Origin of the sequence: Streptomyces sp. cf386 (genome assembly GCF_900103585.1) — a bacterium.
In the GTDB taxonomy this organism is placed as follows: Bacteria; Actinomycetota; Actinomycetes; order Streptomycetales; family Streptomycetaceae; genus Streptomyces.
This window is the reverse complement of record NZ_FNHV01000008.1, coordinates 113882-169018: the sequence shown is the minus strand read 5'-3', so window position 1 is coordinate 169018 and position 55137 is coordinate 113882. Positions and strand designations below refer to the sequence as shown.

Here is a 55137-nt window from a genome sequence, read left to right as displayed (position 1 = left end):
ATCGCCGAGCGGCTCGGGGTCGCCTTCGAGGAACTCGCCACCGGGCGCCCCGCACATCTCGTCACCGACCTGCGCCTGAGGCTGACCGAGGCGCAGCGCGCCCTCGCCACCGGTGACGCCGAGACGGCGGCCGAGCGGTACGCCGCGCTGCTCGCGGAGGCCGAGGCGCACGGGTTCGTCGAGGAGCAGGCGGTCGCGCTGCTCGGGCTCGGCGAGTGCGGAATCGACATCGGTGAACTCACCTCCGCCCGGCGCCACTTCGAGCGCGCCGAGCGGGTTCTTGCCGAGGCAGACGCCCCGCTCCCCGCCCGCGTCCCGGCCCTGCGCGGGCGCGCCGTCTCCCACTACCTCGCCGGAGAACTCCGCTACGCCGTCTACCTCCTCGAATCCACCCTCGACGAGCTGAACCGCGGCGGACTGCACGACCCCGACGCCCTTCTGCTGCTCTACGCCAGCGTCATCGGCCCCTACATGGACATGGGCGCCCACGCCCGCGCCGCCCAGGCCGCCGAGTACGCCCTCGCGCTCGCCCCGAAGGCGGCCGACCCCGCCCTGGTCGCCCGTATGCACCGCTCCGTCGCCCGCACCCTCCTCGCCGAGGGCCGGGTCGCCGAGGCCGACGCCTCCCTCGCCAAGGCCGCCGAGCTGTACCGCCAGCTCCAGATCCGTACCGAACTCGCCAACTGCCACTGGATGCGCGGCTACGTCCACGCCCAGAACGGCGAACTGGAGCGCGCCGAGGCCGAACTGCGCGAGGCCCGGACCATGCTCACCGCCCAGCGCGCCGCCCTCTACACCAGCCAGGTCGCCGTCGAACTCGCCGACGTACTGCACCGGCGCGGCAAGTCCGAGGAGGCCGCCGCCCTCCTCCACGAGGTGCTCAGCGACCTCAGCCCCGAGCGCGGCGCCCTGCACTCCGCCGCCGCCCACCGCCTCCTCGGCATCATCGCCGAGGACGCCCACGACACGGAGACCGCCGAGGAGCACTACGTCCGCGCCCTGAGCCTGTTGGAACGCGCGGGCGCGGCGGGTGACCTCGCCGACCTGTGCCGCCTGCTCGGCGACCTGCTCCGCCGCACCGGCCGGGTGGAGGCGGCCCTGGACGCGTACCGCACGGGCCTGGGCCACCGCACGGCGCCGGGCACCACCACCCTCGGCCCGGCACCCGCACAGCCCCCTCTGTGAGGAACCCAAGGCTGCGCACAGGTCCCACCGGTTAGCCTGCGCGGAGGCCTCAGGAGAGGTCCGGACAGGTGGGGACAGGCGCGTGGAGAACCAGCGGACCGTGGCCGACGGGCTGCGTGTCGTCGTACGCGCGCTCGTGTACGCCGTGCTCGGCGGCGCCGCGCTCCTCGCCATCGCCACGGTCGCCTCGGTCCTCGGCCCGATGCTCGCGCTCGACCTCTACACCCCGCCCGTCGCCGCCTGGTGGACCGTCTTCACGGCGATCGCGGTGCAGGGCGTGCCCTTCCTGCTGCTCGGCACGGTCGTCTCGGCGGCGATCGGGGCCTTCGTACCGGAGAAGGTCTTCAGCCGGCTGCTGCCCCGCAACCAGGCCCTCGCCGTACCCGTCGCGGGTGCGGCCGGTGTCATCCTGCCCGGCTGCGAGTGCGCCTCCGTGCCCGTGGCCGGAAGTCTGATGCGGCGCGGTGTCGCGCCCGCTGCCGCCCTCGCCTTCCTCCTCTCCGCCCCCGCCATCAACCCGGTCGTCCTCGTCGCCACGTCCGTCGCCTTCCCCGGCCAGCCGCAGATGGTGCTCGGCCGGCTGATCGCCTCGCTGGCCACCGCCGTGGTGATGGGCTGGCTGTGGGCCCGGTTCGGCCGCGAGGAGTGGCTGCGGATGCCGAAACGGCACACTGGTCCCGCCGCCTCCGGCCTGCGCGCCTTCACCGCCGGGCTCCAGCACGACTTCCTGCACGCCGGCGGCTTCCTCGTCCTCGGCGCGGCAGCCGCGGCGACCTTCAACATCGCCGTACCCCGCTCGGTCCTGGACCTCTTCACCGGCTCGCCCTGGCTGTCGGTGCTGCTCCTGGCGCTGCTGGCGGTCGTCCTGTGCGTGTGCAGCGAGGCGGACGCGTTCGTCGCCGCCTCACTGAGCGGGTTCTCGCCGACCGCGCGGCTGGCGTTCATGGTGGTCGGCCCGATGGTCGACCTGAAGCTGTTCGCCCTCCAGGCCGGAACCTTCGGACGGTCCTTCGCCGTCCGGTTCTCCGCCGTCACCTGGGTGGTGGCCGTGCTGAGCAGCGTGCTGGTGGGGTGGTGGCTGCTGTGAGGCGCTACGGGCCGACGGTGCTGCTGCTCCTGACGGGCGCGGCGATCCTGCGGATCTCGCTCTTCAGCGAGCTGTACCTGCGGTACGTGCAGGCGGGACTACGGCCATACCTGGTCGTGTCCGGGTTCCTGCTGGTGCTGCTGGCGGTGGCCGCGGCGGTCGTCGGGCGACCGGAACAGGAACCGCACGCCGAGCAGGGCCAGCACACAGAGCACGGCGAACACGCCGGCCGCGATCAGCAACGCGAGCACGGCGAGCACGACGAGTCCGGCGACGATTCCCACGCCCACGATCAGCACGGCGGCCACCATAGCCCCCGCGTCGCCTGGCTCCTCACCCTCCCCGCCCTCGCGCTCCTGCTCTTCCCGCCGCCCGCCCTCGGCTCCTACAGCGCCGAGCGCGACGCGGCGCAGCAGGCGGCGCAAGGCGTCGGGACCTTCCCCGCGCTGCCGTCCGGGAACCCGGTGGAGCTGACGCCGGCCGAGTTCAGCTCCCGGGCGATCTACGACAGCGGACGGTCGCTGGCGGGCCGCACGGTCCGGCTGACCGGCTTCGTCACCCGCGACGGCGACGGCACCTGGTACGTCACCCGCCTCCTCGTCGCCTGCTGCGCCGCCGACGCCACCACCAGCAAGGTCGAGATCCGGGGTGCGGACGCCCCGCCCGTCGACGCCTGGGTCACCGTCACCGGCACCTGGCACCCCAAGGGCAAGCTCGGCACGGACGGCGCCTGGCCGCCCGTCCTGGACGCCGCGTCGGTGCGGCGGATCGCGCAGCCGTCGAACCCGTACGAGAAACGCTGAGAGCCGGGGAACGGGCCACCGCCGGGGCGTGCGACGGGTTTCGCGGGGCGGGCCACGGGTAGTCGGGCGTCGTCCAGGACGGGTGGTGAAGTGGCCGCCGAGGCGCCTTGGACCAGGTTGGACCCAGCAGGCCGCGCTCGAATGAGGAGGCTGCCGTGCGGCCCAGAGACGAGCATCGAGGTGAGTGGGGCCGGGAACGCGCCGGTGCCGCGGACGCGATCGCCGAGGGCGTACGCGACGTGGGGCCCGGCGATATCCCGGCGCGGCTGTGCGATGTGGCCGTACGACTGCTGCCCGTGACCGGCGCGAGCGTGTCGCTGCACACCGACGGCATGCCGGTCCAACTGGGCGCGAGCAATGCGCAGGCGGCGTATGTGACCGAGATCCAGGCCACTTTGGGCGACGGTCCCTGCCAGTCCGCGGCGGCGAGCGGTGCCGCGGTGCTGGCCTGCGATCTGACGGCCGGGCGGGACGTGCTGCGCTGGCCGGTCTTCGCCCAGCAGGCCACGGCCGCCGGGGTGCGGGCGGTGTACTCGATGCCGCTCGGCAACGACTCGGTGTGCGTGGGCACGCTCGACCTCTACAGCGACACCCCCGGTGACCTCACCGACCACGAACTGCGGACGGCGCGGCTGATGGCCGGGATGATGACCGTGGCGCTGATGGCGCTGTCGCGCGCGGAGGACACGGGCGGCCCGGACGACGAGCTCTGGCTGAGCGGCCTGGCCACCGAACAGGACCAGGTCTACCAGGCCACCGGCATGATCATGGCCCAGCTGGGCGTCGGCACGGACGAGGCCCTGGCCCGCCTGCGCGCCCACGCCTTCGCCCACGGCCGTACGGCACTGGACGTGGCCGGGGACGTGGTGGGCCACCGGCTGCGGTTCGACCGGGACTAGGCCGTCGGCGCCGGGCCCGCCTAGGATCGTCGACCATGGTGGAAAAAGTGGGCCACTCCCCGAATGCCGACGACCCTCGCATGGCCGAGGTCGTGGAGCTGGTGCGGAAGGGCAAGAAGATCCGGGCGATCAAGCTGTACCGGCAGATCACCGGCGCGGGCTTCGAGGAGGCCTCGGAGGCGGTCGAGCGCATCGGCTAGCGCTGGGCGTCGGTGGGCCGTGCGGCTCGCTCAGATGTCCGCCCGGCCCCGCTTCCTGGCCTCCGTCAGCCGGCGGGTGCCCAGTTCGATGGCCGCCCAGGTGGCGTCGGACGACACCTCGGCGAGGCCGCCGTTGGTGAGGGTGATGGCGTCGTCGCCCACCCGGACGGCGGCGACGTGCAGCGTGAGCGTGGGCGCGTCGTCGGACTCGGAGACCGCGCTGAGGACGATCCGCAGACCCACCCGGGCGTCCCCGACCTCCGGCATGTCGGCCTCGCTCACCTCGACGGCCATCGTCCCGCTGCCCGCGGTCGCGACGAACTCCCCGCACTTTTCCGGCATGCTGCCCAGCCACGCCAACGTCCGGTCCAGGTCGTCGGGCCGATGGGCCACGACCTGGTAGCGCAGCTGGGCCCCGTCCCAGGTGTCGTCCAGCCCGACCGACGCGCGCGTACGGGCGTCGGGCCCGAACAACTCCTCCGCGTACAGGACGTCGAGCAGCCGCCCGCAGTCGGCGGACTCGGCGCTCGCCTTGAGCATGGAGTCCCGCCAGGTGGCGAACCCCATGGTGGGCACCCAGGGTTCGCCGAGGTCGGTCTCGCTGATGAGGGCGGCCCGGGCCTGGGCCTCGGTGAGGGTGGGGGCCGCCGCGGGGGTCGGGGACGCGGTGTCGGTCTCCGCCGGGGAGACCGCCTCGGGGAATCCCTTGATCGCCTTGTCCAGGCCACCGACGGAACACGCGGACGCGGACAGCAGCGCGGCCACCGAGAGGGCCGAGGCGATGACGGTGCGGGCCGGGGGACGGGGCATCGCGAGCCTCCTGTGCGGGCGTCGAGGGTGCGCTCAAGATCGGGTACGTGTTCTTAAGGCACCACCGCAGCCGTACGACCACCAGCGCGCCGGGCCGTCCGGGTGACGGCGCCGACGCGGCAGCGGGGTCTTCTCCTGCTCCTTCGGGTCCGGGTTCCCGCTCCTTCGGGTCCCGGTTCCTGTTACTTCGGGTCCCGGTCGAACAGCGACCTGGACCAGAAGTAGCCGAGCGCGGCCAGGGCCAGGCACCAGGTCACGGCGAGCCAGCCGTTGTGGCCGATCTCGCTGCCCAGCAGGAGTCCGCGCAGGGTCTCGATGGCCGGGGTGAACGGCTGGTACTCGGCGATCGGCCGGAACCAGCCCGGCATCGCGTCGACCGGGACGAAGGCGCTGGAGAGGAGCGGCAGGATCATCAGCGGCAGCGCGTTGTTGCCGGCCGCCTCGGCGTTCGGGCTGGACAGGCCCATTCCGACCGCGATCCAGGTGAGCGCCAGGGAGACGAGCGTCAGCAGCCCGACGGCGAGGATCCACTCCAGGGCCGTGGCGTCCGCGGACCTGAAGCCGATGGCCACGGCGACGGCCCCGACGAGGAGCACGCTCATCACGCACTGGAGCACGCTCCCTACGACGTGCCCGATGAGCACCGACCCGCGGTGGATCGCCATGGTGCGGAAGCGGGCGATGATGCCCTCGGTCATGTCCATCGCGACGGACACCGCGCTGCCGATGGTGGTGCCGCCGATGGTCAGCATCAGGATGCCCGGGAAGAGATACGCGAGGTACTCGGACCGGTCCGCCCCGCCGCCCCCGATGCCCGCGCTCATCACGTCGCCGAAGATGTAGACGAAGAGCAGCAGCAGGATGACCGGCGTGAGCAGCAGGTTGAGGGTGAGGGACGGGTAGCGGCGCACGTGCAGCAGGTTGCGGCGCAGCATCGTGGCCGAGTCGCGCACGGTGAGGGAGATCCGGGTCGGGCGGGCGGGGGCCACGGGGGTGCTCATCGGGTGTTCTCCTTGGGCTGGTTGGGGACCTTGCCGCCGCCGGTCAGGGCGAAGAACACGTCGTCGAGGTCGGGTGTGTGCACGGTCAGTTCGTCCGCCTCGACGCCGGCCGCGTCCAGCCAGTCGAGGATGGAGCGCAGTTCGCGCTGGCTGCCGTCGCTGGGCATCTGCAGCGCCAGCGCCTCGTCGTCCCGCGTGACCTCGCGCAGCGCGGCGGCGGCGGAGCGGTACGCGGACGGGTCGGAGAAGCGGATCCGTACGTGCCCGCCGGGGACCAGCCGCTTCAGCTCGTCGGCGCTTCCCTCGGCGGCGATCCTGCCGTCGTTCAACACGGCGATACGGTCGGCGAGTTCGTCGGCCTCCTCCAGGTACTGCGTGGTGAGGAAGACGGTGACGCCGTCGGAGACGAGCTCGCGGATGATGCCCCACATGTTGTGGCGGCTGCGCGGGTCGAGGCCGGTGGTCGGCTCGTCGAGGAAGATGATCCGCGGGGAGCCGACCAGGGTCATGGCGATGTCGAGGCGGCGCTTCATACCGCCGGAGTAGCTCTGGGCGGGCTTCTTCGCGGCCTCGACGAGGTCGAAGCGCTCCAGCAACTCGGCGGTGACCCGCCGCCCCTCCCGCTTGGACAGGTGGTGCAGGTCCGCCATGAGGAGCATGTTCTCCTCGCCGGTGATCAGCCCGTCGACGGCGGAGAACTGCCCGGTGACGCCGATCGCGGCCCGCACCCCGTCCGGTGACGTGGCGACGTCGTGGCCCGCGACCTGGGCCTGCCCGCCGTCGGCCGAGATGAGCGTGGACAGGATCTTCACGGCGGTGGTCTTCCCGGCACCGTTCGGCCCGAGCAGGGCGAAGACCGACCCGGCCGGGATGTGCAGATCGATGCTGTCGAGGACGGTCTTGTCGCCGTACGACTTGCGCAGACCGACGGTGGAGACGGCGGCCGGCGACGCGTGACCGTCCGCCCGACTGGACGTGGGCATGACAGATGAAGGCATGGGCCCTCCCGTTCGAAGGGTGGTGAAGTGGCAGGTGGGGTGGAGGTGAAGTGGCAGGTGGGGTGGGTGAGTCGAGGACCGTGACCGCGAGGTAGGTCAGGCCTTGGCGCGACGGATGTCGATGTTGCCCCAGTTGGTGCGCGCACGGACCTTGACGGTGTTCTCGGTCTGCTCCGGCGCCTCGGACTCGGTGAGCATGTTGCGCACCTGCCCGCGGTTGGAGCTGACGTCGAGCCAGGCGGCGGTGCCCTCGCGGATGCCGATCTCGATGACGCCGTTGGAGGTCTCCAACTGGACTTCGCCGCCGACGACTTCGGCGAGCCGCAGGTAGCCGTGGGTCGCGGTGCCGGTGACCGACGTCTCGGCGCGGGCGATGTCGATGCCGCCGTTGGCGCCGCTCAGCCGCAGCTCGCCGGTCACGGTGCCGACGGTCGTGGTGCCGTGCGAGTTCTTCAGGATGGCGGGGCCGTCGATGGTGCCGACGCGCACGTTGCCGCTGCTGCTGGTGATCTCGGCCAGGCCCTCGACCCGGTCCACGGTGATCGAGCCGTGCGCCGCGGTCAGGTTCACCGGGCCGGTCGTGTCGAGGCGGATGTCGCCGACCGAGGTCTTCACACGCACCTCGCCGAGCCGGCCCTCGCCGAGCACCTGGGCCCAGGCGCCGGTCATGTCGACGTGCGAGCCCGCGGGCAGTTCGACGGTCACGTCGACGACGCCGGTACGGCCGAGGCCGAACAGATTGGCCTTGGGGGTCCTGATGGTCAGTACGCCGCTCACGTACGTGACCTCGATCTGGTCGGCCGCCCGCGCGTCCGGGTCCCTCTTCGGGTCGCGGGGCCGCACCTCCACGACGGTGTCGAGGCGGTCGCCCGCGATGAACTGGAGGGAACCGGCCTCCACTCGCGCGGTGACCGAGATCGCTTCGGGAGTGTCGAAAGAAGGCATGGCTGTCCCGTCCTCTTGAGTCCTTGGGCCGTCCCCGCAGGTGGGACGTGGTGTGGGTGCTGTGCTTGATCTCTTTGGGGTGCGGGCGGGGGCGCGGCTAGCGCACCCAGCCGGTGAAGCTCTGTCCGACGGTCTGGGTCCGCTCCGCCGGTCGCGCTCGCGTGCCTCCGTCGACCGCCGCCGACACGGCCCGCACCAGCCACGCGTTGACCGACAGGCCCTCGCGGCCCGCGGCCTCCTCGGCCCGCGCCTTGAGATGGGCCGGCAGTCGCAGGTTGACGCGGGCGGTGCCGCCCTCGTCGCCCTCGGCCGGGGCCGGGGCCTTGAGTGGTTCGGCGGGCGCGGCCGGCTCCACGGTGGTGCCACCGTCGCGGGGCGGTGGCGTCACCACGAAGTCGGGGTCGATCCCGCGCAGCCGTACGTCGACCGAGCCGGGGGCGAGTTCGCGGGTGATCTCGTCCATCGCGGCGGAGAGCACGTTGAGCATGGTCAGCCGGGTCGCCGACTCCAGGGGAGCGGTGAGCCTCTCGGCCAGCTCGCGGGCCTCCTCGCCACCGGCTTCGGCGGCCACCGCGAGTTCGCGGCGGAGGGTGTCGACATACGGGGTGAGGTCCATGGCGCCATCATGGCATCACATTGGCGCCATGTGCAAGCCCGAGATATGGGGCCGGGTGGCGCCGGTTGGCGTCATGTGGTGCCATGCGGTGCCACGCCGTCTACGTCGGTCGTGTAACAGCCGCCGATGAACGGCTGCAACACGACGGCCGAAACACCGAGAGGTACCCCTCATAGCTTCTGAGCACCGGCCGATGAACAACACATCGGTACCAACGAAGCCCGGAGCCAGCAGCCATGAATCGCACCGCGTCCACCAAGACCCCCAAGCTCTCCCGCAAGAAGGCCGTCCTGGCGACCGGCCTCGCCGCCTCCGCCCTGCTGGGGGTGTTCGTCACCACGCATGCGGCGGACGCGGCAGGCACCGCCGAGAAGCCTGCCCACGCCACCGCCACCCCGCGCGTCTTCAACTACCCGGGGGAGGAGCACACCCCGAACCCGGCGGTGCGGCGTCCCGCGAAGCTGACCCTCTCGGAGTTCACCGGCATCGAGAACGTGCACTGGAAGAAGTGGGGGGCCGAGAAGGCCGTCGGCACCGCCAAGGTCACCGGCATGTGGTGCCTGGACACCTGCCTCGACAAGCCGCTGGACGGAGTCGTCACGCTCTCCGACCCCAAGACGGTGCACGGCAAGAAGGTGTACACCATGTTCACGCTGAAGCTGTCCGGTAAGCCCGGAAAGTACGATGCCGAGGACCTCCAGGGCAAGCACGCGCTGTTCACCGGCTGAGCGCCGCCGCTAGCCGCCCACGTACGCAAGGATCCCCTGCTGATGCGCAAGCCCACGGCAGTTGTGGCCGCCTTCACGCTGGCAGCGGTGTCGGCCGTGGGCGCCGCCGGATGCGGCGGTCCCGAGCAGCCCAAGGTCCAGGGTCCCGCGCCCACCGCCAGCCCGGCGCACGGCCCGGTCTACGCCTCCGACTCCATGGGGCGTCCGCTGAGCCGTCCCACGGCCTTCGGCGCCAGCGAGTTCGCCGGGGTCATCCACCTGAAGTGGCGGAACTGGGGGCAGCCGAAGGCGGTGGGAACGGGCGAGCTGAGCGCCTCGTGGTGTGGCGACAAGTGCGGGCCCGCCACCATCGAGCTGACCCGCCTGGTGCACCAGGAGAACGTCTCGTACTACTCCCGCGCCACCATCCGAGCCCCGCAGAGCGACCCCGAGTACGCCGCCGAGCTGCGCTCGATCCACCTGCCCGTCCCCGAACCCTAGGCAGAAAGCCGCAACCGATGACCGATGTGCTGCTCGTCGAGGACGACGCCCTGCTGCGTGAGGCGACCCAACTCTCCCTGGAGCGCTACGGCTACGAGGTCCGTACGGCCAGGGACGGGCTCGCGGGACTGGCCGAGTTCCAGCTCAGGGCACCGGACGTCGCCCTGCTCGACGTGATGCTGCCGCACCTCGACGGCGTCAGCCTGGTGCGCCGGATCCGGGAGTCCAGCCGCGTTCCCGTCCTGATGATCTCCGCGCGGACCGACCCCGTGGACGTCGTCCTCGGCCTGGAGGCCGGCGCCGACGACTACCTCACCAAGCCGTACGACATGCCCGTCCTCGTAGCCCGCATCCGCTCGGCCCTGCGCCGCGCCGCCGACTTCAGCGGCCCCGGGCAGGCGGTCGTGCAGGAACCGGCGCTCACATTCGGCGACCTCACCATGGACATCGCCTCCATGGAGGTCCGCCGCGACGGCCGGCTGCTCGAACTCACCCCCACCGAGCGCAAGTTGATGCTGGAGTTCGCCGACCGGCCCGGCATCGTGCTGTCCCGCGCCACCCTGCTGGAGCGGGTGTGGGACTACGCGTGGGGCGGCGACAGCCGAGTCGTCGACGTCCACGTCCAGCGGCTGCGCGCGAAGATCGGCCGCGACCGGATCCAGACCGTGCGCGGCTTCGGCTACAAACTGGTGACCGGGCCGACACCGCCCGGTCGGTCATGATCGCCATGGGACTCAGAACCAAGACCGCCCTGGTCATCGCCACCATCGCCGCGGTCGTCGCCGCGCTCATCGGCTTCCTGGTGCACCAGCGCACCGCCGCCGACCAGCGCAAGGACGCGGCGTCGGCGGCCGACGCGCGGCTGGTGGAGGCGCTGGACGACCGTATCGCCGGCATCGAGACGAACGCACTGGTCAACCCGCGCGCCCTGCCGACGGTCCTGCGCGAGACGGTCACCGACCGGCCGGTGCGCGCGACCTACCTCCAGGAAGGCGCCCCCAGCGGCCCGGTGATGTGGGCCGCCGCCCGCAGTGGCGCGGACATCATCGCCGTACGACGTTCCTACGCACCGCAGGCGCAGGCCCTCAAGGACCTGGACGAGGTACTGCTCAGCGCGGGGGCCGCAGCCGTCACCCTCGGCTGCGGGCTGGGCATCGCCGTGGCCGCCGCCGCGGGCCGCCGCATCGGCGCCTCCGCCCGCACCGCCCAGCGCATCGCCCACGGCGACCTCACGGCACGCGTGACGCCCAAGGGCAAGGACGAGATCGCCGAACTGGCGGACGCGGTCAACACCATGGCCGACGCGTTGAGCCTCCGGCTGGAGGCGGAACGGCGGGTGACCGCCGACATCGCCCACGAACTGCGTACGCCGGTCGCGGGTTTGGTGACGGCCGTCGGTCTCCTGCCCCCGGGGCGGGCGACCGAGCTGGTCAGCGGGGGTGTGGACCAGCTACGCCGACTCGTGGAGGACGTACTGGAAGTGGCCCGCCTCGACGTCCCCGGTGTCGAGCGGGCCCAGCGCGAGGAGGTCTCTTTGGCCGACCTCGCGCGGCGGGCGGCGGCTGCGACGGGCCGGGACGTGGAGGTGCGGGTGCGCGAGGACGAGATCGTGGAGACCGACCCGCGTCGCGTCGAGCGGATCCTGGCGAACCTGATCGCCAATGCCTATCGGCACGGGGCACCGCCGGTGGCGCTGGAGGTCGACGGGGCCGCGGTACGTGTCTCCGACCGGGGCCCCGGCTTCCCTGCCGACCTCCTGGCAGAGGGCCCGCAGCGCTTCCGCACGGGGGCGCGGGAGCGGGGTACGGGGATCGGGCTGGGCCTGACCATCGTCATGGGCCAGGCCCAGGTGCTGGGTGCGCGGGTTACGTACGAGAACCTGCCTGAGGGCGGTGCTCAGGCCACGCTCGACCTGCCGACGTAGCCGATGAAGGCGGCGTAGGCCTTCGGCGAGAGGGTGAGCGTGCCGAGCTCGGGGTTCTTGGAGTCGCGGACGGCTAGGCAAGGGGTGAGGTCGGCGACCTCGACGCATTCGCCGCCGCTGCTGCCGCTGTAGGACGACTTACGCCACGTCAGCTCCATAGCGTTCCTCCATCACCCGCGCGATCAGTGTCGCCGATGCCTTCGGGGAGAGAGTCTCGGCCTGAAGGCGAGCGTAACCAACCGAACGCTCCCTGATCACTGGTGGATTGGCCGTCATGTGCCCCTGGTCGTAGCTCTCGCTGTAGAACAGGTCGGGGTGATCATCGAAGCGCAGGAGAGTGAAGGAGCCCATCACCCCGGAGTGCTGTCCGACGGAGAACGGCAGCACCTGGATGTGCACCGACTGATTGTCCAGAAAGCTCAACAGGTGGGCGAGTTGCTCGCGCATGACCTCCCGGCCGCCGATCCCCGAGCTTGTCGGTGTGTTCCACCTCCATCACTGCCCGCGCGTACGCCTTCGTCGTCGGCACTTTGAGCGCCGTCTCGAACTGGCCGACCAGCGACCCCGTGCAGAAGAGGAGCGAGCCCATCTGCTTCAACGTCAGCCCGGCCTCCTCCCGCTTTCTCCGCAGGCCGAAGCCGAAGTAGTCCAACGGAGAAGCCGTGGGATCGAGTTGGCGGATGTGAACCAAGGCGTGCCACCCCCAGGCAGGTTGACGGTACGCGTCGTTGCGACCGTGATGTCGCTGGGCGTAACCGCGCACCTCCGTATCGGTGAGGTGAATCGTGAAAATCGATCGCGCACCCACCGCACCCGCAGTTACCGTGGCTCCATGAAGCGCGCCAATCCGTCTCTCACGACGACGCCGGACCCCGTCCCGGCGCGCTGACAGCTGAGCGAAAGAACCAAGCCCCGGGCGAGTGCCCCGGGGCTTTGTCGTGGGTGCTCGTCCGTTTACCCGGAGGAGCAGCCATGCACGACCACCGCCGCCTCGGCCGTGAACTCGACCTCTTCGACACCGACCCCCTGATGGGCGCGGGCCTGCCGTACTGGCTGCCCGACGGGGCCGTGGTCCGCCACGTACTGGAGGAGTACATCCGCGAGGCCGAACGCGAGGCCGGCTACCGCCATGTGTACTCACCCGTGCTCGGCAAACGCGACCTGTACGAGCTCTCCGGCCACTGGTCCCACTACAGCGACGACATGTTCCCGCCCATGGAGTTGGGTGCCGACCAACTCGTCCTGCGCCCCAGCCTCTGCCCCCACCACGCCCTCATCTACCGCTCCCGCTCCCACAGCTACCGCGAACTCCCCTTCCGCATGGCCGAGTTGGGCGGGATGTACCGCTCCGAACTGTCCGGCGTCCTCGGCGGCCTCACCCGCGTCCGGGCCATTCACCTCAACGACGCCCACATCTTCTGCACCCTGGACCAGGCCGTGGAGGAGGCCCGCGCCGCCCTTCAGCTCATCGCCCGCGCCTACGCCGACCTCGGCATCGAGGCCGTCCGCCACCGCCTCTCCCTCCCCAGCGGGGTCGGCGGCGGCAAGTACGTCGCCGACCCCGCGCTCTGGCAGCGGGCCACCGCCCTCCTCCGCGAGGTCCTCGACGGCTCGGGCATCCCCTACGAAGCAGCCGAAGGCGAGGCGGCCTTCTACGGCCCCAAGATCGACGTCCAGATCGCCGACCCGGCAGGCCGCGAGGCGACCCTCTCCACCGTCCAGATCGACTTCCACCAGCCCGAACGCTTCGACCTGCACTACATCGGCCCCGACGGCGCCAAGCACCGCCCGGTCATGGTGCACCGCAGCATCATCGGCAGCGTGGAGCGAGCCGTCGCCCACCTGATCGAGCAGCACGGCGGCGCCTTCCCTGCCTGGCTGGCCCCCGTGCAGCTGCTGATCCTCCCCGTGTCGGACGCGGACGCCCAGGTCGAACGGGCGGAGAAGCTGCTGCGCCGGGCCCTCGACCAGGGCCTGCGCGCCGAACTCGCCGGCCCCGAGCACGGCACCCTGGGCGCCCGCGTCCGCGCGGCCCGCCTCGTGCCGTACCAGGCGGTCATCGGGGAGCGGGAGGCGGCGGCGGACGACGACCTGGTGGCCGTACGACTGCGGGACGGGCGGCGGCCGGGGGCGGTACCCGGCGCGGAACTGGTCGCCCGGATCGCCGCCCGCGTCGCGGCACGCGGCTCCGAACTGTGGGACGGGGGTCCCCTCACCGGACGGCCTGCGTAGGGTCGCTCTAGTAGGAGCCCACCCGGAGTCCCCCTGGAACCCCTCCCCCCCCACAAGGAGCCTCGCCGTGACGAACGACGGTCAGCCCATCCCGGTGATCATCGACTGCGACACCGGCGTCGACGACGCCCTGGCGCTGCTGTTCGCCGTACGCCACCCGGGGCTGGACCTGCGCGCGGTGACCTGCGTGGCCGGGAACACGGACGTGGACGGCGTCGTACGCAACACCCTGACCGTGCTGGAGCAGGCCGGCGCCCCCGACATCCCGGTCGCCCGGGGCGCCGCACTGCCGCTGATCGAGCCCGCCCGCTCGGCGCGGCACGTGCACGGCGAGGACGGCATGGGCGACATCGGCCTGCCCGCCCCGACGCGCACCCCGGCCGACGTGGACGCGGTGACGCTGCTGCGCCGGGAGATCCTCGCCTCGCCGAGGCCGGTGACGCTGATCCCCACCGCGCCCCTCACCAACATCGCCCTGCTGCTGCGCACCCACCCGGAGGTGACCCGCAACATCGAGCGGATCGTCTTCATGGGCGGCGCGGTGGCCTGCGGAAACGCCACGCCGGTCGCGGAGTTCAACGTGTGGCACGACCCGGAGGCGGCGGCGATCCTGCTCACCGCCGGGGTGCCGATCACCATGTACGGCCTGGACGTCTTCCAGCGGGTCGTCGTCCCCGGCGCGGACGTACGGCGCCTGCGCACGAGCACGGAACCCGGTGCCCGCCTCGCCGGCGAGCTGCTCTCCCACCGCCCGGCGACGCCGGACGTCGGCGCCGACGGCGAGGCCGGCGGCATCGGCGACGCGGGCGCGGTCTGCGCGGTCGTCGATCCGGCGGGCATCAGCACCCGCCTCCTCCCCGTGGAGGTCTCCCTCGCACCGGGTCCGACGCGCGGGCAGACGATCGTCGACCGGCGTCCCCGCCCCGGCGAGTCCGAAATCCATGCCGGGGTCCACGCCGGCACCCGCGAACAGGCTTTGGTGGACGTGGCTTTGGACGTGGACGTGGAGCGTTTTGTGAAGCTGTACCTGGCGACGGTTCTCGATTAAAAGGTTGCCAATTAAATTGAATGGGCACACGGCTTTTACGTGTCCCATGCGGCGCCTACAGCATGCGAACACAGTTTCTGGCCAAGTGGCTTAAAGCTGTGTTACGTTCTCTCCGCGTCGAACACCCGCCCTGACCAGCGGTGTTGAGGCGCAAGGACCCGTAATCCAGCACCCGTGGATTTGGCCTTTCCGGCCGTCTATGGGGCTTTTTTCGGTGTGTCCGCAGAGAAGTAATCGGGGGAAGAAGTCCGGGGGGACCCTTTTCGGTTTCCACGCCTGTTCAGGTCGCCCGCACGGGCTTCCTCCCCTTGCGATTGAACGCAAGGGAGATTCTACATGACCCGCAATACATTGCGTATGGCGGCGGTTTCCGCTATGGCCGCGGTGACGCTCGGCGCCGGTGCCGGTCTGGCGCAGGCCTCGGAGGCCACCCACGCCCGTACGGCGTCGGCCACCGAGGTGAGCCTGTCCGCGGCTCAGGCCCGCACGTTTCTCGCCAGCCCGACCGTCAAGGCCGAACTGAGCGCGAAGGACACGCAGTCGGTGCGTGCCGTGGCCGACGGCAAGGCGACCAAGGCCCAGAACCGCGGTGCCGCCAGCAGCGCCGTCAAGGCCTTGTACAACCTGATGAAGCGGCACGGCGGCAAGCTCTGGGACGACGCGGTCAAGGCCGCCAAGTCGGGCTGGGGCAAGTTCCGTGGCTACATGAACGGCCTGCCCTGGTACCACCCGGTCCGGATCGCCTGGGTCGCCGCCGGCGGTGAAGTGCAGTACGCGCTGTGGAGCTACATCAACAGCCTGTTCTAGAAGTTGAGGTGGTGTCCGGGTGTCGGCCGGAAAAGGCCGGCGCCCGGGCGCCCCGCCCAAGAGCGAGGAATATCCCATGGCCTCCACCACCGAAATGTCCTCCGCCCTCAAGAATCTGTGGGCCTCGCCGTTCTGCTTCATCACGGCGGCGTTCATCGCGTTCCACGTGGTCGGGAACAAAGACGCGGGCTGGGCTCTGATGGCCGCCGGCCTCATCGGGCCGGTTGTCGCCCTCGTCTGGGGCGCTGCCCGGCGCGAACGGCCCGACTCGTTCGTGATCGTTCCGATGGGAGCGATGGTGCTGTTCACCGTGCTCTTCGCCATCAACAAGGGCTTCCCCTGGTCCTGACGTTTCGTCAGGGGCAGGTTCGTTCGTATGTCAGATCCGCGCACGGAGGAACACGCTGTGCCGAAAGGCGAAGTACTTGCCGAAGCACGAGACCTGAGACGCTCGTTCGGCAGCAGAACGGTTCTCGACGACGTGTCGCTGACCCTGCGCTCCGGCGAGGTCACCGGCTTCGTCGGCGCCAACGGCGCGGGCAAGACCACCACCATCCGCCTGATGCTGGGCCTCGCCCACGGCGAGGGCACCACCCACTTCCTCGGCCGCCCGCTGCACGCCTGGGGCTCCCCGGGAACGGTCGTGGGCGCGGTCCTCGGCGGCATCGCCGGCCACCCCAAGCACCGGGTGCGGGACCATCTGCGGATGGTGGCCGCCGGGTGCGGAGCGACGGACCGGCGCGTCGACGACATGCTGGAACTCGTGGGCCTCACGCAGGCCGCCCAGTTGCGGCTGTCCCAGCTCTCCCTGGGCATGGCCCAGCGCGTGGGCATCGCGCAGGCGCTGCTCGGCGATCCGCCGGTGCTCATCCTTGACGAGCCCGCGAACGGCCTCGACCCGCACGCGATCCGCTGGCTGCGGGAGTTCCTGCGGGACCAGGCCGCGCAGGGCAGGGCCGTCATGGTGTCCAGCCATCTGCTGGGCGAGATGGAGCAGCTCGCGGACCGCGTGGTCGTGCTGTCGCGCGGCCGGGTCGTGGCCGCCTCGCCGATCGCGGAGCTGCTGTCCCGGGCGGGCAGCCGGAGCGTGGTGACCGTGCAGACGCCGGACCTGCCGAAGCTCACGCGGCTGGTCGAGGAGCAGGGCGGGCGGCTGAGCCCGGCGGGCGGACCGAGCGCGCACGTCACCGGGCTGGACCGGATCCGGGTCGCCACCCTCGCGGCCGACGGCGGCGTACCACTGCACTGGCTGTCCGAGGACATGCCTTCGCTGGAGGACTTCTACCTGTCCATCGCGGAAGAGGAGTTCAGGATCTCGTGACCGCTGACGTGACTCACACCCCGGCGGCCGACAGTGGTCCGCCGCCGTCTCCTGCCACGCCGACTTCCACCCCGAGGACGGTTCCCGCCGGTGAGGCGTTGCGCAACGCGTGCCGGTACGAGTGGCGGCATCTCACCGCGCTGCGGTCCACCTGGGTGCTGCTCTCCGTGGTCGCCGCGCTGAGCCTGCTCACCGGCCCGGGGATGCTGTTCGACCTGGACAGGACGCGTCCGATGAGCGCGGCGGCGATGGCCGACCTGCTGGCGTGGGCGCCGATGACGACCCAGGTCCCCATGCTGTGCTTCCTCGTGCTGATCCTCGGCACGGGGCCCGTCTCCACCGACCTGGTGCGGGGCGCGGCACGCACGACGTGGCTCGCCGTCAACGGCCGGCGGACCGCGTACGCGGCGAAGAGCGTCGTCGGGTTCCTTGTCGGCGCCGGGGTGGCGGCGACGAGTGCGCTGGTGGGCGGGGTGTCGGCGGCGGTCGTCCTCGCCGTGTCGGGCGCGCCGCAGCCCGAGTGGGGTGCGGTTCTGCTGCCGATGCTGCGGTTCGTGCTGTGGATGGGCTGCTGGGCGCTGGTGTGCATGGCGCTGGTGGCGCTGATGCGGAGCAGGACCGTGCCGGTGGTGGTGCTGTGCCTGTGGCCCGTGCTGGGCGAGCGGCTGGCCGGGCTGCTGCTGGGGTACGTGCCCGGGCTGGGCGGCGTGAGCGACTGGCTGCCGTTCTCGGTCGGGCGGGCGATGCTCACCGACGTATCGGCGTTTGAGGGCGATGAGCGAGCGTTCGTGGAAGCGATGGTCGGGTCGGATCTGTCGACGCCGGTGGCCCTGGTGGTCTACCTGCTCTACACGGCGGCGCTGTCGGCGGCGGGCTACTGGGCGTACTCGCGCCGGGAGGCCCCGACGGGCTGAGGTGCGACCGTCTGAGGCGCGACCGTGCGGAACGGAAAGGGGCCCGGGGATTCAACCCGGGCCCCTTCACGTGCTGTCGATCGGGACGTGCTGTCGATCCGGACGTGCTGTCGGTCAGGAACGCGTCGCCGCGCGCCGCCGCTTCGACGCCACGACGAACGCCGCGCCGCCCGCCACCAGCACCACCGCGCCGATCGCGATCGGGCCGGTCGCGCTGCTGCCGCCGGTCTGGGCGAGGTCGCCGCCGCCGTTCGGGGACGGGGCCGGGGCGGACGTCGACTCCGAGGGCTCCGGGATCGGGGTCTCGGTGGACGGCGTCTCCGAGGCCGGCGGCGTCGTCTCCTCCGCCGGGGTCGACGGCTCGTCGGTCGCGGGCTCGGAAGGCTCCGCGGGCGGCGTGGTCGGCGGCTCCTCGGTGGCCGGGGGCTCCGTCGTGCAGTCCTTCGTGCCGCCGTTCCAGGCCGCGATCAGCTTGTCCTTGATGACCGGACGGTCCGGGCCCTTGGGCAGGTCGCCGTGCTCGAAGCCGTCGCTGGCCTCGAGCTTGCCGTCGAACTTCACCGCACCCCGGTACAGGTCGATCTGCGCGAAGCAGCCCGCGTCCGGGACGGCGATGTCGAGGGTGTCGGTCTGGCCGGGCTTGACCGTGACCGTGTCGAAGTCCACGAAGACCTGCTCGCCGGAGGTGGCGAACGTCGGCCCGTGGGCCAGGTAGGACGCGAGCGAGGCGGTGCACGTCGTGGCGTCGGCGGCGGCGCGGACGGAGACGTGGACCTTGCCGTCGTCGGTGACCTTCAGGTTCTGGTCGTCGACCTTGACGGAGTCGTAGAAGTTCGTGCCGTCGAGCGAGAACTGGCAGCGGTCGGTGGCCGTCTCCGTGCCGGCGCCGGTGCCGGGCCGGTAGGTGCCGCCGGACTTCCAGCCGTCACCGCCGTGCGTGCCGTGGGCCCAGGCGCCGGAGGCGGAGGCAACGGTGGCAGCGCAGAGGACGAGCGACGCGGCGCCCGTCCCCAGCAGGCGTCGCGCCATGACACGTCTCGCTATGGACATGCGTATCCCATCGTGGGGTGAGTGGTCGACGAAGAATCGACGAAGAAGAAGCACAGACTCACTGGGCTCATTGGTCACATGCGCCACAGCGGTGAGCACATCGTCCGGCGACGGAAGAACGCTGTCAACCTGCGGGAACGCAAGGGAAGTTCAAAGAGTAATCACAATTCCATCACACGGGGAATGATCTTCTCTGCTGCTCATGGTGTTCGCTTTTCCGGCTTAGTGGACAGAGTTCTCACTGTCGCCCGTACGCACCCTTGAGGAGACCGCGTGAGTGTCCGCACCACCCCGCCCGACCTCTCGTCCCGCGACCCCGACTGGTGGCGCCAGGCCGTCATCTATCAGGTCTACCCCCGCAGCTTCGCCGACGGCGACGGCGACGGGCTCGGTGACCTCAAAGGCGTCACCCAGCGCCTGAACCACCTCGCAGGCCTGGGCGTGGACGCCTTGTGGCTCAGCCCGTTCTACCCCTCCGAACTGGCCGACGGCGGCTACGACGTCGCCGACTACCGCGACGTCGACCCCCGCCTCGGCACCCTCGACGACTTCGACGCCATGACCGCCGAGGCGCACCGCCTCGGCCTGAAGGTCATCGTCGACCTGGTCCCCAACCACACCTCCCACCAGCACGTCTGGTTCCAGGAGGCGCTGCGGTCCGCCCCCGGCTCGCCCGCCCGCGACCGCTACGTCTTCCGCGACGGCCGCGGCCCGCACGGCGAACTCCCGCCCACCGACTGGCAGTCCGTCTTCGGCGGCAGCGCCTGGCGCCGGGTCCCCGACGGCCAGTGGTACCTCCACCTGTTCACCCCGCAACAGCCCGACCTGAACTGGGCGCACGACGAGGTCCGCGCCGACTTCCGCACCACCCTGCGGTTCTGGTCCGACCGCGGCGTCGACGGCTTCCGCGTCGATGTGGCCCACGCCCTCGCCAAGGACCTGAGCGAGCCGTTGCGCGACCTCGGCGCCCCGGAACTCAGCAGCGAGGACGAACTCGCCCAGTTCCCGCCCGGCACCCACCCCTTCTACGACCGCGACGAGGTCCACGAGATCTACCGCGACTGGCGCAAGATCTTCGACGCCTACCGCCCGCCCCGCATGGCGGTCGCCGAGGCCTGGGTGAACCAGTCCTCCCGCCGCGCCCTGTACGCCCGCCCGGACGAACTGGGCCAGGCCTTCAACTTCGAGTATCTCCAAGGGAGTTGGGGCGCCGAGGAACTGAAGGGGATCATCACCGACTCGCTCGCCACCGCCCGCTCGGCCGGCGCCTCCGCCACGTGGGTCCTCTCCAACCACGACGTCGTACGCCACACCTCCCGCCTGATGCTCCCGCCCGGCACCGACGACAACGCCTGGCTGCTCTCCGGCGGCCACGCCCCGGCCGTCGACGAGTCGGCGGGCCTGCGCCGCGCCCGCGCCGCGACCCTCCTCATGCTGGCGCTGCCCGGTTCGTCGTACGTCTACCAGGGCGAGGAACTCGGCCTGCCCGAGGTCGCCGACCTGCCCTTCGAAGTCCTCCAGGACCCCATCTGGGAACAGACGGGCCGCGTCCGCAAGGGCCGCGACGGCTGCCGGGTGCCGCTGCCGTGGACGACGACGGGGCCGTCGTACGGCTTCGGCGCGGGCGGTTCCTGGCTGCCGCAGCCGGAGCGCTTCGCGGCGTACGCCGTGGCCGCCCAGGACGGTGTGGAGGGCTCGACCCTGGAGCTCTACCGCACGGCCCTGCGCCTGCGCCGCAAACTGCTGGAGGGGGAGGACCTGGAGTGGGCGGCGGACAGCCCGCCCGGCGTCCTGCACTTCGCCCGCTCGGCGGGGTGGCGGTGCGTGGCCAACCTCTCCGGTACGGCGGTCGAGATGCCGCCGGGTGAGGTGCTGATCGGCAGCGGGCCGCTGGAAGGGGGTCTGCTGGGGCCGGACACGACGGTCTGGCTGGCATAGGGCAGGCAGTTTGCCTTTCAGGGCTTCAGGGCTTCAGGGTCACCTGCGGTTCGCCCGCCGACGGTGGTGGCGGGGTCAGGTCCTGGGACGGGAGCTTCGGCGGGGTCGTCTCCTGGAACAGGACCTGATCGAAGTCGACCAGCCCCGTCTTCTCCATGACCGTGATGTGGTCGAGCACGGTGTCGTTGGCCTGGTCGGCGAGTTGCCGCACCAGGGAGTTCTCGGTCGTGGCCCGGATCTTCGCGACCGTGGAGAAAATCTGGCCGTGCGTGGTGCGCAGGATGTTGGCCATGTCGCTGTCGAACTGCCTGCCCGCGTCCGAGTTGAGCGTCGCGACGAATCCCTGCTGCTGGGGGCTGGGTCGGTTGGGCAGTGTGATGTTCAGCCGCGCGGCGATCCTGCGGCAGGTGGCGTCCAGCGCTGCGTGCCCGGCGACCAGATGCCGACCGGCCGTGCGTACCGCCGCGCTCGTGCCCTTCTGCAGGGCCATCCTCCCCACCGGGTACTCCCACAGCCCGGCCGCCCGTACCTTGACGACGAAGTCCCGGTCGGCCTCCGTCAGCGGGCCGGTCGGAGTCTGGGCGATGACCCGGGTCTGCGAGCTGGAGACGGTGCTGAAGCCGAGCATCGAGGGATAGGCGAGGGCGGCGAGCGTGAGACTCAACGCGCCGCCCACGAAGAACGTGCCGGTTCCCTGTCGAGTGATGCGCACCGCGCTGCCTCCTGCCCCGGGGTCGTCGTACGGAAGTACGGACCCCGGGGCGTGGAGAACCTTTTGAGTTGGCATCGGCTCCGTAAAGCCATTCCCGCGGTGGGGGCGGCTCAGCGCTCGGAGCCTTTCCGGAAGGTCGAGCGGGCCCACAGGTAGCCCACCAGGCCGAGGCCGGCGCACCAGGCCAGGGCGATCCAGGCGTCGTTGCCGATCTCCGTGCCGAGCAGCAGGCCGCGCAGGGTCTCGTTGATGGGCGAGAAGGGCTGGTACTCGGCGAACCAGCGCAGGCCGGTCGGCATCGAGTCGGGGGTGACGAAGGCGCTGCTGAGGAAGGGCAGGTAGATCAGCGGCATCGGGGCGTTGCTCGCGGCCTCGATGGTCTTCGAGTTCAGGCCCATCGCGGCCGACAGCCAGCTCAGGCCGAAGGCCAGGAACAGCAGCAGACCGAGGGCGGCGGCCCACTCGACGGCGGTTGCGTCGGGGCGGAAACCGATCGCGTACGCCACCCCGGTCACCAGGGCGAGGATGCACACGATCTGGATCATGTTGCCCAGCACATGCCCGGTGAGCACCGAACTGCGCCAGATCGCCATCGTGCGGAAGCGGTTGATGATGCCCTCGGTCATGTCGGTGCACACGGTCACCGCGACCGTGATCGTGCCGGAGGTCACCGCCATCACGATGATGCCGGGGACGAGGTAGTTGATGTAGGCGTCGCGGTCGCCGACCCCGATTCCCTCGCCGATCGCGCCGCCGAAGACGTACACGAACAGCAGCAGCATCAGGACGGGCAAGGTGACGATCTGCACCGTCAGGGAGGGGTAGCGCAGCATGTGCTTGATGTTGCGGCGCAGCATCGTCATCGAGTCGCGGAAGGCGTAGGAGCGGGTGCGCGCGGGGGTGGGGGTGGTGGCGGTGGTCATCGGGGGTGTCCTTTCGGGGACGGGCGGCGGCGGGTCAGGCTGCGGTGGTGGTGGTGCTCTGCCGGCTTTCGGTCAGCGCGAGGAACACGTCGTCCAGGTCGGGTGTGTGCACGGTGAGCGACTCGGCCTCGACCGCCGCGGCCTCCAGCAGGTCGAGGACCGCGCGCACGGTGGCGGGGGTGCCGTCGCCCGGGACCTGAAGGGCGAGGTTCTCGGGGTCGCGCTGGGCGACCGCGAAGACCCGGGCGGCGGCGTCGAGTCGGCGCTCGTCGGCGAACCGGAGCCGGATGTGGCTGCCGGGGATGCGGCGCTTGAGCTCCTCGGCGGTGCCCTGGGCGACGAGCCGGCCGCCGTGCAGCACCGCGATGCGGTCGGCGAGCTGGTCGGCCTCCTCCAGGTACTGCGTGGTGAGGAAGATCGTGATGCCCAGGTCGACGACCAGGCCGCGGACCAGCTCCCACACGGTGCGGCGGCTGCGCGGGTCGAGGCCGGTGGTCGGCTCGTCGAGGAAGATGATCCGTGGGTTGCCGACCAGGGTCATGGCGAGGTCGAGCTTGCGGCGCATACCGCCGGAGAAGGTGGAGGCCGGCTTCTTCGCCTCCTGCGCCAGGTCGAAGCGCTCCAGCAGCTCGGCGGCGATCCGGCGGCCCTCGGAGCGGCTCAGGTGGTGCAGGTCCGCCATCAGCAGGAGGTTCTCCTCCGCCGTCAGCAGCCCGTCGACCGCCGCGAACTGGCCGGTCACGCCGATGGACCGGCGTACGTCGTCGGCCTGCCGCACGAGGTCGTGCCCGCCGACCAGGGCCGTTCCGCTGTCGGCGGCGATCAGGGTGGACAGGATCTGGACGGTCGTGGTCTTGCCCGCGCCGTTCGGGCCGAGCAGGGCGAAGACCGACGCCTCGGGGATGCGCAGGTCGATGCCGTCGAGCACCAACTTCTCGCCGTACGACTTGCGCAGGCCCTCTGCGTGGATGGCGGTCATGACTCTCCTCAGCGACTTCAACGGGGACTTCTACGGGACTTGCACCGGGACTTTTACGGTGTTCAACTCCGCGGACTTGCACACCGTAAAACTTGACTTGCACGGTGTGCAAGTCCTTTGGGTCAGGAACTTTTACGGTGTGCAAGAGGCGGTTACGCTGGACGCATGGCGCGAGAGACCTTGAACCGTGAACAGATCGTCCGGGCGGCGATCGAGCTGCTGGACGCAGAGGGCATCGACGGCCTGAGCATGCGCAAGCTCGGCCAGAAGCTGGGCTCGGCGGCCACGGCGATGTACTGGCACGTCGGCAACAAGGAGAACCTGCTGGCCCTCGCGGCCGACGAGGTGTGGGGCGAGGTCCGCCTCCCGGACGTCCCGAAGGTGGGGTGGCGGGCGGCGGCGCGCGAACTGATGTACGCCGCACGCGAGCTGTGCGACCGGCACCGCTGGCTGGTGCGGGTGATCACCACATACGTCGGCTACAGCGAGGGCATGGCCCGCTTCCAGGAGTGCGCGTACGAGACATTCGAGACCGCCGGGTTCCGGGACGCGGACCTCGACTGGGCCGTGAGCACACCGTTCATGTTCGTGACGGGGCTGGCGTTCATGACCACGACCGAGGCCGCCGAGATCAAGGAACGGGCGTCGCAGGACGGGGCCGAGCAGCCCGAGGACGAGGCCGCGGCCATCGCGCAGGCCCACGCCATCGCGGCGAAGTACCCACGGCTGGCCGCCAGCGGGGAGGCGCAGGCGCGGCGGGGGGAGAGTTTCGCCGAGCAGGTGGAGGAGGTCTTCGCGTTCGGCGTGGAGACGATCCTCGACGGGCTGGAGGCCCGGCTGGCGGCACGTCCTGACCCCGTCTGAGTGAGAGGAGCGGGCCGCTCGCGTGGCGAACCGCTCGGGGCGGCCCCGCTGCCCAAGGATCCGGACGCGTGGCACGCACCTTCGACGAACTCGTCGCCATGCAGCGGGCGGCGGACCAGGCGCACACCAGGGTGGAGGAGCTCCGGGACCAGTACGGGGCGCCCGCTCACACCCCGTGGACCGAGCTCCAGACCGACACGTACGAGACGGCCTGGCGGGCCTGGCGCGACCTCGCCCGCGATGTCCAGACCGCGGTGACCGAGTACGCGAAGGAGCAGGGCACCGCGCGGGGGGAGGCCGAGGAGGACGTGAAGAAGGCGGCTCGGTAGTCGGGGCGGGGGTTTCGGCCATCGTCGGATTAGCGGGGAAGAGGATGGCGAATCACTGGTACGGAGGGTTTGAACCCAGCCGTAACCAGCCGTAGCCAGCTGTTCCGGACGCCGGGGGCGAACCATCTGCAGGCCTTTTGAATGGGCCCGCTCTTTAAACTCGAATTTCTACTCGACGACCCTCTCCGACTCCTTTTTCGGTGCGGCGAGAATCTCCCCTTGTGGCCGCCCTGTCCGCCATCGCAATCTGTTTCCGGAATTTCCGTCGACCCGGAAGGAAACTCGCGATGGAGCAGGACCAGGTGGATGAGAAGCCCGTGTACGAGCCCCCGGCGGTGGCCGAGGTCGCCGCATTCTCGGAGCTGACCACCGGTTGTGGTTTCGACTTCTTCGAGTACCCGGCCCAGCACAACACCTGCTGACCCCGTCCGATCGCGGCCGGGACCAGATCGCCCGGCCGCGACCGGAATCAACTCTTGAAATGCGCAGTAAAACGGGCCGGGATAAAGACCAGGGGGTTGAAGAGCTTGATGCCGAAATGCACGGGGGCGGCGGGCAGCGGCTGGTTCGCGGTGCTGCCGGACTGCGACGCGGCGCGGGCGGCCGCGGCGGTCCTGGGCGCGGAGGCGACGAACGTCGTCGAGCACGCGTCGGGGCGGCCGTGGCTCGTCGGGCGGTGGGCCGACGGCGAGGTGGTAGTGGCGGCGGTCGGCGCCGCGCGGGTGGCGGCGGTGGGGCTCACCCCGCTGACCGGGCCCCGGCTCGCCGCGCTCGTCCGGGAGGGCGACGCGCTCGGCTCGCTCGGCCGGATCGCCGCGGACGGGCCGACCGGCAGCTGCCATCTGCTGGCCTCGGAGGCGGGCCGGCTGCGCTCCCAGGGCACGGCCTCGGGGCTGCGGCGGCTGTTCTCCGCCCGGGTGGCCGGGGTCGTCGTCGCCTGCGACCGCTCGGACGTCCTGGCCACCGCCATCGACGCCGGTCTCGACGAACGCCTGGTCGCGCTCCGGCTGATGGACCCGCTGATCCCGCACCCCCTCGACGAACGCCCCCTGTGGCGCGGCATCTCGGCGGTCCCGGCCGGTACGGCGCTGCTCACGGACGCGGACGGCGACGCCCGCACCCGCCCCTGGTGGCAGGCCCCCGAGCCCGAACTGTCCCTCGCCGAGGGCGCCGAGCGGCTGGCCGGGGCCCTCGCGGACGCGGTGGCCGTACGCACCGCAGACGGCGGCCTGATCAGCTCGGACCTGTCCGGCGGTCTCGACTCCACCTCGCTGTGCTTCCTGGCCGCGCGGGGCCCGGCCCGACTGCTGGCCCTCACCGTCGTCGGCGCGGACCCCGCCAACGACGACCTCGCCTGGGCCCGGCGGGCGGCGGCCCACCTGCCGGACACGGAACACCTCACCCTGCCGACCGGCGAACTGCCGCCCCACTACACCGGGGTGCTGCGCGCGGGCGACGGCGTCGACGAACCGGCCCTCGGCGGCCGGGTCCACGCCGCGTTCGCGGAGACCGCGCGCCGGCTGGCGAGCCGCGGCTCACGGCTGCACCTGTCGGGCGAGGGCGCCGACCAGATCGTGTCCGCGCGCCCGCCGTATCTGCACACCACCCTGCGCGCCCACCCGCGCACCGCCCTCACCCACCTGCGCGCGACGCTCTCCGCCCAGCGCTGGCACCTGCTCCCGACGCTGAGGGCGCTGGCCGACAACCGCTCGTACGGGCGCTGGCTCGCGGACACGGCACGCGACCTGTCCCCCATGCTCGCCCTCGACGGCTCCCCCGCCCTGGGCTGGCAGCTGCTCCGCCCCCAACTGCCGCCCTGGGCAAGCCCGGACGCCGCGGCGGCCGTACGCGAACTGCTCGGGCACAGCGCCCTCGAAGCCGAGCCCCTCGCCACCACCCGCGGCCAGCACGAGGTCCTGTGGTCCGTGCGCAACGGCACCCGCCTCGTCCGCCAGCTGACCCGCATCACCAGCCAGGCGGGCCTGCCCACCCACTACCCGTTCTACGACGACCGGGTGGTCGAGGCGGCCCTGTCCGTACGGCTCCACGAGCGCACCACGCCCTTCGCCTACAAGCCGCTCCTGGTGCGGGCGATGCGGCAGACGGTGCCCGCCGAGCTGCTCGGCCGTGCCACCAAGGGCGAGTACAGCGCCGAGATGCAGAGCGGCCTGCGCCGCCGCCGCGCCGAACTCGCGGAACTCCTCGACCAGCCGCTCCTCGCCACCCTCGGCCTGGTCGACGCCGACGCCCTGCGCCGCGCCTGCCTGAGCATGTTCCCGCCCCGTCTGTCCCCCGTCACCCTGGAGGCGACCCTGGCCGTCGAGACCTGGCTGCGCGCCCACGCCGGACCGTCCACCACCGCGACCGGCCTGGGAAGCGAGGCCGCCGCATGAGCAAGGTCAGGAAGGCGCCGAGGCTGCGGCGGCACGTCTCCGTCTCCGACGTAGAGGACGGCATGGTCCTCCTCGACGAACGCAAGGGCCGCTACTTCAAGCTGAATCCGAGCGGCGCCCTCATCCTGCGCGCGCTGCTCGCCGGCTCGACCCCGGCCGATGTCACCAGGAACCTCGTCGAGGCCTACGAGGTCTCCGAGGAGCGGGCGGCGGCCGATGTCGACGCGCTCACCGCCGAGTTGGCGTGCATGGGACTGGTGGTCGTATGAGCGTCCCTTCCGTCTTCCGGGAGCGTCCCCGTCTGCCCCTGCACCGCCGCCCCCTGCCGCTGCTGGCGGTCGGCGCGGCCCATCTGATCGGGCGGCTGTCCCCGCTGCGCATCCGGCGCATCCTGACCGCTTGTTCGCGCGGCGCCCGCCCCTCGACCTACGCGGAGGCCGCCCGCGCCCGCACCGACGTGGTCGCGGTGAGCGTGCGCTGCGCGGGCCAGGGCTGTCTGCCCCGTTCCATCGCCACCGCCCTGCTCTGCCGGGCCCGCGGCACCTGGCCGACCTGGCGCACGGGCATGCGCACCGTCCCGATGGTCGCCCACGCGTGGGTGGAGGCGGAGGGCCGCCCGGTGGACGACCTGCCGCTGACGCCGGGCATCCCGCCGCTCATCACCATCGCGCCGCGGAAGCGCTCACAGTGACAGGGGGGAGCTGTAGTGGTGGGCGACGACATCGCCGTACGCACCGAGGAACTGAGCAAGCTCTACGGGCGGCGGGAGGCCGTGGTCGGACTCGACCTCACCGTCCCGGCTGGGCGGATCTTCGGCTTCCTCGGCCCGAACGGCGCGGGCAAGAGCACCACCATCGGCATGCTCTGCACCCTGCTGCGGCCGACGCTGGGCGACGCGTGGGTGGCCGGGGCGCACGTGGTCCGCGAGCCCGGGCGGGTGCGCCGCCGGATCGGCGTCGTCTTCCAGGAGCAGACGCTCGACCAGGATCTGACGGTCGGGGAGAGCATGCGCTTCCAGGCCGAGCTGTACGGGCTGCCCGCCCCGGCGGCCCACGCGGCCAGTACGGCACTGCTCGACCTGGTGGGCCTGGCCGACCAGGCAGGCCGGGTGGTCCGGGCCCTCTCCGGCGGCACCCGTCGCCGACTGGAGATCGCCCGGGCGCTGGTGCACGGCCCCCGGGTCCTCTTCCTCGACGAGCCCACCGCCGGCCTGGATCCGCAGACCCGGGCCGCCATATGGGAGCACCTCGGGCTGCTGTGCCGGGAGCACGGCATCACCGTGTTCCTGACCACGCATCACCTGGAGGAGGCCGAGCACTGCGACCGGATCGCCATCATCGACCACGGCGAACTGGTCGCGCAGGGCTCGCCCCCCGAGCTGAAGTCCGTCATCGGAGCCGACCTCATCACGCTGCACACCGATGACGACGAGCAGGTCGCCGAGTCCGTGCGCCGGCAGTTCGGGCTGCCGACGGTGACCGGCCCCGGCGGCGTACGCCTGCGCGCCCCGGACGGAGCCGCGCTGGTCCCCCGCCTGTGCGCCGAACTCACGGTCCCGGTCCGCTCGGTGACGGTCGCGGCCCCGACCCTCGACGACGTGTTCCTCCACCACACGGGCCGCACGATCCGCTAGCTCTGACACCTCTCTTCCGGTACCGAGGAGGCCCCTTTGCCGCCGCCCACCGTCTCTGATTCCGTGTCCGGCGCCGTGACGGGCGTAGGTGAATTCGATGAACCCGGTGTAGGGGGAGCCCTCGTCGGGGAGCTGCGGACCGTGCGGATCCTGTGGCGGCGGGAGATGGCCCGGTTCCTGCGCAACCGGGCCCGGCTGGTGATGGGGCTCGTGGCGCCCCTGCTGTTCCTGTTCGTGCTCGGCAACGGGATCGGCTCGGCGGGCGGCGATCTGGGCCACTACCAGGCGTTCCTGTTCCCCGGCACGCTGCTGATGGTGGTGCAGGGCCCGGCGGTCGCCGTGGGGACGGTGATCATGTGGGACCGGCAGTCCGGCTTCCTGCGCCAGATGCTGGTGGCGCCGGTGCGGCGCGGCGCGATCCTCGCGGGCATCTGCCTGGGCGGCGCCACCACCGGCGCCCTGTACGCGCTGCCCGTCCTGGCCCTGGCCGCCCTCATGGGCCTGCCCTACCACCCCCGGCTGCTGCTCGTCCTGGCCGAGATCACCCTGCTCGCCTTCGCGCTGACCGCCCTGGGCGTCTCGGCGGCCGTGTGCATCCGCCGCCCGGAGACGTTCCAGATCGTGTCAGGGCTGGCCATGGCCCCCGCCGTGCTCCTCTCCGGCGCCCTGTTCCCGGTCGGCGGCCTGCCGTCCTGGCTGGGCCTGGCGGTGACGGCCAACCCCCTCAGCTACGGCGTCGCCGCCCTGCGCCGCACCATGCCGGACCCGGCCACGGGCGCGGTGACCCCGTCCTGGTTCCACGCCGGCCCCGAGTGGTGGGGCTGGACACCGCCGGTCCTCCTCGACCTGGCCCTCGTGGTCGTCCCGTCCCTGCTCCTGCTGACGCTGGCCGCCCGCCGGTTCGCCCGCATCGACTGAGGGCCCCTGCCGGGCCGCCGGACGGGTGGTAGGCGCCGATTCGTCGGTCCGTACGGCCGAACAGCACGCGTCACCTGCGGGACGTGCCGTGAGAATCGCAGGGAGTGGTGTTGCCGACGTGTGTGAGGAGCCCCGCCGACGATGAGCAGGTCCTGGAAGACGACGGTTCTCGGGTCGCTCGCTGTCGCGGGCGCTGTGTCCATGTCCGGGTTGACCGGGGTGACGTACGGCGCAGAGGGCGGGACGGGATCGACCGCAGCGGCCGCACCGGTCGGCTCGGTCGGCCGTGATCTGTGGGCGGCGGCGACCATCGAGCCCGGGCGGGAGGGGCTCGTCGAGGTAGGGGGTTTCGAGGGGGTTCCGGCAACGGAAGCGCCGCTGGGCGCGGGTTCCACGCTGACCCTGTCGGCGCCGGCGACCACGAGGGTGACGGGGGTGCCGTTCGCCGCGCTCGGGTACCGGGGGGCGGTGCAGCAGGGTGGGGCCAGCGGGACGTACACCTTCGGGGGCGTGCCCGATTCGGCGAGGGAGGCGGTGTCCGTGTGGACGAGCCGTACGTTCCCCTTCGTCCTGTCGGTCCCCTCGGACGCCGAACCCGGCACGCGGCTCCCCGACTGCACCCTGGTCCTGCGGGACGCGGACGGCACCGTGCGGGAGCGGGGCACCTGCAGCGTGACGGTCGGGCTGCCCGCGCCGACGCTGACCAGCCCTCAGCCGGGGGTCCCGGTGAGCACGTTGCCGAGGGCGATCGGTACGGCCTATCCCGGCGCCCAGGTGACGGTCCGCGACGCGGCGGAGAACGAGGTCTGCGCGACCACCGCCGCCCCGAACGGCATCTGGCACTGCAAGCCCGCCCTCGCCCTCCCGCCCGGCCCGGGCCGCCTCCAGGCGACGGCGACGATGAACGGCGTCAGCGCGACGAGCGAACAGATCAACATCACCGTGCCGGGCGCGCCCGAGCCCCGGCGGGGCGCGGCCGGCCGTCAGTAGCGCGCGTCAGTCCCGTTGCGCCCGTCAGTCCCGTCAGCTCCGTCAGTAGCGCAACGCCCTCGCCACCTCGGCCCGAATCTCGCCGCTCAACTGGCGCGTGCTGCGGGCGGTGCCCTTCCCCGACTCGCCCCCCGGTACGTCGGACACGGTCACCACGGTGGCGTCCAGGAGATTGTCGTCCTCGTCGCGGAAGTTGATCTGCACGGCGAAGGACCGGGTTGCGTCGGTCGTGTTGTCCGCCGTGACCTCCACGGTCGTACGGCCGTCCGAGTCGGTCTTCGGCTCGGCGAGCTTCACCGCGTCCTTGGCGTCGATGCCGCCCTTGATGTCGTCCAACTGGCGGCCCGCCTCCGCCGTCGCCGAGTCGAAGGCCGATGCGGCTTTGCTCGCCACCGAGGTGGGGGTGTCGCCGTCGCTGCACGCGGTCAGGAGGGCGGCGGCCAGTGCGGCGGTCGTCGCGAGGGTCGTGGTGGTCGTCGTCCACCGCGTTCGGTGACCGGGCATGGCGCCTCCAGCGGGTGCGTTCCGGTTGGTTCCCGGACCGGGACCTGTCTGTCCGGGCCCCTCCAGTGAAGGTCGGCATGCCCGCGCCCGCACCCCGGCCGTCACCCGTTCGGCCCTCGCCCCGTGGTGACCGCCCCCGGCCGAACCCATCGTCGTACCGACCGCAGAACACGCGAGAAGTGGGGTACGACAGCCATGAGTCAGCAGCAGTCGCAGCCACAGTCACAGGCAACCGACGCGGCACACAGCCACCCCGGAGCCCCCGGCCCCACCCCCGGCACGACCGGCGGGCAGCGGCCCGCATCCGCCGTCCCCGGCTGGGTCACCGGCGGACTCGTCTTCGCCGGCGTACTGATGCTGGTGAACGGCCTGCTGGCCATCCTCCAGGGCATCTCCGCGATCGCCCAGGACGACGTCTACGGCAGCGTCGGCGACTACGTCTTCGGCATGAGCCTCACGGGCTGGGGCTGGACCCTGCTCGTCCTCGGCGTCATCGTGGCCGCGGTCGGCTACGGCATCCTCCAGGGCGCCTGGTGGGCACGGATCACCGGCATCTTCGTGGCGTCACTGAGCATGGTGCTCCACTTTCTCTTCCTGCCGTACACGCCGGTGTGGTCGGTGATCATGGTCGGCATCGACTTCTTCGTGATCCTGGCGCTGGCGACGGCGCAGGACATCGCGGACACGTCGTCGGGGCAGAGTGCCTAGGGGCTGTTTCTCGTAGTGGCTGTTTCCCGGCGGCTCAGCCGTGCCCCAACCCGCCGCCGCCGAAGGCTCCGCTCTTGCCCGGCAGCCACCGCTTGCGGTGCTGGTCCTCGCTGCGCTTGCTGCCCGCGTGGTGCAGCTCGTGCGGGAGGAGCCGTTCCCGGCCCGTCGAGTGCGGCACCTCGTCCGGCTCGCGGATCTCGCGGATCTCGTGGACGGCGCCGGTGTCGGGGAGGTGGGGCTGCTCGTCGGCCGTGGGCCGGGGCAGCTCTCGGTCACGGACCCGCATGCCGAACTGCACGGCCCAGACCAGTGCGCCGGCGATGAACAGGCCACCCACGAAGGCGGCGATCACGTTGAGTACTTCACTCGACGAGGCCGCTAGTACAAACGTCGTCGTACCCATGCCCCAATTATCACCGAAACGGACGAATAAGCTCCTTCAGAGGCGGCGGAACCACGGAACTGCTTGGCTACGCGGATCTACGCGGATCTACGCGGATCTACACGGGTCTACGCGCGTCACTCACTCTCACCCTCACCCTCGCCCGGACTCTTCTCCGACTTCTCACCCAGCTCCGTGAAGAGAGTCAGCTGAAGGGCCCCCGGCGCTTCGAGGCGTGAGTTGAGCGAGTTCCAGGGCGTGCGGGTGGGCTCCGCGACGACCTCGGCTCCGGCGGCGGCCAGTCTGGCCGTGGCGGTCGTCGAGTCGTCCACCTGGAAGGCGACCCGGACATGGCCCGCGACCCGTCGGCCGACCTCGACCTCGTCGATGAACGCGGCGTGGTTCGGGTCGGTCAGCTCCAGGGTGGCCCGGCCGGCGTCGAGGATCGTCACCCGGCCGCCGGGAGAGGAGAACGCGCCGCGCTCGGGGAGGCCGAGCACGTCCCGGTAGAAGCGCAGCGCCTCGTCGTAGTCGGCCGCGGTGACGACCAGGCGGAGCTCGTGGACGTGTACGGGGGGTTCGGTCGGTCCTGCGTCGGACATGTGCGGCCACTCCTCGCCTGGTTGACGGTCGTGACTTGAGAACCCGGGCGCCCGGTGCGTGATTCCCGGGCGGCCGGGGTGGGGATGCCGGGTGCGGGTCAGTCCACGCCGATGCTGTTCAGGATCGCCGAGGTGACGTGGTCGGCGGCGTTCTTGTGGCCCCTGGCGTTGGGGTGCACGAGGGCCGGCTCGAAGGAGCCGCTGGCGAGGACTCCCTCGACCCACTTGCCGGCGTCGCAGACGCTGTGGTTCTCGGTGGAGTCGTAGAGGTTGACGAAGGTGGCGGTGTCCTGGGTGCCGGCCGACTTCTCGATGGCCTTGTTGAGGGGTTCCAGGACGTCTTGGCGCAGCCAGTCCAGGTCGCCCTGGGTGATCGGCCCGAACTGTTCCAGGTCGTTGTACCGGCACTTGGTGGTGTCCTTGGGGATGACCGTGGGGTAGCCGACGGCCAGGACCTTGGCGTGTGGGGCCCGCTCGTGGAGCACGGTGAGCATCTCGTCGTAGTCCTTGCCCACCTTGGTCAGGCGGGCGGGGATGTCGTCGGCCAGGCCGTCCCGGCACGGGGTGCCCACGCCGCCGCTGCCCGAGCCCAACTCCAGGCAGGTGCGCAGGATGTCGGCGAAGCCGAGGGTGTTGCCGCCGACCCCGACGGTGATCACGTCGGTGCCGGGGCCCACCGCCTCGGACTGGGGCGGCACCGGCGGGAACGGGTAGTCCGGGTCCTCGGAGAAGGGCGGCAGGTGACGGCCGATCGGCTCCTGCGCCCTGAAGGTGACGTCCTGGATCGTGGCGGCGCCGCAGCTGACGTTGGTCAGTTCGATGAGCGAGCCGAGGTCGCGGTCGATGACCTGGGGGTAGGACTGGTCGGTGCGCTCACAGCCGTCGCGGGGGACTTCGAAGGTGTCGCCCGCGGCAGGGATGACCCCGGCGGTGTAGGAGTCGCCCAGGGCGACCCACTCGTAGGACGCCGCGGCGGCGGGTTGCGCCCCGACGAGTTGTGCGGGAGCGAGGGCGCCGGCGGTGAGAGCCGCGGCCGAGCCGAGCAGGGTCAGCCGAGTGCGGAAGCTTGCCACGAATCCTCCAGGGATACGGTGTTGGCGACACTTTGACCCTATGAGGTTCGTTACTTAAAGCACTAGATCCAATACAGACAGTCACATTCCGTATGGTCCGGGTGTGTTTACGGTCGAGGCGGACACGTTCTGGAAGAACCGGTTCACTATCGGGGCCGTCCGCTTCCGAGGCTTGACCGGCCCTGCGCGATATGTGTGGCCTACGCAGCGACCTCGACCGGCCGACGACCCTCTCGGTCCACCGTGCGTCCTTTGCCGCTTGTCTCATTCGTGATCACCGACAGTCGCAGCGCGCCGCCGCTCTCTCGTTGTCGTTGTCTTGCTCCGTCACGGACCAACTCGTCCGTTCGGTGGAGCCGCCTGCCAACACGGCCACGGAACCCGGCCGTTCGGCCGAGGCGAACCGGCCCGGCGTACCGCCACAGTGGAGGTCATCACCCCTCCCGCCCCAGGAGTACGTCGATGTCGTCGATGTCCCATCAGGACACCAGCCCCAGCACGATGCCCGGCGGAGCGCGGGACGGCGTACTTCACGGCGTCCCGCGCTCATGCCCCGGAGACCTACGACCGGTTGAGGGACGTCAAGCGGTCGTAGGCACTCGGCCTGCCTCTGCGGGACAGCCAAGACAACCCCATGATCTTCTTCAACCTGCCGTGACCTGCCGTGACTTGCCCTGACCTGCCGTCAGCCCGACTTGACCACCGCCAGCCGCGGCTCGTCCTCGGCGGCGGGCCGGCCCACGGCACCCGCGCGCTGCTTCGGGATGAACATGGCGACCGCGAAGGCCAGCAGGGCCGCGCCCGCGCCGATGGCCATGACGACCTTGAAGCCGTTCTCCGAGGGCAGCGCGTAGCCGCCGAAGTCAGTGGTCATCTGGGCCAGGACGACGCCCGCGATGGCACTGGCGAAGGAGGTGCCGAGCGAACGCATCAGGGTGTTGAGGCTGTTGGCCGCGGCCGTCTCCGACTCCGGTACGGCGCCCATGATCAGGGCGGGCAGGGCGCCGTAGGTGAAGCCGACGCCCGCGCCGATGATGCAGGACACCAGGATCAGGTGCCAGACCTCGCTCATCAGCACGATGTTCAGGCCGTACCCGGAGGCCACGATCAGCGCGCCGATCATCAGGGTGACCTTGGGCCCCCGGGCCTTGGTGACGGCCGCGGACACGGCCGACATGGCCATCATCACCAGGCCCTGCGGGGCCAGCACCAGGCCGACGGTGAGCATCGACTTGCCCAGGCCGTAGCCGGTCTGCGACGGCAGCTGGAGCAGCTGCGGCAGCACCAGCGACATCGCGAACATCGAGAAGCCGAGCGCGACGGAGGCGAGGTTGGTGAACAGCACCTGCGGCCGTGCGGTGGTGCGCAGATCCACCAGCGGCTGCCGCGACCTCAGCTCCCACCAGCCCCAGGCCAGCAGGATCACGACCGCCGCGGCACCCAGACCCAGCGTCGTCGCGCTGGTCCAGCCCCAGTCGGCGCCCTTCGAGACGGCCAGCAGCAGGGTGACAAGACCGGCCGACAGCCCGAGCGAGCCGACCAGGTCGAACCGGCCGCCGGTGCGCGTCTTCGACGCCGGTACGACGGCCAGGACCAGCAGGAAGGAGAGCACACCGAGCGCAGCGGAGGTCCAGAACAGCAGGTGCCAGTCCCAGTTGTCGGCGATGAACGCGGCGGACGGCAGCCCGAGCGCGCCACCGACACCGAGCGAGGCACTCATCAGGGCGGTGGAGCCGGCGAGGCGGTCGGCGGGCAGCTCGTCCCGCAGGATGCTGATGCCGAGCGGGACGACCGCGGCGGCCAGCCCCTGCAGCGTCCGCCCGACGATCATCGGCACCAGCGAGTCGGCCAGCGCGCACACCACCGACCCGGACACCAGCAGGGCGATGCTCGCGAGCAGCATCCGCCGCTTGCCGTACATGTCGCCGAGCCGCCCGACGACCGGCGTGGCCACGGCGGCGGCGAGCAGCGTCGCGGTGACCGCCCAGGCGGTGTCGGACGGGGAGGCGTCCAGCAGCTTCGGCAGCTCCGGGACGATCGGGATGACCAGGGTCTGCATCAGCGAGACGACGATCCCGGCGAGGGCCAGCACGGCCACGACGGCGTTCGGCGCGGCGGACTTCCTTCCCGCGTCGGCGGGTCGGGCAAGGGCATGGGACATGACGGAGCCTCCATCAGGGGGTTGGTTCAGAGGTGCAGTGCAGAGGTGCAGCGGTTCAGAGGTTCAGAGGTGAGCTGGGAACGGCAGCTCGGCGATCACTTCGAATCCGCCCTGGGGCCGATGCCCCATCCGGATCCGGCCGCCGACGGAATGCGCGCGTTCACGCATCCCGATCAGCCCGTAACCACCGCTCGTCGAAAGGGAATTGACGTGCGATCCGGCCCGACCGCCGTTGCTGATGCTCAGCACCAGCCGCTCGGCGCCGTACACCAGCCGCACGTCCGCCGAGTGACCGCCGGCGTGCTTGGTGACGTTGGTCAGGGCCTCCTGCACGATCCGGTACGCCGTGAGATCCGCACCGGCGGAAAGGGCCCGCGGCTCCCCCTCCGTCGTGACGGTCACCTTGAGCCCGGCGCCCTCGAAGGACCCCACGAGCTCGGGAAGCCTGTCGAGCCCGGGCGTGGCCCCCGGTCGCGGTCGGTCGTCCGGCTCGTCGGTGTGGTGCCGGAGCAGTCCGACCGTGGCCTTGAGCTCACGCAGGGCCGAGTCGGTCGTACCGGCCAGCTCACCGGTGATCCGCCCGGCCTCCGTAGGCCGGCCTGGCAGCAGCCGGGCCACGGCGCCCGCCTGGATCTTGGCCAGGACGAGGTGGTGGGCGACGACGTCGTGCAGATCCCGCGCGATCCGCAGCCGCTCCTCCACGACCCGCCGCCGCGCCTCCTCCTCCCGCGTCCGCTCGGCGTGCTCGGCCCGCGCCTGCACGGCTTCGAGGTAGGCACCCCGCAGCCGCGTCATGGTGCCGAGCGCGGTGGGCAACAGCAGCCATGCGGCGGGACCGAGCAGCTTGAGGGACAGGGGTTCGTCGTACGGGTCGAGGACCAGGGTCGTGCCGACCACCAGGACGATCCCCACGCCGGCGAAGACGTTGGCGGTACGCCGGTCGGTCCGCAGCGCCAGCGTGTACAGCGCGATCATCAGCGGCCCGAGCAGCAGCACGGTCAGGAGATAGCCGAGCCCGGCCATCACCATGGCGCCCACCGTCGTCACCAGCGCGGTGCCCCGCGGCCGGGAGTGCCGCCACATCAGCGCCAGGCAGGAGACCCCGGCCAGCAGCACACCGGGCCACCACGCCGGTCCGGGTTCATGGCCCGGGAGCGTGACGACGGTGCCGGGGAGAGCACAGACGAACACGGCGAGGGCGACGCCGGCGTCGACTGTGTGGGGGTGCCGGCGCAGTTGCTGCTGCACGTTGCCGACCAGGGGAGGGGCGATGAGAGGGGCCATGAGAGGAGTTCCTGTCAGATGCCGTGACGGCAACGCCCGTCTTCAGGGGCGCGGGGCTGCATCGATATGCGGCTCCGCCGCGTGGGCGCGACCAGCCACAACGGCGCGGCACCCGCTCGACGACACCGCGTGGCACCACCTACGAGCCAAAGGTGACGACAACCTTCTCCGCCGCCCCCGGCGTCATCGCCAGCCCAAACGCCCGCTCGACCTCGTCGAACGGCACCCGATGACTGATCAGCCTCGCGAAGCGCTCATGGTGCTCCGCGAGCTCGGCGGTCACCTCGAAGATCTCGGTCGGATACCCCTGGGAGGCGATCAGCGTCAGCTCACTCCGCAGCATCCCCCCGAGATCGATCGCGTCGGACTTCTTCTGTACGGCGACCATGACCATCTTGGCCCCCCACTTCGCGGAGTCGACGGTGGCCTGAAAGACCGCGGGCGCCCCGGCGGCGTCGATATAGATGTCCGTCCCGGCCCGCGCCTGCCCGAGCGCATTCGCGGCAGGACCGTGCAGCTCGGTGAGCCGCTCGGTGACGTTCTCCTCCGCCGAGTTGATGACGGCGTCGGCCCCGACGGCCAGCGCCGTCTCCAGCCGCTCCGGGAGGACGTCGGCGACGACCACGTGCTCGACCCCGCGCAGCTTCAGCCAGATGGTGGCGCCCAGCCCGATGGGCCCGGCACCGAAGACGACCACCTTGTCGGCGGGGCCGGCCTCGGAGCGGTTCACACAGTGCCGGGCGACGGCCATCGGCTCGTTGAGGGCGGCGACGTCGAAGGGCACATGGCCGGGGAAGACGGCCAGGTTTCTGCCGATCTCCGCCTCCTCGACGAGCAGGTACTCGCTCATGGCCCCGTGCGCACCGCCGCACCCGATGATCCCGGAGGGCACACCCTGCGGGTTGACGACCACCCGGTCGCCCACCTTCAGCCCGCCGACCTCGGCACCGATCTCGACGATCTCACCGGCGGGCTCGTGACCGAGGGGGAGGGCGCGCATCGAGCCGTCGGCGCCGAGGGGCGTGCCGCCGAGGTGCAGGAAGAAGGTGTCGGTACCGCAGATGCCGCAGGCGCGGATACGGACCAGGGCGTCCTTGGGTCCGGGTGTGGGGCGCTCGACGGCGACGACGTCGATCTCGTTCTGGGCGCCGGTGTGAACGGACCTCATGGTGGTCATGGAGAGCTCGCTTTCTGTGACATCCGGTTCTGTGACATCCGGTTCTGTGACACCCGGGGGTGCCCGTGCCTTGTCATTGCTTAACTTAGGCAAGCATGTGGCTGTTACTTAAGTCAAGCAATCTTCTGATGCTTCGGAAAACTTTGCTTAACTTAGGCAAGTAGCTGCTACGGTGAAGCCATGTCCGCACTGTCAGCCGCAGCAGCGGCGCCCGACCCGGCGCACATCGTGGAGATCGAGAAGTGCCTCACCCGGATCACCTACCTGGCGAGCCGGGCGAGACAGCACGAGTACCTGATGGCCGCGGCCGGTCTGGCCCTGGACCGTGCCGCCGTGGCGATCCTGCGCCGCCTCGCCGAGAGCGAGCCGATGCGGCCCGGCGTGCTGGCGGGGCTGCTGGCGGTGGAGGCATCCCATGTCACGCGCCAGGTACAGCAGTTGGAGCGGGCCGGCTATGTGCTCAGGGCCGCCGACCCGCACGACCGGCGGGCCCAGCGCATCGAACTCACCGACGCGGGCAGGGCCGCGGTGGACCGCATCCGCGAGGTCGGCCGCATCGGCATGCGCATGGCGCTGGCCGACTGGTCCGACGACGACCTACGACAGCTCGCCGAGCTCTTCCACCGTCTGGTCGACGACTTCGTCACCAACGCCGAAATACCGGCCGACCTCGGCCCCACCGCCTGACGACCCGTTCCGGCGCGCAGCGCATCCCCCACACGAAGGGTGTCGCCATGAACGCGAACCTCTCGAACCTCCTGGAGAAACCCGCCCTCCCGATGAGGGCCTCCCTCGTGGAGAAACCCTCGCCCCCACGCGGGGACGGACAGTGCGTCCTGGTCGTCGCCGACGATCCGGTGGACAGCGAACTGCTCAGCACCACCCTGGAGTTGGCCGGCTACCGGGTCGGCACGGCGGGCACCGGAGCCGAGGGGATGGTGCGGCTGACCGAGCACTGCTTCGACCTGGCGGTGTGGGACGCCGTACTCCTCCCGCACCTCGCGAAGCTGCCGCCCGCCCCGCTGCTCTTCCTCACCACCTGCGACTCGATCCACCGCCTCGTCCCCGAACTCGGCCCGGGCGAACAGGACTACGTCACCAAGCCGCTGCGGATCGCCGAGGTCCTCGCCCGGGTCGACGTCCTGCTGCGCCGCCGATGCCCCGAACGCCCTGCCGGTCTGCCCCGCTACGGCGACCTGGTCCTGGACGACGCCACCTGCCGGGCCCGGCGCGGCACCCGTTCCCTCGACCTCACCCCCGCCGAGTACCGACTGCTGCGCCATCTGCTCGTCAACGCCGAGTGCGTGCTGTCGAAGGAGCAGATCAGCCGGCATGTGTGGGGCGACTTCCGGGCGAACGAGGCGATCGAGAAGCTGGTGTCGCGGTTGCGTCGCAAGGTGGACAGCGATCCGAGGGAGCCGGCGCTGGTCCATACCCGGCGGGGGTTCGGGTACTGGCTCGGGAGCGCCGGCTGACGTGTCGTGTCGTGCCGCGCCGTGCCGCATTGCAGGGTGGGTGATCGACGGCGGAGACTGGCTTCGGGCGCCGGCGTTGCGTGGGGAGAGGCCGAAGCGATGGGCTAGTACGTGGAGTTGCCCGGCGTGCGGACGTGGTACGAGGCCGAAGGCGCCGGTGATCCGCTGCTCCTGCTGCACGGCGCGTTCTGCACCAACGAGACCTGGCAGGCGCAGCGCGCGGGCCTCGCGGCGAGGTACCGCGTCCTGCTCCCCCAGGGCCTGTCCGGCGGATCATGCCGGCGTCGCGGGGTCTGGCACGCACTCCCTCAGAGGGGGGACCCCCAGCCGCGTTGTCGTCACTCGCCGACGCTCCGCGTCGACTCCCTCCTCCGCCTTGCAGCTGCACGCACCAGACCCCGCTCGGGTCCGCCGAAAAGAGACCGTCTCTCGAAGCCGGCCTGATCCGCCGGACAGGCCCTGGCGCCGCGGGCACGGTCGTACACACGATGTCACGGGACCGCTGTCCTACCAGGACATGGCCGACGACACCGTCGCCTTCATCGAGGCGGTCGCCGGCGGGCCCGCCCATCTCGTCGGGTGGAGCGACGGCGGGATCGTCGCGCTGCTCGTCGCCCTCGCCCGGCCCGACCTGGTCCGCAAGGTCGTGGCCATCGGGGCCAACTTCCGTCCGGCGCCGGAGAGTCTGGCGGCTCCGGCGATGTTCGAGGACCTGGATCCCGACGGTCCCGGCATGGCGGCGTTCCGTGAGAGCTACGCGGCCGTGTCGCCCGACGGCCGGGACCACTGGCCGGTCGTCGTCGGCAGGATGGCCGAGATGATCACCACGCGGCCCACCCTCACCACCGACGACCTGGCCCGCATCACCGCGCCCGCGCTCGTCCTCGTCGGCGACGACGACCTGGTGACCCTGGAGCACACCATCGCCCTGTACCGAGCGATCCCCCGCTCCGAACTGGCCGTGGTCCCCGGCACCTCGCACGCGCTCCCGCTGGAGAAGCCCGCGCAGGTCAACCGGATCGTCCTCGACTTCCTGGCGGGCGAGCCCGTTCCGACGATGCTGCCGATCCGGCGCGCGGGGGAGACGCCGTAGCCGGAGGCTCGGACGTGGGGTTGCGCACCTTCGGTCGGTCGCACCGGCATACGTGGGCGTCCGCAGCCGCTACCAAAGACGCACAGCGAGCGACGTTCGGCCGACGCGCGCGGTGCCGTCGCCGCTCGACCGGTGGGACCTGACCTGGGCCGCCGCTCCCCCCCCCGGCGTCGGGGCCGACCCCGCTGTGGAGCCGGCGGGCGGCGGGGCATGGGCCATGAGCCACGCCCCGCCGCCCGCCGGAGCGTCAGCCGTCGTTCTTGCCGAGCAGCTTGTTCATCTCCTCGATCTCGGCGGTCTGGGCGGTGATGACGGCGTCGGCCAGGTCGGTCGCCGGGGCGTACCGGCCCCTCGCCTTCTCGGTCTCGGCCATCTCCACCGCGCCCTCGTGGTGCTCGACCATCATGGTCAGGAACATGGTGTCGAAGTCCTTGCCGGAGGCCTTCGACAGCTTGTCCATGTCCTCCTGGTCCATCATCCCGGCCATGCCGGAACCACCGGAGTGACCGGCCGAGTGGTCCATGCCGGGCGCGGCCGACGGCACGTCCTCACCCCACGCCTTCAGCCACCCGGACATCGTCCTGATCTCCGGGTCCTGCGCCTTGCGGACGCGCTCGGCGAGGTCCTTGACCTGCGCGGAGGAAGCGCGGCCGGCGGCCAGCTCGGCCATCTCCAGGGCCTGCTGGTGGTGCGGGATCATGCCCTGCGCGAAGGAGACGTCCTGGTCGTTGTGAGCCTCGGCGCCCGCGGAGGCGTCGGCGGTGGCGTCCGTGCCCGACGAGGCCGAGTGCTTGGCCGCGGAGCCGGAGTGGGAGTCGCCGTTGCCACCGCCGCAGGCGGCGAGGACGAGGGCGGCGGTGGCGGCCGTCGCGGCCAGGGCGGCGCGGCGGATCAGGGTACGTGTGCTGGTCATGCGGGAACTCCTGCGGAGTGCGTGAGTGTTCGCCGCGCCTCGACGGGCGCGACGCGGGCATGGCTGCGTGCCGTGCGTTCGTACGGTGAACGGGGACGGCTCGGCCTTGTCCTAGGTCCGCAGGATCTGCAGTTCGGCGAGTGAGGGAGGCGCGCGCCCGCCCTCCGGCGCGGCGGCCACGGAACGGCCGTCGACATCGCCGGAGACGGCATGACCGGCCGGATCGGGCAGCGGGGCCGGCAGCACGGGGCCCGCGCCGACAGCACCGGAGGCGCAGGTCGGGTCGGCGTGCTGGGCGTGCCCGCCGCCGGTGGTGCCGCCGTGACAGACGGACTCGTCGGTGGTGCCCGGCATGTGGGCGGCGGTCATGGCGCGCGCGTGGCCGTGATGGGACGAGGCGGCGGCGACCGCGTTGCCGGGCCCGAGCGCGTGCATCCCGAACAGCCCCGCGAGCAGCCCGAGCAGCAGAAGCATGCGCCACGGCCCCGTCATCGGGAGCCGCGGCGCACGGAGTCGCTGTGCGCGGGTTGTCACGCCCTCATCGTACGTATGCGGCTCGCGGCCGACTCACCAGGTGACCGGCAGCGCGTGGAGGCCGTAGATCACCGCGTCATGCTTGAAGGGGAGTTCGTCCAGGTCGGCGGCGACGCGCAGGGTGGGCACGCGGCGCAGCAGGGTCGGGTAGACGACCTGGAGTTCCATACGGGCCAGCGGCTGGCCGAGGCAGTGGTGGGTGCCCACGCCGAACGCCTGGTGGTGGCGGGCGTCACGGGTGAGGTCGAGCCGGTCGGGGTCGGGGAAGACGGCCGGGTCCCGGTTGGCCAGCTCGCCGAGGAGGATCACGCCGTCGCCGGCGCGGATGGTGTGCCCGGCGATCTCGATGTCCTCCAGGGCGGTCCTGCGGCGGCCGAGATGGACGATGCTGAGATAGCGCAGCATCTCCTCCACCGCCGAGACGATCGCCTTCGGGTCCTCGGCGTCGTGCACGAGGGCGAGCTGGTCGGGGTGCTGGAGCAGCAGCAGGGTGCCCAGGCTGATCATGTTGGCGGTGGTCTCGTGCCCGCCGAGCAGCAGCAGCACGCCCATCGTGGCCGCCTGATGACGCGTCAACTCGCCCTTGCGGATCCGCTCGCCCAGCGCGGAGAGCAGGTCGTCGCCGGGGTGCGCGAGCTTCTCGCCGACCAGGTCGTCGAGATACCCGTGCAGGTTGGCGTGCGCCGCCCGCCGCTCCTCGGGGGTGGCGGTGGCGGAGACGATGGCCTTGCTGTTGGTCTGGAAGAACTCGTGGTCCTCGTACGGCACCCCGAGCAGCTCCGAGATCACCAGCGACGGCACCGGCAGCGCGAGCGCCTGCACCAGGTCGGCCGGTTTGGGCCCGTCCAGCATGCGGTCGATGAAGTCGTCCACCATCCGCTGCACCGACGGCCGCATCGCCTCGATCCGCCGGATCGCGAAGGCCCCGCTCACCATGCGGCGCAGCCGGGCGTGCTCCGGGTCGTCCATGCCGACGAAACTCAGGTCGGTGGCCTCCTGCTTGCCGCCGGTGTGCGGCACGGGGCTGGGGAAGCCGGGGTTCGAGAAGTCCGCGCTGAGCCGGGCGTCCCCCAGCAACTGCTTCTGCTCGGCGTGCCCGATCACGGCCCAGGGCTCGCGACCGTCCCAGGACCGCACCCGGGTGAGGGGCCCGTGGTCGGCGAGGGCCCGCATCTCGGGGGAGAGGCCGAAGGGGCAGGAGGAGGCGCGGGGGTGGGGGAAGTCGGGGGTGTCGGGAGTGTTGGGGGCGGTGGTGGGGGTGGTGGGGGCCATGGGGTCTCCCTCGGTCTGGGGTGGGGGCGGGAGTGGCGTACGTACGTGGGTGGGGGTGGGGGCGGGGGCCAGTTTGGGCGGGGCTCGGTCAAGGGTTGGCGGAGTGGCGTACGTCGGAGGCGACCGGCGATGGCGTCATCGACGGTGACAGTGACGGTGACGGCGTCGTTGTCGGCGTCGGGGGAGCCAGGAGTAGCCCGGTGAGGGCGTCGGTCAGGGCGGTGGCCGTGGCGTCCCAGGACGGGGGGAGTTCACCTGTCCCCTCGGCGAGCGCGCGCTCCTGCTCGGCGCAGGTGTGGGTGATCAACAGGCGGGCCATGCGCCCGCGTTCGGCGCGTACCTCGGCGGGCAGGAAGTCGAGGCGGCGGCCGAGGCCGCGCAGGGTGCGCTGGAGGGGTTCCCGTACGAGCGCCTCGTCGGTGACGAGCGCCCTCAGCACGGGGTCGGTCATCACGAGCGCGGAGAAGCGGGCGTGCCAGGAGGGGACGCCGAGCGAGTCGAGATACGCGGTGACGGGCCGTACGAGACAGGCCACCCAGTCCCGGACCTCCGGCACGGCATCCCCCGTGCCCATCTCGTCGAGCATCCGCTCCCGAGCGTCCTCGATCGCCTCGGCGTTGCGGCGCATGATCGCGCGCACCAGCCCCGACTTGCTGCCGAAGTGGTAGCCCACGGCGGCGACGTTGCCCTGCCCCGACGCCTCGCAGATCTGCCGGTTCGACACCGCTGCCAGTCCGTGCTGGGCGTAGAGCCGCTCGGCGGCGGTCATGATGACGTCGCGGGTCTCGGCGGAGCGGTCGGTGGGCGGGGCGGTGTCCGTCATGCCGCCCAGCCAAGTTAAATCACATGACTTAATCAAGCGGGGGTGGGTGTCTGTCTTGAAAGGGAGCCGAAGAGTCCGGAACCGATCGGCAGGCTCGACGACTTTGCCATCTCTTTACAACCTGCCCCGCCGCCGGGTCGTCTCTCCGCTCGACCGTCATCCAGCCCACCGCGTACGGCAGTACCGGGCGGGCCGACGAAAGAGAGCGAGCGACTCCATGCGCCGAACCGTCCTGAGCGCCCTGGCACTTACGGCCACCGCCCTGCTGGCGAGCACCGCCCCCGCCTTCGCCGACGGGACCTCCCCGACCCCGGCCCCCAGCCGGACGGCCACACAGCCGCCGGCCTCCGCCGAGCCGAGCCCCGAGCCGACCACCGACGCCAGCGCGCAGCCGACCCGCCCCGCCTCGCCGGTCCCCTCGGCACCGTCGGAGGCCGAGCCGACGCGGCCGTCGGAGGGCGGCCAGGTCTCCGCCGTGCCGTCCGGGGCGCCCGACACCGGAGTCACGGCGGCGTCCTCGTCGTCCGGCAACACGGGCGGACTGATCGGAGGCGGTGCGGCGGCGGCGGTCCTCGTCGGTGGCGCGGTCTTCGTCGTACGGCGTCGGCGGGCGAACGGCGTATGACGCCGCTGTCCGGGCCGGCGTCGCCCACGCCGCTCTCCAGGCGTGCGTTCGGCGCGGCGGCCACGGCGGCCATGGCCTCGCTGCTGGTGGGATGCGGCGGCCAGGGACAGGAAGCGGAGGCCGCGAGCGGGCAGTCCCGGAGAACGCGAGGCAGGAAGGAGGCGGGCGGCGAGAGCGACGGTTCGTCTTCCTCTTCCTCCTCCTCTTCCTCGCCGTCCGCGAACTCGGCGCGGGCGCTGGGCCGTTCGTCCCCGGTCCGTCTCCAGATCCCGGCGATCGACGTCGACACCCCCGTCATACGGCTCGGCCTGGCGTCGGACGGCACGGTGCAGGTGCCGCCGATCACGGCCGACGACCGCGCGGGCTGGTACCGGCACTCGCCGACGCCGGGGCAGGTCGGCCCGTCGGTCCTCCTCGGCCATGTCACGGTGGGCGCCCACGGGGACGGGGTGTTCCGGCACCTCGCCCGGCTGCGGCGGGGCGACCGGATCGTGGCGCGCAGGGAGGACGGCAGCTCGGCGGAGTTCACGGTCAGCGCCGTACGGACGGTCGCCAAGGCGGACTTTCCGACGGACGACGTCTACGGGAACGTAGACCGTCCTGAACTGCGGCTGATCACATGCGGGGGGCCGCGGGACGGGGAGGAGTACCGGGACAACGTGATCGTGTTCGCCAGGCTGACCTCCACAACACCCTGACCGCCCGCCCCGCCGCAGTCACCGCACGCCCGGATACCGGGCTTCAGGACGGATCCCGGGCTTTCGGAACGGCCGCCGACGGCCCGGCATCTTCCTCCACGAGTGCGGCGCGTGTTCATCACCACCCTGGAGAGCGTTGAAACGGTCCCGAGACAAGGCAGCGTCCGAGCTGTTCGCCGCCCTGTATCCGCGCCTGGCCGGCTGGTGCCGCCGTCTCGTCGACGACGACGAGACGGCCCACGAGATCGCCTCCGAGGCCTTCACCCGGCTCTGGGCCCGCTGGAGCCGGGTGGAGGAGCCGCGCGGCTTCCTCTATGTCACGGCGGCCAACCTGGTCCGGGACCACTGGCGCAAACTGGAGCGCGAGCGCAAGGCGATGCGCCGGGTCACGGCGGAGGCCGAGGCCAACTCCCATACGGAACAGGCGGACCCGGCCGTACGTCTGCTGGTCCAGTCCCTCCCCGAACGCCTCCGCACCCCGATCCTCCTCCACTACTACGCTGACATGCCGATCCGGGAGGTGTCCGTGCTGACCGGACGTAAGGAAGGAACCGTCAAGGCCGACCTCCACGCGGCCCGCGAACTGCTCCGCGTCCACCTGAGGAGAAGCCTTGACCACACGCTTTGACGAGGACCCGGACGTCCCGGAGCTGTCCCCCGACGACCCCCTCGCGGTGATCCTGCGACCTCCCTCCGAGCACCTCGCCCCACCGCCCGGCCACTACGAGGCGGTCCGCCGCAGGGCATCACGCCGCCGCCTCCTGCGTACGGCGGCGGGTCTCGGCGCGACGTGCGCGGTCGCGGCCCTCATCGCGGTCCCGCTGCACTTCGCCAGGCCCGACGGCCCCACCACCCCGACGCCCCCGCTGGCACCCCCGCCGGCGACGAGCCGTACGACATCGCCCGAGCCGTCGTTGCCCTCCACCCCGTCGCCGTCACCCACGTCCGCGGAATCGGCTTCGCCGACGCCGACGGTGCCACCGGAGACCGCGGGCGTTCCGACCGCCACGAGCGACGGGACGGGCGTGACCCGGACGCCGGACAGTTCGGCGGCGGCTACGGCGGTGCCGTCATCGGAGGCGTCATCTGTGCCGACGACGCCTCCGCCGACGGAGCGGGCGGGAACGGCGGCCACGCCTACGCGAGTTCCGTGAATCTGGCGCGGTCCGTCGTTGCGGAGGGGGCGTAAGGGGCGCAGCCTCGGTGGGCGTCGGGCCTCACCGGCCGCCACGTCGTGTACACGATCTGGCAGGCGTCCCACATGGACCAGACGTACTTCCTGTGCAGTGACGTGAACTTCCGCTGAGTCGGAGCTGATCGCGTCGAGCTGGACGGGGGTCCACTCCCCTCCCTCGCCCTGAACGGTGAACGCGCCGGCGATGAAGGACTCGGGCAGCACCCGCCATCCTGAACAACTCGGCGGGCGAGACTCCTCGCACCAGCGTCAGGGTGGACCCGATGTCCAGCGCGTACTGCCACACCTGCTTCTTCGGGTCCGGGTACCTCGTCTGCTTCCGCCGGCCGGGCTCCGAAGTCGAGGGTTGTTGGGCGCGCGTCTAGGATGGGCGTATTGCCCCATTCGGGGGGTTGGCCGGGGCTCGGATCAGAGCCCGGGTCCGCGGCGGCGTGGACGCCCGCAGGGGAGTCACCCCACACCCACCGTCCTTTACTTTTGGGCTTCTCAGCAATGCCAGGAGCACTGCCATGACCGCTCAATCCGACTCGATCGTCCTGGAGCGTCCGGCGCAGGAGCTGGCCGACGCGACCTCGCACCATCCGTTCTTGTACGAGCTGAAGCCGGTCGAAGCACGCAAGGTGCTCGACGACCTGCAGGCAGCGCCGGTCGACAAGCTGCCGGTCGACGAGGAGTGGATCACCGTATCCGCCTCCGTGGGCGACGTACGGGTGCGCATAGTCAAACCGCAGGGTGCCACCGGAACACTGCCCGTCGTGCTGTACATGCACGGCGGCGGCTGGGTGCTGGGCAACGCCGCCACCCATGACCGCCTGGTACGGGAGCTGGCGGTCGGTGCCCGCGCAGCGGTGGCCTTCGTGGAGTACACGGCCTCACCGGAGGCCCACTACCCCGTGGCCATCGAGCAGGGCTACGCCACCGCACAGTGGATCAAGCGTGAGGGGGCGTCCAAGGGCCTGGACGCCGGGCGCATGGCGGTGGCCGGCGACTCGGTCGGCGGGAACATGACGGCCGCGCTAGCCCTGATGGCCAAGGAACGCGGTGACGTCACCTTCGTACAGCAGTCCATGTACTACCCGGTCACGGACGCGGCCATGGACACCGGGTCCTACGAACAGTTCGGCACCGGCTATTACCTCAGCCGCAAGGCCATGGAGTGGTTCTGGGACGCCTACACCACCGACCCGGCGCAGCGCGAGGAGATCACCGCCTCCCCCAACCACGCCTCCACCGATCAACTCGATGGCCTGCCGCCCGCCCTGCTGATCGTCGACGAGGCCGACGTGCTGCGCGACGAGGGCGAGGCCTACGCCGCGAAGCTGCGCGCAGCGGGTGTCCCGGTCACGACGGTGCGCTACGACGGCGCGGTGCACGATTTCATGATGCTCAACTCGCTGAGCGAGACCAGGGCCACCCGAGCGGCCGTGGACCAGGCTGTCTCGCTCCTTCGCGATGCCCTCGGGACCGGTTAGCGAACCGAACTCGACGTACGGCTCGGCAGGATCTGTTTGCTGTATCAGGCCCGGCCTTCCTCGTCAGCGCGCCCCGAACTGCACCCCCGTCGGCTGCAGCACATCCGGCCGCACCGCGAGCCCGTCCACCGTCAGCGTCTCCCCGTAGATGTCGGTCAGCCTGATGTCGCCCCCGCACCCGCCCCCCTGCTCGGAGAGGAAGTAGTTGTACTCGGTGCGCGGCAGTTGGCGCCACGTCGTGCCGTCGCGGACCTCCAGGCGGGCCAGGGGATTGCGGTGGCCTACGGCCTGGATGCCGCACCAGTAGCGGCTGGAGCCTGTTTTGTAGCGGATCGCGATCTTGTCGGAGGTGGTCGGGCTCAGCAGGGTCCAGGTGATGGGGATCTGGCCGGTCGATGGGGTCGCGAGCTTGGCGAAGGCCTGGGCGCTGAGGTCGAGTTGGCCGGGGGCGCACGGGGCGGGGCATTCGTTGGTGATGCGGACCGTTATGGAGGCGCCGGTTGCCGCGCGGACCTGGACGTACGCTCCGCAGGCCTTTGAGGTCTCGTAGTCCGTGGTGTTCATCGCCGCGGTCATGACGTCGTCGGTGGGACCGTAGAGGCAGGCGCCGTCGCCGTTGCCGGCGTCGTAGAAGGTCGCGGTTCCTTTGTAGGTGGTGTCGGGGTGTATTCGGCCTGCCAACGGGGCTGTCGCCGACGCCGGTTGGGGAGCGGGCTTGGCTGAGGGGCGTGCCGTTGTGGGGGTTGTGCGAGGTTGCGGGGTGGGGGGTGCCGTGGGAGTGGGCTTTGTGGATGGTTTTCGGTTCCGTGTGGGGGACGGGCTTGGCGGATTCTTCGGGGAGCCGGACCGCTTGTCCGCCGTCGGTGTCGTCGTGGCGTGACCTGCCGTGGGTTCCGTGTCGGGGCGTAGCGCCATCAGGAGGGATGCGGCGAGTGCGACCGCGGCCACGACTGCCGCGGGGACCAGGAATGTCCGCCAACTTCGGGGGGACCGGCGGTGGGAAGGGGATGCCATGGGTGAGTCCGTCCTTACGTGGTTCGGCAGCAGCAGAGCACGTGGGGGTGGTGGATGTGGGGCTCCCGGGTGGGGAGTTTTCCATGTGTCAGTGGTCGCCGGGGGCGGAATGGTTGCCGGGGTTGTGAGCCGCTGTCGCGTCACCGTGCGCAAGCAGTGCCGACTGTCCTGGCCGTCCTGGTTGTCCTGGCTGTCGTACTCCTGGCTGACCCGTTCCCCACCCTGTACTGCGTTCTCAGTACAGGGGATTGTCGGCACCCGCACGACGACGCGGCACCCCTTCTCCCGACAGCCTGGGCTCACGTTCGAGTCCCAGATGTGGAGACCCCCTGCCGTGGCTACTTTCCTTTATCGCGTGGGCCGTCTGGCCTTCCGGCGGCGCTGGTACGTCGCCCTGGTCTGGGCGGCCGTGCTGGCCGCCGTCGGGTTGGGTGCCCTCAAGGCTCCGGGAGCCGCCGACGAGGAGTTCTCCATGCCGGGCATCGAGTCGCAGAAGGCGTTCGACCTGATGGAGGAGCGCTTCCCGGGTGCGACGGCCGACGGTGCGACCGCGCGGGTCGTCTTCGTCGCGCCGGGCGGTGAGAAGGTGACCGCCGTCGAGAACAAGAAGGCCGTCGAGGAGGCCGTGACCGAGCTGGGCGATGGTGCGCAGGTCGGGTCCGTCGTCGATCCGTTCCAGGCGAAGGCGGTCAGCGCGGACGGGACGACCGCGTACGCGACCGTCACCTACAAGGTCAAGGCCAACGAGCTCACCGACGCCAGCAAGACCCACCTGGAGCGGACGCTCGAGGACGCCCGGGACTCCGGGCTGACCGTCGAGGCCGGCGGGAGCGCGATGGGCGACGGAGGCGGTGCGGGCGGGATGGCCGAGGTGATCGGCGTCGCGATCGCCGCCGTCGTCCTCCTCGTCACCTTCGGCTCGCTGGCCGCCGCGGGGCTGCCGCTGCTGACCGCGATCATCGGCGTCGGCGTCAGCATGGCCACGATCCTCGCGCTGGCGGACGCCCTCGGGCTGTCCACCACGACCGGCACCCTCGCCATGATGCTGGGCCTCGCGGTCGGTATCGACTACGCCCTGTTCGTCGTCTCGCGGTATCGCGAGGAGCGTGCCAAGGGCAGTGCGCCGCAGGAGGCGGCCGGGATGGCCGTCGGTACCGCCGGGTCGGCCGTCGTCTTCGCCGGGCTCACCGTCGTCATCGCGCTCGCCGGGCTCTCCGTCGTCGGTATACCGATGCTCACCAAGATGGGGCTGGCCGCGGCCGGTGCCGTCGTCGTCGCCGTGTTCATCGCGCTGACGCTGGTCCCGGCCTTCCTCGGCTTCTGGCCGAACGCCGTCCTGTCGAGAAAGGCCCGCAAGAGCGGCCGTATGGAAGAAGCCGGTAACGCCAACGGCGGGACCCGGTGGGCGCGGTTCGTGCTGCGCCGGCCGCTGCCGGTGCTGCTGCTCGGTGTGGTCGGCCTCGGGGCGCTCGCCGTGCCGATGACGCAGTTGCAGCTCGGCATGCCCGGCGACGAGGCCAAGTCGACCTCCACGACCGAGCGGCGGGCCTACGACGCGCTCGCCGACGCCTTCGGGCCGGGCTTCAACGGGCCGTTGACCGTCGTCGTGGACGTCAAGGGGGACGCGGATCCGAAGGGTGCCGTCACGACGGTCTCCGAGGAGATCGGGGGCACGGAGGGTGTTGTGTCCGTGTCTCCCGCCCGCTTCAACGACGCCGGTGACACCGCCGTCTTCTCCGTCGTGCCGTCCACCGCGCCCACGGACGAGAAGACCAAGGAGCTGGTGACCACCATCCGGGGCGAGCGTCCGGGGGTGGAGACCGAGACCGGGGCGACCTTCGAGGTCACCGGGACCACCGCGATGAACATCGACATCGCCGACAAGGTGCAGTCCGCGCTGGTCCCGTATCTGATCGTGGTGGTCGGGCTGGCGGTCGTCCTGCTGCTCGTCGTCTTCCGGTCGCTGCTCGTCCCGCTGAAGGCCGCCCTCGGCTTCCTGCTGTCGGTGCTGGCCTCACTCGGCGTGGTCGTCGTGGTCTTCCAGCAGGGGCACGGCGCCGAGCTGCTGGGCGTGGAGCAGACCGGGCCGATCATGAGCCTGATGCCGATCTTCCTGGTGGGCATCGTCTTCGGGCTCGCCATGGACTACGAGGTCTTCCTCGTCTCGCGGATGCGGGAGGCGTACGTCCACGGGGAGTCGGCCCACCAGGCCGTGACCAGTGGGTTCCGGCACAGCGCCCGTGTCGTCGTGGCCGCCGCGCTGATCATGATCGCGGTGTTCGCCGGGTTCATCGGGGAGAGCGACTCCATGATCAAGATGATCGGGTTCGGGCTCGCCTCCGCCGTGCTCTTCGACGCCTTCGTCGTACGGATGGCGATCGTGCCCGCCGTGCTCGCCCTGCTCGGCGACAAGGCCTGGTGGCTGCCGAAGTGGCTGGACCGGATCCTGCCGCGTGTGGATGTGGAGGGCGAGGCGCTCAGCCGCAGGTCGGAGGCGGCGCCGGAGCCGGCCGGGACCGAGGAGAGGGAAGTGGCGCGCACCTGAACCACCGGCCCACCCCCCACCAGGGGCCGCCCGTGACCCAGGACGAGGTCACGCGCGGCCCCGTCGCCGTCCGTGACCTCGATCGTCCACCATGGCCTCAGCACCACACCGACCGGAGAGTCCGATGACCACCAGCCAGGAGCGCCGTTACGCGGACCGCCTAGAGGGGTTCGCCGCCCGTCACCCCTTCGTCGTCGACCTGGTCATCGTCGCGGCGCTGATGGGCTCCGCGACCCTCGGCAGCCTGCTCACCCTGCCCGGCGCCGAGCCACCGGACCAGGACCGGGCCAGCGCCGTCCTCCTGGGGATCTCCTGCCTCGCCCTGCTGAAGCACCGCACCCATCCACGCATCGCCCTCGTCGTGACCGCGGTCTGCACGGTCGCCGTCGTGGCGATGGGATATCTGGTCACCCCGCTGTTGCTGGGGCCGATCATGGCGGCGCTGTTCTGGCTGTCCAGCCACACCGACCGGAAGACCACCCGTGCCTACGGCATCCCCGCCACGGTGGCGCTGATGCTCGCGGCCGCGTTCTCCGACTCCATGGACCACGTCTCGCTGCTGCTGAGGACGATCGGCCCGCTCTTCTGGCTGATGCTGCCCCTGGCCGCCGGCAAGATGACCCAGCTGCGGCGCGCCTATCTGAGTTCGATGCGGGCCCGCGCCGAGCACGCCGAGCGCACCCGGGAGGAGGAGGCACGGCGCAGGGTCACGGAGGAGCGCATGCGCATCGCCCGTGAGCTGCACGATGTCGTCGCCCACCATCTGGCCCTGGCCAACGCCCAGGCCGGCACGGCCGCGCACCTGGCGCTCACCAGTCCGGAGCAGAGCCGGCAGATCCTCACCGACCTGACCGGCACCACGTCCTCCGCGCTGCGCGAGCTGAAGGCCACGCTGGGGCTGCTGCGGCAGAACGGCGACCCGGACTCCGCGCCGCTGGAGCCGTCGCCCGGGCTGGCCCGGCTGCCCGAACTGGTCTCGGCGTGCGCCTCCGCGGGGGTCACCGTCACGGTCACCACCGAGGGGGAGCCGCGGCAGCTGTCCCCCGGCGTGGACCTCACCGCGTTCCGCATCGTGCAGGAGGCGCTCACCAACGTCACCAAGCACGCCACCACGGAGGTCGCCCTCGTACGGCTCGTCTACTCCGGCACCAGCCTGCTGATCACCGTCACCGACGACGGCCCCATGGCCGCCCCCGGGGGAACCGGGGCCGCGCAACCCCAGGGCTTCGGCGTCATGGGCATGCGCGAACGCGCCCACTCCGTCGGCGGCGAGCTGCACGCCGGCCCCCGCCCCGAGGGCGGCTTCGAGGTCACCACCACGCTCCCGCTCCAGCCGCACCCGGCCGAGGCGGACACCGAGCCGTGAACCGGTCGGAGAGCGGACGCCGATCGGTCCGTCAGAGACCGAACTCCTGAGGGGACAGGCCCAGAGTCGAGCACGCCTCGCGCAGGACCTGCTCCTCGGCCGGGGCGATATAGCCGTCGGCGCCCGCGACGACGAAGCCGGTCTGGACGACCGCCCTGGCCTCCGTCGGCTTCTTCGCCGCCTTGGCGATCTCCTGGAGGGCCTCGGTCTTGCCCTGCTGGAAGTTGTACGACAGCTGGTCGACGTGCTTGTTGAAGCGCTGCCGCAGCTGTTCGGACGGGAAGTTCTGCAGGACGTCGTTGTTCAGGATCAGCGATTCCACGTGCTGGCGCTCGGCCGGGTCGACCTGCCCGTCGGCGGCGGCGACCAGGGCGCACATGGCCATGCTGGCGTCACGGTAGGCACCGCTCTTCAGCTCCGTCTTCAGGGAGGTGAGCTGGGACTTGAGCGCGCTCACCAGCTGCGCCTTCGAACCCCCGGAGGACCCCGAACCCGGCCGGCCGTGTCCGCCGGCGCCATGCCCGCCGGCGCCGCGCGCCCCCTGCGCCTGCTGCTGCAGACCCTTGGCCTGGTCCTTGATCCGATCCCACATCGCCATCCGTGCCACCTCGGCTTCAGCCCATGTCGTTCCGGTCATCGGCGCGCGTTCCACGCGTCCCTCCGGCAACTCCCCCCGACCCCGTGAAGTTCCCGGCCTAGCCCGGACGGCTGACCTGCCGGAGCCCTGCACCGAGGCGCACAGGGGTACGGTAAAAACGTCCTAAATGGCGCAACTCCGTAGGAACCCGGAGTGTGATGCCATGGCCCACCGTCGCAACACCCCACCCGGTGGCACCGGAGATCTGCTCCAGACGCTCGGCGACCTGACCGGCCGGATACTGGACCGGATCAAGTTCCAGCAGGCCCGCGTCGAACTGGCCGCCGCGCTGCAGCGCCAGGTCCTCGCGGCCGAGCTGCCGGTCCTGCCTTGCCTGCGGGCGGCGGGACGGTACGCGCCGGCGCGGGCCGGGCTCGACATCGGGGGCGACTGGTACGACGGGTTCCTCATGCCGGACGGCTCGGTGGGGTTCGCGATCGGGGACGTGCAGGGGCACGACGTCGAGGCGGCGGCGATGATGGGGCAGGTGCGGACCTGTCTGCGGGCCGTCACCACCGCTACCACGGACCCGGCGGAGGTGCTCCGCCTGACCAACGACCTGCTCGTCTCCATGGCCTCCGGCCTCTTCGTGACCTGCTCGTTCCTGCGCTTCGACCCGGTCACCGGCGAGCTCGCCGACGCCCGCGCCGGGCACGTTCCGGCCGTCTGGGCGTCGGACGGCGGCCGCTGCGACATCGTGATCAACGAGGGCGGTCTGCCGCTGGGCATCCAGGCCGGCGAGAGCTACCCGTCGACCCGCCGGTCGCTGACCGACGTGGGCGTGTTCGTGCTGGTCACCGACGGGTTGGTGGAAGGCCCCAGCTATCCGATCGAGGAAGGTCTGGAGCGGGTGGCCG

General features: G+C 71.4%; 59 protein-coding genes and 4 pseudogenes (2 of these 63 only partly in view). 38 read left to right on the top strand and 25 right to left on the bottom strand.

From position 1 onward, the window contains the following. The 5 genes from BLU79_RS21925 to BLU79_RS48315 form a co-directional block, all read left to right on the top strand. On the top strand, positions 1-1185 hold the 3' portion of the coding sequence (locus tag BLU79_RS21925) for a helix-turn-helix domain-containing protein (RefSeq protein WP_093907545.1). It extends 165 nt beyond the left edge of the window; only the last 1185 of its 1350 coding nucleotides appear in the window; the start codon falls outside the window, past its left edge; the stop codon is at positions 1183-1185. An 82-nt stretch (positions 1186-1267) separates the two neighbouring features. Next, positions 1268-2272 carry a permease gene (locus BLU79_RS21920; RefSeq protein WP_093907544.1) on the top strand — a complete coding sequence of 335 codons (1005 nt, stop codon included), beginning with the start codon at positions 1268-1270 and terminating at the stop codon, positions 2270-2272. Further along, on the top strand, positions 2269-3075 hold the full coding sequence (locus tag BLU79_RS21915; protein WP_093907543.1) for a TIGR03943 family putative permease subunit: 807 nt from the start codon (positions 2269-2271) through the stop codon (positions 3073-3075). Before BLU79_RS21920 ends, BLU79_RS21915 begins: the two co-directional genes overlap by 4 nt. A gap of 155 nt (positions 3076-3230) precedes the next feature. Beyond that, positions 3231-3974, top strand: coding sequence for a GAF and ANTAR domain-containing protein (locus BLU79_RS21910; protein WP_093907542.1), 744 nt, complete (start codon positions 3231-3233; stop codon positions 3972-3974). 35 nt (positions 3975-4009) lie between these two features. Continuing rightward, positions 4010-4174 (top strand): hypothetical protein, encoded by a 165-nt coding sequence (locus BLU79_RS48315; RefSeq protein WP_177001126.1) that lies wholly within the window; start codon positions 4010-4012, stop codon positions 4172-4174. Positions 4175-4204: 30 nt separating this feature from the next. Here the strand turns inward: BLU79_RS48315 and BLU79_RS21905 are convergent, their stop codons facing one another. From BLU79_RS21905 to BLU79_RS21885, 5 genes are all read right to left on the bottom strand, one after another. After that, entirely contained in the window at positions 4205-4984 is a 780-nt protein-coding gene (locus BLU79_RS21905) for a hypothetical protein (RefSeq protein WP_093907541.1), read from the bottom strand. A gap of 182 nt (positions 4985-5166) precedes the next feature. Then, positions 5167-5985: an ABC transporter permease gene (locus BLU79_RS21900; RefSeq protein WP_093907540.1), complete on the bottom strand. Its 819-nt coding sequence runs from the start codon at positions 5983-5985 to the stop codon at positions 5167-5169. Beyond that, a complete protein-coding gene (locus BLU79_RS21895; protein ID WP_093907539.1) occupies positions 5982-6968 on the bottom strand; it encodes an ATP-binding cassette domain-containing protein in 987 nt (328 codons plus the stop codon). Before BLU79_RS21895 ends, BLU79_RS21900 begins: the two co-directional genes overlap by 4 nt. A 111-nt stretch (positions 6969-7079) precedes the next feature. After that, entirely contained in the window at positions 7080-7928 is an 849-nt protein-coding gene (locus tag BLU79_RS21890; protein WP_093907538.1) for a DUF4097 family beta strand repeat-containing protein, read from the bottom strand. A gap of 97 nt (positions 7929-8025) precedes the next feature. Next, positions 8026-8544 carry a hypothetical protein gene (locus BLU79_RS21885; protein WP_093907537.1) on the bottom strand — a complete coding sequence of 173 codons (519 nt, stop codon included), beginning with the start codon at positions 8542-8544 and terminating at the stop codon, positions 8026-8028. A gap of 236 nt (positions 8545-8780) precedes the next feature. Between BLU79_RS21885 and BLU79_RS21880 the strand changes: the two genes are divergently transcribed. The 4 genes from BLU79_RS21880 to BLU79_RS21865 are packed head-to-tail and all read left to right on the top strand — an operon-like array spanning position 8781 to position 11676. Beyond that, complete coding sequence (locus BLU79_RS21880) at positions 8781-9272, top strand: hypothetical protein (RefSeq protein ID WP_093907536.1); 492 nt, start codon at positions 8781-8783, stop codon at positions 9270-9272. Between the two features lie 42 nt (positions 9273-9314). After that, positions 9315-9752, top strand: coding sequence for a hypothetical protein (locus BLU79_RS21875; protein ID WP_093907535.1), 438 nt, complete (start codon positions 9315-9317; stop codon positions 9750-9752). A gap of 17 nt (positions 9753-9769) precedes the next feature. Continuing rightward, the gene (gene cseB / locus BLU79_RS21870) at positions 9770-10474 is read left to right on the top strand and encodes a two-component system response regulator CseB (protein WP_093907534.1); all 705 of its coding nucleotides are present in this window, start codon (positions 9770-9772) and stop codon (positions 10472-10474) included. A gap of 5 nt (positions 10475-10479) precedes the next feature. Continuing rightward, the gene (locus BLU79_RS21865; protein WP_093907533.1) at positions 10480-11676 is read left to right on the top strand and encodes a sensor histidine kinase; all 1197 of its coding nucleotides are present in this window, start codon (positions 10480-10482) and stop codon (positions 11674-11676) included. On the opposite strand, the gene BLU79_RS21860 is transcribed toward BLU79_RS21865, so the two are convergent. Continuing rightward, positions 11649-11834, bottom strand: coding sequence for a DUF397 domain-containing protein (locus tag BLU79_RS21860; protein ID WP_093907532.1), 186 nt, complete (start codon positions 11832-11834; stop codon positions 11649-11651). The two genes, BLU79_RS21865 and BLU79_RS21860, sit on opposite strands and share 28 nt — an antisense overlap. Next, a pseudogene (locus tag BLU79_RS21855) lies at positions 11815-12367 on the bottom strand (helix-turn-helix transcriptional regulator). The gene BLU79_RS21860 and the pseudogene BLU79_RS21855 overlap by 20 nt, the downstream one beginning before the upstream one ends. Before the next feature lie 281 nt (positions 12368-12648). Here BLU79_RS21855 and thrS point away from each other — a divergent pair. The 6 genes from thrS (at position 12649) to BLU79_RS21825 (ending at position 17998) form a co-directional block, all read left to right on the top strand. Next, on the top strand, positions 12649-13908 hold the full coding sequence (thrS, locus tag BLU79_RS21850; RefSeq protein WP_093907531.1) for a threonine--tRNA ligase: 1260 nt from the start codon (positions 12649-12651) through the stop codon (positions 13906-13908). A gap of 67 nt (positions 13909-13975) precedes the next feature. Beyond that, positions 13976-14956 (top strand): nucleoside hydrolase, encoded by a 981-nt coding sequence (locus tag BLU79_RS21845; protein ID WP_093907530.1) that lies wholly within the window; start codon positions 13976-13978, stop codon positions 14954-14956. Between the two features lie 336 nt (positions 14957-15292). Beyond that, positions 15293-15763, top strand: coding sequence for a hypothetical protein (locus BLU79_RS21840; protein WP_143052520.1), 471 nt, complete (start codon positions 15293-15295; stop codon positions 15761-15763). A 76-nt stretch (positions 15764-15839) separates the two neighbouring features. Then, positions 15840-16112: a hypothetical protein gene (locus BLU79_RS21835; protein ID WP_093907528.1), complete on the top strand. Its 273-nt coding sequence runs from the start codon at positions 15840-15842 to the stop codon at positions 16110-16112. 132 nt (positions 16113-16244) lie between these two features. Further along, entirely contained in the window at positions 16245-17084 is an 840-nt protein-coding gene (locus BLU79_RS21830) for an ABC transporter ATP-binding protein (protein ID WP_177001125.1), read from the top strand. Further along, positions 17081-17998 carry a hypothetical protein gene (locus BLU79_RS21825; protein ID WP_143052519.1) on the top strand — a complete coding sequence of 306 codons (918 nt, stop codon included), beginning with the start codon at positions 17081-17083 and terminating at the stop codon, positions 17996-17998. The genes BLU79_RS21830 and BLU79_RS21825 overlap by 4 nt, the downstream gene beginning before the upstream one ends. Positions 17999-18112: 114 nt before the next feature. Here the strand turns inward: BLU79_RS21825 and BLU79_RS21820 are convergent, their stop codons facing one another. Next, a complete protein-coding gene (locus BLU79_RS21820) occupies positions 18113-19048 on the bottom strand; it encodes an LAETG motif-containing sortase-dependent surface protein (protein WP_093907525.1) in 936 nt (311 codons plus the stop codon). A gap of 273 nt (positions 19049-19321) precedes the next feature. Between BLU79_RS21820 and BLU79_RS21815 the strand changes: the two genes are divergently transcribed. Continuing rightward, positions 19322-20986 carry a glycoside hydrolase family 13 protein gene (locus BLU79_RS21815; protein WP_093907524.1) on the top strand — a complete coding sequence of 555 codons (1665 nt, stop codon included), beginning with the start codon at positions 19322-19324 and terminating at the stop codon, positions 20984-20986. A gap of 25 nt (positions 20987-21011) precedes the next feature. Here the strand turns inward: BLU79_RS21815 and BLU79_RS21810 are convergent, their stop codons facing one another. The 3 genes from BLU79_RS21810 to BLU79_RS21800 all read right to left on the bottom strand — a co-directional run bounded on the left by BLU79_RS21810 (position 21012) and on the right by BLU79_RS21800 (position 23600). Continuing rightward, positions 21012-21662 (bottom strand): DUF4142 domain-containing protein, encoded by a 651-nt coding sequence (locus BLU79_RS21810; protein WP_093907775.1) that lies wholly within the window; start codon positions 21660-21662, stop codon positions 21012-21014. A gap of 146 nt (positions 21663-21808) precedes the next feature. Next, on the bottom strand, positions 21809-22621 hold the full coding sequence (locus BLU79_RS21805; protein WP_093907523.1) for an ABC transporter permease: 813 nt from the start codon (positions 22619-22621) through the stop codon (positions 21809-21811). A 34-nt stretch (positions 22622-22655) separates the two neighbouring features. Further along, positions 22656-23600, bottom strand: a complete 945-nt coding sequence (locus BLU79_RS21800) for an ATP-binding cassette domain-containing protein (protein ID WP_093907522.1) — start codon at positions 23598-23600, stop codon at positions 22656-22658. 165 nt (positions 23601-23765) lie between these two features. On the opposite strand from BLU79_RS21800, the gene BLU79_RS21790 reads away from it, so the two are divergent. From BLU79_RS21790 to BLU79_RS21755, 9 genes are all read left to right on the top strand, one after another. Beyond that, on the top strand, positions 23766-24464 hold the full coding sequence (locus tag BLU79_RS21790; RefSeq protein ID WP_093907520.1) for a TetR/AcrR family transcriptional regulator C-terminal domain-containing protein: 699 nt from the start codon (positions 23766-23768) through the stop codon (positions 24462-24464). A 68-nt stretch (positions 24465-24532) separates the two neighbouring features. Next, a complete protein-coding gene (locus BLU79_RS21785; protein ID WP_093907519.1) occupies positions 24533-24793 on the top strand; it encodes a hypothetical protein in 261 nt (86 codons plus the stop codon). A gap of 287 nt (positions 24794-25080) precedes the next feature. Next, a complete protein-coding gene (locus BLU79_RS47490; protein WP_107489306.1) occupies positions 25081-25215 on the top strand; it encodes a lasso RiPP family leader peptide-containing protein in 135 nt (44 codons plus the stop codon). 108 nt (positions 25216-25323) lie between these two features. Then, a complete protein-coding gene (locus tag BLU79_RS21780) occupies positions 25324-27186 on the top strand; it encodes an asparagine synthase-related protein (protein ID WP_093907518.1) in 1863 nt (620 codons plus the stop codon). After that, on the top strand, positions 27183-27455 hold the full coding sequence (locus tag BLU79_RS21775) for a lasso peptide biosynthesis PqqD family chaperone (RefSeq protein ID WP_093907517.1): 273 nt from the start codon (positions 27183-27185) through the stop codon (positions 27453-27455). Before BLU79_RS21780 ends, BLU79_RS21775 begins: the two co-directional genes overlap by 4 nt. Continuing rightward, positions 27452-27877: a lasso peptide biosynthesis B2 protein gene (locus tag BLU79_RS21770; RefSeq protein ID WP_093907516.1), complete on the top strand. Its 426-nt coding sequence runs from the start codon at positions 27452-27454 to the stop codon at positions 27875-27877. Before BLU79_RS21775 ends, BLU79_RS21770 begins: the two co-directional genes overlap by 4 nt. 18 nt (positions 27878-27895) lie before the next feature. Next, positions 27896-28819: an ATP-binding cassette domain-containing protein gene (locus BLU79_RS21765; RefSeq protein ID WP_093907774.1), complete on the top strand. Its 924-nt coding sequence runs from the start codon at positions 27896-27898 to the stop codon at positions 28817-28819. 63 nt (positions 28820-28882) lie between these two features. Further along, a complete protein-coding gene (locus BLU79_RS21760) occupies positions 28883-29737 on the top strand; it encodes an ABC transporter permease (RefSeq protein WP_093907515.1) in 855 nt (284 codons plus the stop codon). Between the two features lie 141 nt (positions 29738-29878). After that, complete coding sequence (locus tag BLU79_RS21755) at positions 29879-30727, top strand: hypothetical protein (RefSeq protein WP_093907514.1); 849 nt, start codon at positions 29879-29881, stop codon at positions 30725-30727. 42 nt (positions 30728-30769) lie between these two features. On the opposite strand, the gene BLU79_RS21750 is transcribed toward BLU79_RS21755, so the two are convergent. Further along, complete coding sequence (locus BLU79_RS21750; protein WP_093907513.1) at positions 30770-31231, bottom strand: FxLYD domain-containing protein; 462 nt, start codon at positions 31229-31231, stop codon at positions 30770-30772. A gap of 195 nt (positions 31232-31426) precedes the next feature. Between BLU79_RS21750 and BLU79_RS21745 the strand changes: the two genes are divergently transcribed. Next, on the top strand, positions 31427-31939 hold the full coding sequence (locus BLU79_RS21745; RefSeq protein WP_093907512.1) for a DUF7144 family membrane protein: 513 nt from the start codon (positions 31427-31429) through the stop codon (positions 31937-31939). Between the two features lie 34 nt (positions 31940-31973). Here BLU79_RS21745 and BLU79_RS21740 read toward each other — a convergent pair whose 3' ends face one another. From BLU79_RS21740 to BLU79_RS21715, 6 genes are all read right to left on the bottom strand, one after another. Further along, positions 31974-32342 carry a DUF6479 family protein gene (locus BLU79_RS21740; RefSeq protein WP_093907511.1) on the bottom strand — a complete coding sequence of 123 codons (369 nt, stop codon included), beginning with the start codon at positions 32340-32342 and terminating at the stop codon, positions 31974-31976. A 116-nt stretch (positions 32343-32458) separates the two neighbouring features. Further along, positions 32459-32923: a VOC family protein gene (locus tag BLU79_RS21735; protein ID WP_093907510.1), complete on the bottom strand. Its 465-nt coding sequence runs from the start codon at positions 32921-32923 to the stop codon at positions 32459-32461. Positions 32924-33021: 98 nt separating this feature from the next. After that, on the bottom strand, positions 33022-33996 hold the full coding sequence (locus tag BLU79_RS21730) for an SGNH/GDSL hydrolase family protein (protein ID WP_177001124.1): 975 nt from the start codon (positions 33994-33996) through the stop codon (positions 33022-33024). Positions 33997-34681: 685 nt separating this feature from the next. Continuing rightward, entirely contained in the window at positions 34682-36157 is a 1476-nt protein-coding gene (locus BLU79_RS21725; protein WP_093907509.1) for an MFS transporter, read from the bottom strand. A 63-nt stretch (positions 36158-36220) separates the two neighbouring features. After that, a complete protein-coding gene (locus BLU79_RS21720; protein ID WP_256333415.1) occupies positions 36221-37441 on the bottom strand; it encodes a sensor histidine kinase in 1221 nt (406 codons plus the stop codon). A 139-nt stretch (positions 37442-37580) separates the two neighbouring features. After that, entirely contained in the window at positions 37581-38618 is a 1038-nt protein-coding gene (locus BLU79_RS21715) for a zinc-dependent alcohol dehydrogenase (RefSeq protein WP_093907508.1), read from the bottom strand. 180 nt (positions 38619-38798) lie between these two features. On the opposite strand from BLU79_RS21715, the gene BLU79_RS21710 reads away from it, so the two are divergent. From BLU79_RS21710 to BLU79_RS21695, 4 genes and pseudogenes are all read left to right on the top strand, one after another. Further along, positions 38799-39305: a MarR family winged helix-turn-helix transcriptional regulator gene (locus BLU79_RS21710; protein ID WP_093907507.1), complete on the top strand. Its 507-nt coding sequence runs from the start codon at positions 38799-38801 to the stop codon at positions 39303-39305. 92 nt (positions 39306-39397) lie between these two features. Continuing rightward, a complete protein-coding gene (locus BLU79_RS21705) occupies positions 39398-40093 on the top strand; it encodes a response regulator transcription factor (protein WP_093907771.1) in 696 nt (231 codons plus the stop codon). Positions 40094-40204: 111 nt separating this feature from the next. After that, positions 40205-40351: pseudogene (locus BLU79_RS49160) on the top strand (alpha/beta fold hydrolase); the annotation flags it as partial. 205 nt (positions 40352-40556) lie between these two features. Next, positions 40557-41186 (top strand): annotated as a pseudogene (locus BLU79_RS21695) (alpha/beta fold hydrolase); the annotation flags it as partial. A gap of 247 nt (positions 41187-41433) precedes the next feature. On the opposite strand, the gene BLU79_RS21690 reads toward BLU79_RS21695, so the two are convergent. The 4 genes from BLU79_RS21690 to BLU79_RS21675 all read right to left on the bottom strand — a co-directional run bounded on the left by BLU79_RS21690 (position 41434) and on the right by BLU79_RS21675 (position 44728). Next, positions 41434-42099: a DUF305 domain-containing protein gene (locus BLU79_RS21690; RefSeq protein ID WP_093907505.1), complete on the bottom strand. Its 666-nt coding sequence runs from the start codon at positions 42097-42099 to the stop codon at positions 41434-41436. A gap of 111 nt (positions 42100-42210) precedes the next feature. Next, entirely contained in the window at positions 42211-42633 is a 423-nt protein-coding gene (locus BLU79_RS21685; RefSeq protein WP_371131906.1) for a DUF6153 family protein, read from the bottom strand. A gap of 33 nt (positions 42634-42666) precedes the next feature. Beyond that, positions 42667-43905 (bottom strand): cytochrome P450, encoded by a 1239-nt coding sequence (locus BLU79_RS21680; RefSeq protein WP_093907503.1) that lies wholly within the window; start codon positions 43903-43905, stop codon positions 42667-42669. An 88-nt stretch (positions 43906-43993) separates the two neighbouring features. Further along, positions 43994-44728 (bottom strand): TetR/AcrR family transcriptional regulator, encoded by a 735-nt coding sequence (locus tag BLU79_RS21675; RefSeq protein ID WP_093907502.1) that lies wholly within the window; start codon positions 44726-44728, stop codon positions 43994-43996. Positions 44729-44945: 217 nt separating this feature from the next. Between BLU79_RS21675 and BLU79_RS21670 the strand changes: the two genes are divergently transcribed. The 3 genes from BLU79_RS21670 (at position 44946) to BLU79_RS21660 (ending at position 46679) form a co-directional block, all read left to right on the top strand. Beyond that, a complete protein-coding gene (locus tag BLU79_RS21670; protein ID WP_093907501.1) occupies positions 44946-45353 on the top strand; it encodes a Tat pathway signal sequence domain protein in 408 nt (135 codons plus the stop codon). Beyond that, on the top strand, positions 45350-46051 hold the full coding sequence (locus BLU79_RS21665; RefSeq protein WP_093907500.1) for a class F sortase: 702 nt from the start codon (positions 45350-45352) through the stop codon (positions 46049-46051). The genes BLU79_RS21670 and BLU79_RS21665 overlap by 4 nt, the downstream gene beginning before the upstream one ends. Positions 46052-46187: 136 nt before the next feature. After that, on the top strand, positions 46188-46679 hold the full coding sequence (locus BLU79_RS21660; RefSeq protein ID WP_093907499.1) for an RNA polymerase sigma factor: 492 nt from the start codon (positions 46188-46190) through the stop codon (positions 46677-46679). Positions 46680-46772: 93 nt separating this feature from the next. On the opposite strand, the gene BLU79_RS48310 is transcribed toward BLU79_RS21660, so the two are convergent. After that, positions 46773-47186, bottom strand: a complete 414-nt coding sequence (locus tag BLU79_RS48310) for a hypothetical protein (RefSeq protein ID WP_177001123.1) — start codon at positions 47184-47186, stop codon at positions 46773-46775. Between the two features lie 63 nt (positions 47187-47249). On the opposite strand from BLU79_RS48310, the pseudogene BLU79_RS47485 reads away from it, so the two are divergent. Beyond that, a pseudogene (locus BLU79_RS47485) lies at positions 47250-47357 on the top strand (lytic polysaccharide monooxygenase); the annotation flags it as partial. A gap of 398 nt (positions 47358-47755) precedes the next feature. Further along, positions 47756-48718, top strand: coding sequence for an alpha/beta hydrolase (locus tag BLU79_RS21650; protein WP_093907497.1), 963 nt, complete (start codon positions 47756-47758; stop codon positions 48716-48718). 63 nt (positions 48719-48781) lie between these two features. Here the strand turns inward: BLU79_RS21650 and BLU79_RS50030 are convergent, their stop codons facing one another. After that, positions 48782-49399, bottom strand: a complete 618-nt coding sequence (locus BLU79_RS50030; RefSeq protein ID WP_371131905.1) for an expansin EXLX1 family cellulose-binding protein — start codon at positions 49397-49399, stop codon at positions 48782-48784. A gap of 667 nt (positions 49400-50066) precedes the next feature. Between BLU79_RS50030 and BLU79_RS21640 the strand changes: the two genes are divergently transcribed. Next, positions 50067-52277: an MMPL family transporter gene (locus tag BLU79_RS21640; protein WP_177001122.1), complete on the top strand. Its 2211-nt coding sequence runs from the start codon at positions 50067-50069 to the stop codon at positions 52275-52277. A 124-nt stretch (positions 52278-52401) separates the two neighbouring features. Beyond that, positions 52402-53643 (top strand): sensor histidine kinase, encoded by a 1242-nt coding sequence (locus BLU79_RS21635; protein WP_093907494.1) that lies wholly within the window; start codon positions 52402-52404, stop codon positions 53641-53643. Positions 53644-53674: 31 nt separating this feature from the next. Here BLU79_RS21635 and BLU79_RS21630 read toward each other — a convergent pair whose 3' ends face one another. Continuing rightward, entirely contained in the window at positions 53675-54241 is a 567-nt protein-coding gene (locus BLU79_RS21630; RefSeq protein ID WP_093907493.1) for a tellurite resistance TerB family protein, read from the bottom strand. A 202-nt stretch (positions 54242-54443) separates the two neighbouring features. Between BLU79_RS21630 and BLU79_RS21625 the strand changes: the two genes are divergently transcribed. Next, positions 54444-55137: the 5' portion of a PP2C family protein-serine/threonine phosphatase gene (locus BLU79_RS21625; protein WP_093907492.1), read on the top strand. The gene runs 155 nt beyond the window's last position; the window shows 694 of its 849 coding nt (coding positions 1-694); the start codon lies at positions 54444-54446; its stop codon lies beyond the right edge, outside the window.

Bases quoted from the DNA above. Each gene is read 5' to 3' on its own strand.
- BLU79_RS48315 (WP_177001126.1), top strand. From the start codon at position 4,010: ATGGTGGAAAAAGTGGGCCACTCCCCGAATGCCGACGACCCTCGCATG.
- BLU79_RS21905 (WP_093907541.1), bottom strand. From the start codon at position 4,984: ATGCCCCGTCCCCCGGCCCGCACCGTCATCGCCTCGGCCCTCTCGGTG.
- BLU79_RS21900 (WP_093907540.1), bottom strand. From the start codon at position 5,985: ATGAGCACCCCCGTGGCCCCCGCCCGCCCGACCCGGATCTCCCTCACC.
- BLU79_RS21895 (WP_093907539.1), bottom strand. From the start codon at position 6,968: ATGCCCACGTCCAGTCGGGCGGACGGTCACGCGTCGCCGGCCGCCGTC.
- BLU79_RS21890 (WP_093907538.1), bottom strand. From the start codon at position 7,928: ATGCCTTCTTTCGACACTCCCGAAGCGATCTCGGTCACCGCGCGAGTG.
- BLU79_RS21885 (WP_093907537.1), bottom strand. From the start codon at position 8,544: ATGGACCTCACCCCGTATGTCGACACCCTCCGCCGCGAACTCGCGGTG.
- BLU79_RS21880 (WP_093907536.1), top strand. From the start codon at position 8,781: ATGAATCGCACCGCGTCCACCAAGACCCCCAAGCTCTCCCGCAAGAAG.
- BLU79_RS21875 (WP_093907535.1), top strand. From the start codon at position 9,315: ATGCGCAAGCCCACGGCAGTTGTGGCCGCCTTCACGCTGGCAGCGGTG.
- cseB (WP_093907534.1), top strand. From the start codon at position 9,770: ATGACCGATGTGCTGCTCGTCGAGGACGACGCCCTGCTGCGTGAGGCG.
- BLU79_RS21865 (WP_093907533.1), top strand. From the start codon at position 10,480: ATGGGACTCAGAACCAAGACCGCCCTGGTCATCGCCACCATCGCCGCG.
- BLU79_RS21860 (WP_093907532.1), bottom strand. From the start codon at position 11,834: ATGGAGCTGACGTGGCGTAAGTCGTCCTACAGCGGCAGCAGCGGCGGC.
- thrS (WP_093907531.1), top strand. From the start codon at position 12,649: ATGCACGACCACCGCCGCCTCGGCCGTGAACTCGACCTCTTCGACACC.
- BLU79_RS21840 (WP_143052520.1), top strand. From the start codon at position 15,293: ATGACCCGCAATACATTGCGTATGGCGGCGGTTTCCGCTATGGCCGCG.
- BLU79_RS21835 (WP_093907528.1), top strand. From the start codon at position 15,840: ATGGCCTCCACCACCGAAATGTCCTCCGCCCTCAAGAATCTGTGGGCC.
- BLU79_RS21820 (WP_093907525.1), bottom strand. From the start codon at position 19,048: ATGTCCATAGCGAGACGTGTCATGGCGCGACGCCTGCTGGGGACGGGC.
- BLU79_RS21805 (WP_093907523.1), bottom strand. From the start codon at position 22,621: ATGACCACCGCCACCACCCCCACCCCCGCGCGCACCCGCTCCTACGCC.
- BLU79_RS21800 (WP_093907522.1), bottom strand. From the start codon at position 23,600: ATGACCGCCATCCACGCAGAGGGCCTGCGCAAGTCGTACGGCGAGAAG.
- BLU79_RS21790 (WP_093907520.1), top strand. From the start codon at position 23,766: ATGGCGCGAGAGACCTTGAACCGTGAACAGATCGTCCGGGCGGCGATC.
- BLU79_RS47490 (WP_107489306.1), top strand. From the start codon at position 25,081: ATGGAGCAGGACCAGGTGGATGAGAAGCCCGTGTACGAGCCCCCGGCG.
- BLU79_RS21780 (WP_093907518.1), top strand. From the start codon at position 25,324: ATGCCGAAATGCACGGGGGCGGCGGGCAGCGGCTGGTTCGCGGTGCTG.
- BLU79_RS21775 (WP_093907517.1), top strand. From the start codon at position 27,183: ATGAGCAAGGTCAGGAAGGCGCCGAGGCTGCGGCGGCACGTCTCCGTC.
- BLU79_RS21770 (WP_093907516.1), top strand. From the start codon at position 27,452: ATGAGCGTCCCTTCCGTCTTCCGGGAGCGTCCCCGTCTGCCCCTGCAC.
- BLU79_RS21755 (WP_093907514.1), top strand. From the start codon at position 29,879: ATGAGCAGGTCCTGGAAGACGACGGTTCTCGGGTCGCTCGCTGTCGCG.
- BLU79_RS21750 (WP_093907513.1), bottom strand. From the start codon at position 31,231: ATGCCCGGTCACCGAACGCGGTGGACGACGACCACCACGACCCTCGCG.
- BLU79_RS21745 (WP_093907512.1), top strand. From the start codon at position 31,427: ATGAGTCAGCAGCAGTCGCAGCCACAGTCACAGGCAACCGACGCGGCA.
- BLU79_RS21740 (WP_093907511.1), bottom strand. From the start codon at position 32,342: ATGGGTACGACGACGTTTGTACTAGCGGCCTCGTCGAGTGAAGTACTC.
- BLU79_RS21735 (WP_093907510.1), bottom strand. From the start codon at position 32,923: ATGTCCGACGCAGGACCGACCGAACCCCCCGTACACGTCCACGAGCTC.
- BLU79_RS21725 (WP_093907509.1), bottom strand. From the start codon at position 36,157: ATGTCCCATGCCCTTGCCCGACCCGCCGACGCGGGAAGGAAGTCCGCC.
- BLU79_RS21720 (WP_256333415.1), bottom strand. From the start codon at position 37,441: ATGGCCCCTCTCATCGCCCCTCCCCTGGTCGGCAACGTGCAGCAGCAA.
- BLU79_RS21715 (WP_093907508.1), bottom strand. From the start codon at position 38,618: ATGACCACCATGAGGTCCGTTCACACCGGCGCCCAGAACGAGATCGAC.
- BLU79_RS21710 (WP_093907507.1), top strand. From the start codon at position 38,799: ATGTCCGCACTGTCAGCCGCAGCAGCGGCGCCCGACCCGGCGCACATC.
- BLU79_RS21705 (WP_093907771.1), top strand. From the start codon at position 39,398: ATGAGGGCCTCCCTCGTGGAGAAACCCTCGCCCCCACGCGGGGACGGA.
- BLU79_RS21690 (WP_093907505.1), bottom strand. From the start codon at position 42,099: ATGACCAGCACACGTACCCTGATCCGCCGCGCCGCCCTGGCCGCGACG.
- BLU79_RS21680 (WP_093907503.1), bottom strand. From the start codon at position 43,905: ATGGCCCCCACCACCCCCACCACCGCCCCCAACACTCCCGACACCCCC.
- BLU79_RS21675 (WP_093907502.1), bottom strand. From the start codon at position 44,728: ATGACGGACACCGCCCCGCCCACCGACCGCTCCGCCGAGACCCGCGAC.
- BLU79_RS21670 (WP_093907501.1), top strand. From the start codon at position 44,946: ATGCGCCGAACCGTCCTGAGCGCCCTGGCACTTACGGCCACCGCCCTG.
- BLU79_RS21665 (WP_093907500.1), top strand. From the start codon at position 45,350: ATGACGCCGCTGTCCGGGCCGGCGTCGCCCACGCCGCTCTCCAGGCGT.
- BLU79_RS21650 (WP_093907497.1), top strand. From the start codon at position 47,756: ATGACCGCTCAATCCGACTCGATCGTCCTGGAGCGTCCGGCGCAGGAG.
- BLU79_RS21635 (WP_093907494.1), top strand. From the start codon at position 52,402: ATGACCACCAGCCAGGAGCGCCGTTACGCGGACCGCCTAGAGGGGTTC.
- BLU79_RS21630 (WP_093907493.1), bottom strand. From the start codon at position 54,241: ATGGCGATGTGGGATCGGATCAAGGACCAGGCCAAGGGTCTGCAGCAG.